This window comes from Citrobacter sp. UYEF32, assembly GCF_040546205.1.
Taxonomy (GTDB): Bacteria; Pseudomonadota; Gammaproteobacteria; order Enterobacterales; family Enterobacteriaceae; genus Phytobacter; species Phytobacter diazotrophicus.
In genome coordinates this window covers 230,685-288,090 of the sequence record NZ_JBEPNI010000003.1, presented here as the reverse complement: position 1 = coordinate 288,090, position 57,406 = coordinate 230,685, and the positions used below count along the sequence as shown (strand labels likewise).

The window sequence follows — 57,406 nt, the reverse complement described above, 5'->3', positions numbered from 1 at the left end:
CCTGCTCAGCGGCGCTATCTGGTATCTCTTCGGCCCGGCGCCGCAAATCGTCTATACGCTGGTCATTACCACCACGGTTCTGATTATTGCCTGCCCTTGTGCATTAGGGCTGGCAACGCCGATGTCGATCATTTCGGGCGTGGGTCGCGCGGCGGAGTTTGGCGTGCTGGTGCGCGATGCCGATGCGCTGCAAAGAGCGAGCACTCTCGACACGCTGGTGTTTGATAAAACCGGCACCCTGACCCGCGGCAAACCGCAAGTTGTGGCCATCAAAACAGCGAATGGCTTTACCGAACACCAGGCGCTGCGCTTTGCCGCCGCGCTGGAACAAGGCTCAAGCCACCCGCTGGCGCACGCCATCCTCGAAAAAGCGGGCGCTGAGGCATTGCCGACGGTGCAGAGCTTCCGCACGTTGCGCGGCCTTGGCGTAAGCGGCGAAGCAGAAGGCAGCCGCTTACTGCTCGGCAACCAGGCGCTGCTGTCGCAACAGCAGATTACCGTACGCGAACTGGAAGATGAGATGGCCTCCCAGGCCGCGCAAGGGGCCACCCCGGTACTGCTGGCAGTTGATGGCAAAATTGCCGCCCTGCTCGCCATTCGCGATCCGCTGCGCGAAGACAGCGTCAATGCCCTGCAACGCCTGCATCTCGCTGGCTATCGCCTGGTGATGCTGACCGGAGATAACCCCACTACGGCTAAAGCCATTGCGAAAGAAGCCGGGATCGATGAAGTGATTGCCGGGGTTTTACCGGATGGTAAAGCCGAGGCCATTGCTAAATTACAGCGCGAAGGTCGCCGTGTGGCGATGGTCGGTGACGGCATCAACGATGCCCCGGCGCTGGCTCAGGCCGATGTTGGTATCGCCATGGGCGGCGGGAGTGATGTCGCGATTGAAACTGCCGCCATCACCCTGATGCGCCATAGCCTGACGGGCGTTGCGGACGCGCTGGCTATTTCGAAGGCAACGCTGCGCAACATGAAACAGAACCTGCTTGGCGCGTTTGTCTATAACTCGCTTGGTATTCCCATTGCCGCCGGGATCTTATGGCCGCTGACGGGAACCCTGCTTAACCCGGTGGTGGCGGGGGCCGCGATGGCGCTCTCCTCTATTACCGTGGTCAGCAATGCTAACCGCCTGCTACGCTTTACGCCGAAAGACTGACCGCGGCCGCCCCGCCATCCGGCGGGGCAATTGCACCTTTCTCCCCTACGCGCTAGCATGGCCTTTTCATTTCAGGAAGCGCGTATGGGCCTGTTTGACTGGTTAAAAAGCTTTTTTCGCACGCGCCGTTACCCATGGCCCGCGGTGGATATTACGCTGTCGGGCAATCGCCATCTGCATCTGATTGGCAGCATCCATATGGGTACTCAGGGGATGTCCCCCCTGCCCGCCCAACTGCTGCAAAAACTGCGCAAAGCCGATGCGCTGATTGTCGAAGCCGATGTCGCCAGCAGCGGTTCACCCTTTGCCGATATCCCCGATAGCCCACCCCTGGCCGAACGCCTGAGCCCTGCGCTTCTCACCCAGTTGAGAGAGACCATCGAAGGTCTTGATCTGTCGCAGAGTGAGTTTGAAACACGTCCCGCCTGGCATATTGCACTGGTGTTACAAGCCATGCAGGCACAGCGGCTGGGCCTTCGCCCCGACTACGGCATCGATTATCAGTTGCTACAGGCGGCGCGTCAGTTCTCAACGCCGGTGATTGAACTGGAAGGGACGGAGAACCAGGTCGCAATTTTGCGTCAACTGGCGGATGGCGGTCTTGAACTGTTACAGGATACGCTGACCCACTGGCGTGAAAATGCGCGGCTGCTGCAGGTGATGATGAGCTGGTGGCTGGACTCGCCCCCCACCAGTGAGCCGCTGTCGCTACCGTCGACGTTCAGTCAGTCGCTGCATGACGTGCTGATGCATCAGCGTAACCGCGCCTGGTGTGAACGGCTGCTGGCGTTACCGCCGGGGCGTTATGTGGTCGCCGCAGGTGCGCTGCATCTGTATGGTGAAGGGAATTTGCCGTCGCTGTTAGCGCAAAAAAATGGCCAATAAGATTATTGGCCCGTCAAAGAGGAATTTCAGTTTTTATAGTTATACCGAAGCTCGTGCTTCGGACTAGCGGATTGTCGCTCAAACTTTTCGTCACTGCCAATACTATTGCGCAAGATAGTACTATTTTTGCGTGATAAATCGGGCGTAAGCTGGCTGCGTGAAATTACTGTGGTTTGAAGGATTGCTATGACTCCCGCCGTTAAGTTATTAGAAAAAAACAAGGTTCCTTTCCAGATACACACCTATGACCACGATCCGAACGAGACAAACTTTGGAGACGAGGTGGTCCGCAAGCTCGGTCTGAATGCCGATCAGGTGTACAAAACGCTGCTGGTTGCGGTCAATGGCGATATGAAACAGTTGGCCGTTGCGGTGACGCCGGTTGCCGGGCAACTGGATCTGAAAAAGGTCGCGAAAGCATTGGGCGCGAAGAAAGTGGATATGGCCGACCCGATGGTGGCACAGCGCACAACCGGTTATCTGGTGGGTGGTATCAGCCCACTGGGGCAAAAGAAACGTTTGCCCACGCTGATTGACGCCCCTTCACAGACATTCGCCACTATTTTTGTCTCCGGCGGCAAACGCGGGCTGGATATTGAACTGGCGGCGAGCGATCTGGCAAAAATGCTGGACGCGAAGTTTGCCGATATCGCCCGCCGGGATTAACGACTTTTGCGAAGACAGGGCGCTATTGGTGAAGGCAGTTTTTTCCCCTCACCCTAACCCTCTCCCCAAAGAGGAGAGGGGACCGTTCGTGCTCGCATTTTTGTGGGGATTCCTCAGCCCCAAAGGGGAGAGGGAACAGGACAAGAGGATCTACTTGAGTGTTACTGCCAGCTCACCTCACCCTTCGGCTCGTAAGCATTCGCATCCAGCGGCGAGTTCTGCTCAATAAATTGCTTAAGCACCTCGGCATCAATAAAGCCGGTATTGACATAACCCGGTTTATTATCAATGCGCGGATAGCCGTCACCACCGGTGGCGTTAAAGCTTAACGTTGCCAGACGGTAGGTTTTCGCCGGGTCGATAGCCTCACCTTTAATTTTCAGGTCGCTCAGTACGCCGTTCTTCGCCACGAACCCGACATTGGCAAACTGCGGATAAGCACCGGAATCCGGCTTCATTTTCGCCACCGCAGTGAGATAATCCGTCAGCTCTTTACCGCTCATGTCCGCATAGACCAGGGTGTTGCCAAAAGGCTGTACTTTCAGCACATCTTTATAGGTGATAGCACCCTCTTCAATGGAATCACGCACACCGCCGCCGCTCATTACTGCCAGGTCGGCATTGGTACGCGCCATCTGCCCGGCCAGAATCAGACGCGCCAGATTGGTCTGTACAAAGCGGACTTTACTGCGGTCGCCTTCGAGGTGACCGTTGGTATTGCCGATTTTAACCTCGAGCTGCGCTTTACCTTTATTCTGGAACGGCGTCAGCAGAGAGAGCATTTGCTGGTTTTCCTGAATTTCCGGGGTAAAGAGTACGCGCTCACTCTTGCCGTTATCGTAGGTGACTTTCTTCTTGAGGTTCACCGGAATCAGTTGATAATTCACCAACTTCATTTCGCCATTACGAAACTCAAAGTCTGCACGTCCTACGTACTTGCCCCATTCGTGGGCCTGAACAATCCAGATACCATTCTGCTTATCCGGCGCACAGGGCGTACCCGGTACGTAATTCACCTGCTTTTTGTTTTCCGATGCCATGCACACCGGGTCTTGTGAGTGACCACCCACAATCATCGCCAGCGACCCGGCAGGCAGACTGCGCGCCATTTCCACATCGCCCGGCGCATTGGAACCGTGCTCACCATTGTCATAGTGCCCCATGTGGGTGGTGGCAAGGATCACATCCGGCTTCTGGGTTTGTTGCAGCTCTTCAATCACCAGCTTTGCTTCGTCCGCCGGTTTGCGGAACTCGATATCGGTAAAATACTCGGGATTACCGATTTTTGCCGTGTCATCGGTGGTTAAACCGATCACGGCGATTTTCAGCCCTTGCCTGTCAAAAATCATCCACGGTTTAAAAAGACGCTCACCGGTGCTTTTCTGATAGATATTGGCGGAAAGGAACGGGAATTTGGCCCACTTTTCCTGCTGGCGCAGCACGCTCATCGGGTTATCAAACTCGTGATTGCCCACCGCCATTGCGTCGTAGCCAATCAGATTCATGCCGCGAAAGTCAGGTTCTGCGTCCTGCAGATCGGATTCCGGCACGCCGGTATTGATGTCGCCGCCAGAGAGCAACAGGACGCTGCCACCTTCAGCCGCCACCTCTTTGCGGATCCCGTCCACCAGCGTTTTTTGTGCTGAGAGGCCGTACTCGCCATAATCGTTGCGCCAGAAGTGACCGTGATGATCGTTGGTATGGAGGATGGTTATCTTATAGGTTTTGTCCTGCTCATAAGCCTGAGCCGAACCACTTGCCAGAGTAAAGGCGGCCAGCAGCGCCAGCACCATGCTCTTTTTTAACAATTTCATGCTTCTCTCCCTGATTCATTAACAACCGCAAAAGTACTGTGCTCTGAAAGAATAGACAAATAAGTTTTCAGAATTGCGACTTCCTTCAAACCTTATCCGCAGGTATGTTAGCCAGATAACTATTTCAGTTCTGACAATTCTTACATCGCTCAACCTGACAGAGTATTTATGGCAATCAGTGAAACTCCTCAGCCACTGACCCCGTCTTCCGGGGCAGTCCCTAAGGCGCGCACCGCCTTTGGCATCCTTGGTGCGATTAGCGTTTCCCATCTGCTTAACGACATGATCCAGTCGCTGATTCTGGCGATTTACCCGCTGCTACAAAATGAGTTTTCTCTCTCATTTTTACAGATTGGGATGATAACCCTGACTTTTCAGCTTTCGTCATCATTGCTACAGCCGGTTGTCGGTTACTGGACGGATAAGCATCCGATGCCCTGGTCGCTTCCTGTCGGCATGTGCTTTACCCTCAGCGGCCTGGTTCTGCTGGCGCTGTCGGGCAGTTTTGAAACGGTGCTGATTGCCGCCGCACTTGTGGGCACGGGATCGTCGGTGTTCCATCCGGAATCCTCTCGCGTGGCGCGTATGGCCTCTGGCGGACGTCACGGGCTGGCACAATCTATCTTTCAGGTAGGCGGGAATTTCGGTAGCTCGCTTGGCCCTCTGCTGGCGGCCATTATCATTGCCCCTTACGGCAAAGGTAACGTCGCCTGGTTCGTGCTCGCGGCGCTGCTGGCTATCGTGGTACTGGCGCAGGTGAGCCGCTGGTATGCCGCACAGCACCGGGTCAACAAAGGGAAAAAAGCGGCGACGGTAATCAATCCACTGCCGCGCAATAAAGTGGTTCTGGCAGTGTGCATCCTCTTAGTGCTGATTTTCTCGAAATATTTCTATATGGCGAGCATCAGCAGCTATTTCACCTTTTATCTGATGCATAAGTTCGATTTATCCGTCCAGAATGCGCAGATTCACCTGTTTATCTTCTTGTTCGCCGTTGCGGCGGGCACGGTGATTGGCGGGCCTGTCGGCGATAAGATCGGGCGAAAATATGTGATTTGGGGCTCTATCCTTGGTGTTGCGCCTTTTACCCTGCTTTTACCCTACGCAACCTTGTTCTGGACGGGTGTATTGACGGTGATCATTGGTTTTGTGCTGGCATCCGCGTTTTCCGCCATCCTGGTGTACGCTCAGGAGCTGCTTCCAGGGCGTATCGGTATGGTTTCCGGGCTGTTTTTTGGTTTTGCCTTCGGTATGGGTGGGCTTGGAGCGGCAGTACTTGGGGTCGTTGCCGACCATACCAGTATCGATCTGGTCTATAAAATCTGTGCTTATCTTCCCTTATTGGGGATATTGACCATATTCCTACCCGATAATCGCCATAAAGCGTGATTTCCCTCCGGCCAAAGCCTGGCTTTGGCCTCATACTTCTCAGGCAAAGATGCACTTACAACGGGATCTCTGCTCTCTATGGCCGGGTTGCCGTTTAATTTCGCCCAACGTGCCATTTTCTTCAGAATTCAATGATTATTCATGAACACGATGCTTAAAATTGTCATAAACTGTAACCTGGGTTTTGGTTAATAAACCAAAATGGATCCACGCATCAACGAAAGGAGACGGAATGCATCACGCCACACCGCTTATCACCACCATTGTCGGCGGGCTTGTTCTCGCTTTTATCCTCGGCATGCTTGCCAATAAACTTCGAATTTCTCCTCTGGTGGGTTATCTGTTAGCGGGTGTGCTGGCCGGACCTTTTACGCCAGGTTTTGTCGCCGATACCAAGCTGGCGCCGGAACTGGCGGAGCTGGGCGTGATCCTGCTGATGTTTGGCGTGGGCCTGCATTTCTCTTTAAAGGATCTGATGGCGGTAAAGTCCATCGCCATTCCCGGAGCGATAGCGCAAATTGCCGTCGCCACGCTCCTGGGTATGGCGCTCTCCGCAACATTAGGCTGGTCGCTGATGACCGGCATAGTGTTTGGGCTGTGTCTTTCCACCGCCAGTACCGTGGTGCTGCTACGTGCGCTTGAAGAACGACAGTTAATTGATAGCCAGCGCGGGCAAATCGCCATCGGCTGGCTGATTGTCGAAGACCTGGTGATGGTCCTGACGCTGGTTCTGTTACCCGCCGTTGCCGGAATGGTGGAAAAAGGCAATGTGGGGCTGGCGACGCTCGCCGTCGATATGGGAATAACCATCGGTAAAGTGGTCGCCTTTATCGCCATTATGATGCTGGTGGGCCGCCGCCTGGTGCCGTGGATTATGGCGCGCAGCGCGGCAACAGGTTCTCGCGAGCTTTTTACCCTTTCGGTACTGGCACTGGCGCTCGGTATCGCTTTCGGGGCTGTCGAGCTTTTTGATGTCTCCTTCGCACTGGGTGCATTTTTCGCCGGGATGGTATTGAATGAATCCGAACTGAGCCACCGCGCCGCACACGATACCCTGCCGCTGCGTGATGCCTTCGCAGTGCTCTTCTTTGTTTCCGTGGGCATGCTGTTTGACCCCATGGTACTGATTAATCAACCACTGGCGGTGCTGGCCACGCTGGCAATTATCATTTTCGGTAAATCGGTTGCCGCTTTTTTCCTTGTTCGCCTGTTCGGTCACTCGCCGCGTACGGCCCTGACTATCGCCGCCAGTCTGGCGCAAATTGGTGAATTTGCTTTTATCCTCGCCGGGCTGGGTATGGCGCTGGATTTACTGCCGCAGGCAGGGCAAAACCTGGTGCTGGCAGGGGCAATTCTCTCCATTATGCTGAACCCGGTGCTGTTCACGCTGCTGGAAAAATACCTCGATAAAACCGAAACGCTGGAAGAGCAGACCCTCGAAGAAGCCATTGAGGACGAGAAACAGATCCCGGTGGATATTTGCAATCACGCGCTGCTGGTGGGTTTTGGTCGTGTCGGCAGCCTGTTAGGTGAGAAGCTGATGGCCCAGGGGATCCCGCTGGTGGTCATTGAGACATCGCGCACCCGCGTGGATGAACTGCGCGAGCGTGGCATTCGTGCCGTGCTGGGGAATGCGGCCAACGAGGAGATCATGAATCTCGCGCATCTGGATTGCGCCCGCTGGTTGCTGCTGACGATTCCGAACGGCTATGAAGCGGGCGAGATTGTCGCAACGGCGCGCGAGAAGTGTCCGAATATTGAGATTATCGCCCGCGCCCATTATGACGACGAGGTGGAATACATTGTCGAACGTGGCGCAAACCAGGTGGTGATGGGCGAGCGAGAGATTGCGAACACCATGCTGACGTTGATTGAGAAGCCCCCCGTTGTTGAAGCGATGACCGGGTAAAGGCCTGGCCGCCTGATGCCCTCACCCCGCCCTCTCCCCCAGGGAAAGGGCGAAAACCGTAGCCCGCACGCACCTCCGAATGGTAACCCGGATAAGCGCCAGCGCCATCCGGGAAGCCATTAAAAGGCTTCGCACAGAACTACCGTGACCAGTACGACTCTTCCAGGCTGTCTTCACGCTCCGGCAGCCCGCGGGACAAACGCGGCGCATGCTGGTTCAATACCTGATAGCTCACACGGTTGGCATATTTACAGACCTGCGCCAGCGACGAGTAAGTCAGCCAGGTAAACTGGTGCTTACTGGAATTTGGCACATTGATACGGTGGTAATTGTTGGCGGTGATATCATGCAACAATGCCGCCAGCGCGCCATCTCCCGCCCCGTTGGTATTCATAATTTTTTCCGGGCCGCCCATGTACGGGGCAATATGCGAATAAATGCGCAGCGGCTGCTGGCAATCTTTATGGCGCATCGCGCGGCTAAATTCATACTGATTAAACTCAGCAATCGCCCCTGGCAATAAAGGATGCTGCGTCTTGCGTTTCGCTTCATCTTCGGTAAAGCCGGCCATATACAGCCCCACCGGACCTGCGGTGCAAAGCACCAGATCGACCCAATCCAGCGCCTTATCCGAGGCCAGCAGCGGATCGCTTTCTCCGGTCAACGCCTGCGCCTCTTCTTCATTCATCGCCAGAATGGAGACATGTTCTTTCAGGAAGTTCTGCCACCATTGCGGGTTATCAGCAATCACATATTTCGTACCGAGCGTCAGCACCACCGGCACGTTATGCTTTTTGGCGTAAGCCACGGCCTGCATGGTAGCTTCCGGCATCGGTTCACCCGGATTACACCGCACCAGGTAAGAGGTCAGTACCAGGGCGGAGGCACCGGCGATGACCGATTCAGGAATACTTTGCGGACGCAATTGATTCATATGACCGGGGCTAATAGCGAACGTACGCTCTCCCGACTCGCTGATCAGGGTAAAACAGCGGCCTATTGCACCGTCTACGCCTTGCAGATAGTTCAGGTCGGTACGGCTTGAGGTATTGCACAGGTAACGATAGGCGTAGCTGCCAATCTCAATATTGCTGCACATCACACCCAGTAAGACCGAGCGGTCATCCGCCAGTACCGAGTAGTTGTGCATGGTATTGCCAATGGTGCCGCCCGCAAACTGATGGGTAATCAGGTTTTCGCGCACCAGTTCCTGATATAGCGCCTCGGCCACATCGTCTGCAATGACCAGAGAGTGACCCGCACTCAGACCGTAACGGGCGATAAACGCATCATCCACTTTCGCTTCGATATCCACCAGCGTCTGGTCAATACCCACCACCCAAGAGGCGCTGACTTCATTCTCTGGCTGAATTTGCTGCAATAACGGATCGCGGGCGTTAACGGGAAAATAGTGTTTGGATTTACGTTTACCGGGAAATTTCATGGTCATCGTTACGGGTGAGGATTGGGCGAAGAATGGTAGCACATTCCCCGCGTCTGGCGATCGGCATTACACCGTATACATGTTCAATATCGGCTACGCAGATCCCGGTTCAGGTCACCTTGCCCCTTACAATGAAGGATTATTTACCGGAGGACACCATGGATAAAGGGAATAAAATACGCGTCCTTGAGCGTATCTCTGCTGAAATGCAGCAAGTATTACACTTTCAACAGGAAAACCCACAGCCCGAACCAGACGGCAATGATTATCCCACCCAGCGCCGGGCCTATAACGAAGAACGGCGCTACTGGAACGCCGGAGGGCCAGACATACCGACTAAAGACGTTGACGTACCCACGCGCTATGGCACCGTTCGTACGCGCATTTACGCTTCGCCAAAACCAGAGTGTCAGGCGACGCTCTTTTATCTTCACGGTGGGGGTTTTGTGCTGGGAAACCTCGACACGCACGATCGTATCATGCGACTGCTGGCGCACTATACACAGTGTACGGTGGTCGGGATCGATTACACGCTTTCGCCTGAGGCGCGATTTCCACAAGCCATAGAGGAAGCCGTAGCGGTATGCCAGTTTTATGCGCAACACGCTCACACCTTTAACCTGAATATGCAGCGTTTCGGTCTCGCAGGAGACTCTGCTGGCGCCATGCTGGCGATGGCAACCGGATTATGGATACGTGATCACAACATTGACTGCGGGCAAATGACAGCGCTGCTGCTCTATTACGGCCTCTATGGTTTACAAGATTCACGTAGCCGCCGGCTCTATGGCGGCACCTGGGATGGTTTAACCCGGAAAGATTTGCAAAGTTACGATCAGGCTTATCTGCGCGATGAACAGGATCGCGAATCACCTTACTACTGCATCTTTAACAACGACCTGACGCAGGCAGTCCCTCCCTGTTTTATCGCCAGTGCCGAATATGATCCCTTAATAGATGACAGCAAAACCCTCTACGCGATCATTCGGGAACATAACGCGCATTGTCGGTATCAAATGTATCCGGGAACGCTGCACGCGTTTCTGCATTACTCACGAATGATGGAGACCGCAGATCGTGCGCTACGCGATGGCGCACGATTTTTCTGCGAAAACAACCGTTAGCGATATTTCTCTGTGAGACTGACCATCATCTCGATATGATCCGGGGAATCATTAAGTGCAGGAATATATTCATATTTCTCGCCGCCCGCTTCGAGGAAAAACTCACGGTTCTGCACGGCGATCTCTTCGAGAGTCTCAAGGCAATCGGCGGCAAAACCCGGGCTCATAACCTGAATATGTTTTACGCCCTTCTCACCGAGCATTTTCATGGTCTCATCGGTGTAGGGCGTTAGCCAGGGCTCGCGACCAAAGCGCGACTGGAAGGTCATCATCACTTTTTCTGGCGGCAGTTCAAGGGCTGAAACCAGCTCACGTGTGGTATCCCGGCAGCGCTGCGGGTAATCATCACCTTGATCCGCATAGCGTTGCGGAATGCCGTGATAAGAGAGCAGCAGCAAGTCGGGTTCGCCATGGCGGGCAAATGAGGCACGCACGCTATTCGCCAGCGCGTTGATATAAGCGGGATCATCCGCATAGTCGCGAATAAACGAGATACCGGGAATATGGCGTTTTGGGGCAAGGATACGCGCGAGTTCGTCCCATACCGCCGCCACCGTTGAACAGGAGTATTGCGGATAGAGTGGCAGCACGACGATATGTTCAACGCCTTGTGACTGGAGTTCCTCCACCGCGCTCGCCAGCGACGGCGAACCGTAACTCATTCCCAGCGCAACGGGGACATCAGGAAGACGTGCGGCCAGCGCGGCTTGCTGTCTGCGGCTGTAGACCATCAGCGGCGAGCCCTCTTCCATCCACACGGATTGATAGAGCTTTGCGACGCGCGGAGAGCGAATAGGCAGAATGACGCCACGCAGCAAAGGCCACCACAATAAACGGGACGTATCGACGACGCGCTGGTCGCTTAAGAATTGCCGCAGATAGCGCTTAACGGCATCGGGAGTGGGTGCTTCGGGGGTACCAAGATTGGCCAGCAGAATACCTGCTTTCGTCTGACTCATTCGCGCCTCTTAACCATTGAACTGGCTAATGATTGTAACTGAAAAGCGCGTAAACGAAACCAATCACAGCGATTGGAAGATTATCCCCGGCGAACACCGGGGATAGAGGCGATTAGCCGAGGATTTTTTCCAGCTCTGCGCGCACGTCAGCCACGGCTTTGGTGCCGTCAACTTTCGCGTATTTGGTGTTACCCGCCTGCGCTTCTTTGGAGTAGTAACCGATCAACGGCGCAGTCATCTGATGGTATTCCACCAGACGCTTACGGACGGTTTCTTCCTGGTCATCTTTACGGGTGGTCAGCTCTTCGCCGGTCACGTCGTCTTTACCTTCCACTTTCGGCGGATTGAATTTAACGTGGTAAACACGGCCAGAAGCGGCGTGTACGCGACGACCTACGATACGGTCAACGATCAGCTCGTCCGGTACGTCAAATTCCAGGACGTAATCGACTTTGATACCGGCTTCTTTCATTGCATCAGCCTGCGGGATGGTGCGTGGGAAGCCATCGAGCAGGAAACCATTGCGGCAGTCTTCCTGTGCAATACGCTCTTTCACCAGGGCGATAACCAGTTCGTCAGTCACCAGTTTACCGGCATCCATGATGTCTTTTGCTTGCTTGCCCAGTTCGCTGCCAGATTTCACAGCGGCGCGGAGCATATCGCCCGTGGAGATTTGCGGAATACCGTATTTCTCCATAATGAACTGTGCCTGAGTTCCTTTACCCGCGCCTGGAGCGCCAAGCAGAATAATACGCATTGCGGAAATCCCCTCAAATGTCGATTCAATTTTTCAAAAAAGCGCTAAACGATACCACCAGAATGAGTATGGCTCAAGGAAGGCTACGGGGCTGAAACGGTTAGTGGGAAAGAATGTTTAAAAAATGCGGCAATCCTCCCCACAACAGTCCTCTTCCGGGGGAACGAAGGAGAAAAAAGTGCGCTGTGCCATATCCTCTCCCCTGCGGGGAGAGGATAACGGTGAATTTACGACATTAACAAGGTATTCAAACGCTTAATAAAGAGGTTGGGATCTTCCAGCGTGCCGCGTTCCGCGAACAGCGCCTGATCCAACAGCAGTTCGACCCATTCGCCAAACTTCGTCTCGTCCTGAGTATCGGCGGTGCGTTTCACCAGCGGATGATCCGGGTTCAGTTCAAAGATGTACTTCACTTCCGGCACGCTCTGGCCCGCAGCGGCAAACAATTTCGCCATCTGCGTGCTCATTTCGTCGTTATCGGTGGTGACTATCGCCGGGGTATCGGTCAGACGATGCGTCAGTCGTACCTCTTTCACGCGGTCGCCCAGCAGGGTTTTAACGCGCTCAACAAACGGTTCCAGCGCTTTTTCTGCTTCTTTGGTGGTTTCGTCCACTTCATCAGCCAGTTTATCCAGCGACTCGTCAGCTTTAGAGACCGACTGGAACGGCTTACCGCTGAACTCGGTCAGATAGCTCATCATCCACTCGTCGATACGATCGGAGAGCAGCAGAACTTCGATACCTTTCTTACGCAGCAGTTCCAGATGCGGGCTGCTCTTCGCCGCCGCGTAGCTGTCGGCAGTGATGAAGTAGATTTTCTCCTGCCCTTCTTTCATGCGCGAGAGGTAATCCTCCAGCGATACGGTCTGTTCGGAAGAGTCCGTGTGGGTAGAAGCAAAACGCAGCAGTTTGGCGATCGCTTCCTGGTTGGCATTGTCTTCTGCCGGGCCTTCTTTTAGCGCCAGGCCGAACTGTTTCCAGAAGCTCTGGTATTTTTCCGCGTCATCTTTGGCCAGCTTATCGAGCATCTGCAGGGCGCGTTTGGTCAGCGCATTACGCAGATTACGGGTAACGGTGCTGTCCTGCAGAATTTCGCGGGAAACGTTCAGCGGCAGATCGTTGGAATCTATCAGACCGCGCACGAAGCGCAGGTAGTTCGGCATAAACTGTTCGGCGTCGTCCATGATAAAGACGCGCTGTACGTACAGTTTCAGGCCATGCTTATGGTCGCGGTTCCACATATCCCACGGCGCCTGCGAAGGGATAAACAGCAGGCTGGTATACTCTTGCTTGCCTTCCACGCGGTTATGGCTCCAGGCCAGCGGGTCGGTAAAGTCATGAGCGATATGTTTGTAGAACTCTTTATATTCGTCGTCGCTGATTTCCGACTTGCTGCGGGTCCACAGCGCCTGTGCTTTGTTGATTTTTTCCCAGGAGACCACGGTTTCGCCGTCAACCTCTTCCTGCTTCTCAATTTCCACCGGCAGCGCAATATGATCGGAATATTTGCTGATGATTGAGCGCACACGCCAGTCGTTCAGGAAGTCATCTTCGCCTTCGCGCAGATGCAGCGTGATTTCAGTACCACGCTCCGGTTTGTTGATGTCGGCAACGGTATATTCACCTTCGCCAGCAGATTCCCAGAACACGCCATTATCAGCACTTTCGCCCGCAGCACGGGTGCGCACGGTGACTTTATCGGCAACGATGAACGCAGAGTAGAAGCCCACCCCGAACTGACCAATTAACTGGCTGTCTTTCGCCTGATCGGAGCCCATCGATTCCAGAAATGCTTTGGTGCCGGACTTGGCAATCGTACCGAGGTTCTCAATGACCTCGTCGCGGCTCATCCCGATACCGTTATCGGCAATGGTCAGTGTGCGATTGTCTTTATTAAACGAGACGCGCACACGCAGTTCGCCATCGCCTTCGTACAGATCCGGTTTGGACAACGCGCGAAAACGCAGTTTGTCCGCCGCATCTGAGGCGTTGGAGATAAGCTCACGCAGGAAGATTTCTTTATTGGAATACAGGGAATGGATCATCAGGTGCAGAAGCTGTTTTACTTCTGACTGGAAACCGCGGGTTTCTTGTCCTTTCATGTAAGTCGACCTCAACAATGCCATTAAAAAGTAATAGCCGTCATTCTTCGCGCCGCGAATGTACAGGCTATTGAAATGATGAGGGTGAGATGGGGATTGAGAAGGATTTTTTCAAGCGGAGGCCACGTGTCGCAGCCTCCGTTTGGTCAGAATTTAATCTTGTGGCGACCCGCAAGCGAATGGGACAGCGTGGTGCCGTCAACCATTTCCAGCTCACCGCCAACGGGAACGCCGTGAGCAATACGACTGGCTTCCACTCCATATTGCGCGCAAAGCTCGGCAATATAGTTGGCGGTTGCCTCACCTTCTACCGTCGGGTTGGTGGCGAGAATCACCTCTCGCATCGATTCCGCCTGCAGACGCTGCTCCAGTCGATCGAGGCCAATATCGTCCGGCCCGATACCATCGAGCGGCGACAGGTGGCCCATCAACACGAAATAGCGTCCGGAAAACTGGCCGGTCTGCTCAATGGCGTAGATATCCGCAGGACTCTCCACCACACAGATTTGACCATTTTCCTGACGGCGCGGATTGCTGCAAATATTGCAGATCTCCTGCTCGGTAAAGGTGCGGCAATCGGCGCAATGGCCGATTTCCGACATGGCGCGGGTCAATGCCTGCGCCAGGCGCATTCCACCGCTGCGGTCACGTTGCAATAGCGTAAACGCCATGCGCTGCGCCGATTTCGGGCCAACGCCCGGCAGGCAGCGCAACGCTTCCATAAGCTGCGTTAACAGCGGACTGGTCTGCATCAGAACGGCATCTTGAAGCCCGGCGGCAGTTGCATACCGGAGGAAACAGAAGCCATTTTCTCTTTCTGGGTTTCTTCAATGCGGCGCGCAGCGTCGTTGAACGCCGCAGCCACCAGATCTTCCAGCATGTCTTTATCGTCTTCCAGCAGGCTCGGATCGATCTCTACGCGGCGGCAGTTATGCGCACCGTTAATAGTCACTTTCACCAGGCCAGCACCAGACTCACCGGTCACTTCCAGCTTTGCGATTTCTTCCTGCATCTGCTGCATTTTTTCTTGCATCTGCTGGGCCTGTTTCATCAGGTTACCCAGACCGCCTTTTCCACCAAACATAGGCTCTTCTCTCAGTAAGTCATAGTTAAGGTTGACAGCAAGCCAGCTTACCATCAAATGGGACGAATACTCTCTTCATCCAGATCCGCATCGAAGAAGCGTTGCAGTGTCTGAATGTTGTTATCCGTAATAATCGCCTCGCGCGCCTGCGCAAGTTTCTCTTCATATATGGCCTGACGCCATTCCAGTGGCGTGCGCACCGCCGGATTATCATCTTCAATGATAGTCAATTCAACCGTGTTGCCATGTAATGCCGAAAGCGCGTCCGCCAGCGTTTTTTGCGCAGACGGCGAATTCAGGTGCCGCTGAGCAGAACGTAAATGCAGGCAAATTCGGCTCTCATCCTGCTCTTTCCAGGCGTTGAGCGCCACCTGTTCAACCAGTTTTGGCAGGGTGAGTCGGCTGATTTCCGCCGCCCAGGCATCACGCTCAAGCGACTCTTCGGCCAGTTTCTTCGACAACTCCGGCGTTTTTTCGTGCTCAAGCGCTTTTTTTAGCGCCTTCGGCGTGGCTACCGTCTCTTTCACCTCTTCGGTGACGGTTGTCGCTTTCCAGCGGTAGGCCTCTTTTTTTACCGCAGCCTCTTCATGTGAAGAAGATGCCGGGCGCGACTGCACGCGCTCGGTGACTGACGCCAGTCTCTCCAGCGCGCTATTGTTCACCGGCCGCGCGCGGGCTGCGGCTGCCGGTTCACTCTTTTTTGTTTTGTCCGCTCCCTGAGTGCGCTGCAATTGGCGACGGGCCGCCAGCACCTGGCTGGTGGCATCGGGCAGAGCGACATCATGTTGCGGCTGCTGTTGCGGCTGCGATGGCGCCGCCTGCACCGGAACCTGCGCCGAATTCAACACCGCAGCAGGCGCGGCTGGCGCGAAAGAAGCCTGGGGCGCATCCGGCACCGTTAATGGCTCACGCGGATGAAACGCCAGCGCACGCAGTAGGGTCATCTCCATACCCATACGTCTGTCCGGCGCATACGGCAACTCTTTGCGGCCAATGAGCAGCGTCTGGTAGTAGAGCTGCACATCGCCCGGCGGCACTATGCGCGCCAGCTCCCGCATGCGTTGTTCAATGGGTGCCATATCGCTGCCGAGCGCCGCAGGGCTGAGCTGAACCATGGCGATGCGGTGCATCAGCGTTTGCATCTCCACCAGCAGGGCTTCCCATTCGACGCCACGGGAGGCAGCCTCATTTACCAGCGCCATCGTCCGTTCGCCGTCGGCAGCCACAAGCGCTTCAATCAGCGCCAGTGCCTGGTCGTCATTGAGCGTCCCGAGCATCATGCTGACAACTTGCGCAGTCAGTTGCCCATCACCGCTGGCAATTGCCTGATCGGTAAGGCTCAGCGCATCGCGCAGGCTGCCGTCTGCGGCGCGGGCCAGCAACTGGAGCGCACGCAGTTCGTGGGGAATACTTTCGGCATCAAGAATGTGTTCAAGCTGCGGACGGATTTGATCAACGTCCAGCGCTTTAAGATGAAACTGCAGACAACGCGACAGAATCGTCACCGGCAATTTTTGCGGATCGGTCGTCGCCAGCAAGAATTTGACGTGCTCAGGCGGCTCTTCAAGCGTCTTCAACAGCGCGTTAAAGCTGTGGCGCGAGAGCATGTGCACTTCGTCAATAAGGTAGACCTTGAAACGGCCGCGCGCGGGGGCGTACTGCACGTTATCCAGCAGGTCACGGGTATCTTCGACCTTGGTGCGGGATGCCGCATCAATTTCGATTAAGTCAACAAAGCGCCCCTGTTCGATTTCCCGACAGCTATCGCACACGCCGCAAGGCGTCGCCGTGACACCTGTTTCGCAATTCAGCCCTTTTGCCAGCAGTCGGGCAATAGAGGTTTTACCGACGCCACGCGTACCGGAAAACAGGTAGGCATGATGGATGCGTCCTGAGGATAAGCCGTTCGCCAGTGCGGTCAGCACATGCTCCTGGCCGACGACGTCAGCAAAAGTTTGGGGTCGCCATTTACGGGCTAAGACCTGATAACTCATTGGCAGGCTCTGAAACGCTGGAGGTGGATTAATAGGGGGGAATGCTATCACAACCTCACTTAATCAGCGAGGTTGTCTCTTAGTGACGGACAGCGCACTGTAACCGGAACGTACACGGAGTACGTGAGGATTACGAGCACTGCCCGGCGCTAAAATGACAAATAAAGCAGTCTGATAATTAATGCCCCGGGAATGGCACCAGACTAAAGCAGGTCAGCCCCTGTTTTTCCAGACGTTGTTCACCGCCCAGATCGAACAGGTTAATGATGAATGCTGCATCGGTCACTTCGCCACCCAAACGGCGGATCAGTTTTACGGTTGCTTCGATGGTGCCGCCGGTCGCCAGCAGATCGTCAACCACAAGGACTTTATCGCCAGCCTGGATCGCATCGATGTGGATCTCCAGCTGATCGGTACCGTATTCCAGTTCGTAGCTTTCCGCGATGGTTTCACGCGGCAGTTTACGCGGTTTACGTACCGGTACAAAGCCAACACCCAGGCCTAACGCAACCGGTGCGCCGAACAGGAAGCCACGCGCTTCTGTACCTACTACTTTCGTGATCCCGGCGTCTTTGTAGCGTTCAACCAGCAGTTCAATGCTGAGAGCGTACGCTTTCGGGTCTTCCAGCAAACTGGTGACATCACGGAACAGGATGCCCGGCTTCGGATAATCCTGAATGCTTTTGATGCTGTTTTTGAGAAATTCAAGCTGCTGCGCAGTCGCTGTCATGGATTTTTGCCTGATAGAAACGGTGTTACTCACGGCGCACACTGAGGTTTCGCATGTAACCTGCGGTTAACATTTAACCAGTCGCGCCTGTGCTCGAAAACGCTCGAATTTACTGGCAGAACGCGACAATTGCAACTTCCATCGGTGAGCTTTATGGTTTTTGTTGCTTTGCGTCAATCACGGGCAGTCGCCACATAAAAATCAGCAGGCAAGACAAAATAACCAGCAGCAGCAATCGCACCCATATAATCTTCACCATCCACAGCGAAATGGCGAAAGTGACCAGTATCACGGCGATGGCCCGGGGTTTGGCGCCAGGCGGCATCGCTTTATAGGTTTGCCAGTGACGCAAATAGCCACCAAACCAGGAACGGTACAATAACCACTGATGAAAACGGGGCGAAGAGCGCGCAAAGCACCAGGCGGCCAGCAGAATAAACGGCGTGGTCGGCAGCAATGGCAAAACGACGCCGAGAGTACCCAGCACTACCGCCAGCCAGCCAATGATGATTAAAATAGTCCGTTGCATAGTGCGAATCATTATCATTGATGAGCGGCTAATGTAGCATAGTCGGCGTCATTTACAGGGGAGATAATCGTGAGAAGCGCGTTGCTTTTACAGGCTCTGGAACAAAAGCTGGACGAGCTGGCGCGGCAAATCGCTACTCAGGCAAAGCACGCCACGGTGAGCCCACGTTTTGATCGTCATCTGTTCCGCACACGTAGCACCACAATGGATGCCTGCCTGCAAGAAGCCCGGCACAGTCTGAGCGCGCTTCGCCATGCCGTCGACGCACAGCAAATCGAGCAGGTGGCATGGCTTGCAGAGCACCTTGGGGCACAGATTGCCGCCCTGAGTCGCGAATCGGCCTCCTGGTCGCTGCGTGAGTGGGATAATTCCGCGCCCGGCATTCAAAAATGGCAGCGTAAGCGACTGCAACATCAGGAATTCGAACAACGTCTGATGGCGATGAAACGTGAGCGGGAAACGCGTCTGGCAAAGGTCGAAACTTTCGCCGAACAGCAGCAATTACATAAAGAAATCACCGCATTTGAAGGCAGGCTGCGCCGCTGTCGCGAGGCGCTGGATAATATTGAGCGGGTGCTGGCGCGCCTGACACGTTAACCCGAGGAGAGAGTATGTCGCTGGAAGATGCACCGGATGAGGTCAAGCTGGCGGTCGATCTGATTATGCTGCTGGAAGAGCATGCTATTGCGCCGGAAACCGTGCTCAAAGCGCTGGAAATTGTGCAGCGGGATTTTGAACGCAAAGTGAGGGAGCGTGAGGGTTAAGCCTGGTGCGGCCTGATGCCCTCACCCCGGCTATCACGAGGAGAGGGAGAAAACCGTAGCCCGGAACAGGCGGTCACGCCGCCATCCGGGAATAATCCCCGGTGGCGCCAGCGCTTACCGGGGCTACGACAAGAGAGATATCTGAATCAACTCTGCGCAGGCGTCGGATCGTCGCCTTTCAGCTCGCGCTTCACTTCCGTATGCTCGTCACCGCTCGCATTGCGTAAATGCACTTCCAACTGGTTAAAGGCGATATTGATGTTATTTTCACGACACAGTCTGTCGATCGTGCGGTTTAGCTCATCCACCGTATAGCTACGATCGCGCAGTTCACGTACATACAGACGCAGTTCATGATCCAGCGTACTCGCGCCAAAGGTGGTAAAGAACACCGACGGCTCCGGATCGTGCATCACCTTCGGATGCTCCATCGCCGCTTTTAACAATACCTCTTTCACCTTATCCAGATCGGAGCCGTACGCCACGCCCAGACGGATGACCACGCGGGTAATGGTGTCTGACAGCGACCAGTTGATCAGACGTTCGGTCACAAACGCCTTGTTGGGAATAATGACCTCTTTGCGGTCAAAATCGGTGATCGTGGTGGCACGAATACGGATCTTACTTACCGACCCGGAGAAAGTGCCGATGGTGACGGTATCGCCAATACGCACCGGACGTTCGAACAGGATAATCAGGCCGGAGACAAAGTTACCGAAAATCTCTTGTAAACCAAAACCCAGACCAACCGAGAGAGCTGCCGCCAGCCATTGTAGTTTGTCCCATGAGACACCCAACGACCCGAACACCGTCATCGCACCAACGGCAATGATGACATAGTTCAGAATGGTGGTAATGGCGTAGGACGCCCCCTGGCGCATGTTCAACCGCGAAAGAACGATAACTTCCAGCAAACCCGGTAAGTTACGAATTAGCGCCCAGGCCACCACCGTGGCAATCAAGGCAAACAGCATGCTCCCCATAGTCACGCTTTTTACGGCGGCGACGCCTGCTTCCGTGCCGTTGTAGTGCCACAGGACAACGCTGTCCAGGTAAGCGAAAACGGTGATCAAATCCGACCAAATCGCCCAGAACACGACGCCAAAGAGGGCGATCATCAGCAACATGGTAATACGTAATGTCTGCTGGTTGACCTGCTCCAGGGCTATACCCGGCTCTTCCTGCGGCTCAGCGCCTTCGGCCCCTTCTTTTATCAGGTTCTGGCGGCGGGCCAGCGCACGACGGTAAGCAATACGACGCGCAGCAACGCTCAGGCCACGCAACACAGTCTGGTAAAGCAGGTTCCAGAGGATGACCAGATAGACAGTTTCAATCCAGCGTCCGGACAGGCGCAGCGTTGTATAGAAATAGCCAGTTGCCGTCAGCACCATCAATGCTATCGGAACAATCGCCAGAACGGTGATGGTGATAAGACGAATGCTATGAGACTCTTTATCCCGCCAGCTTTCCCGGAACATCGGCCATACCAGCCCGGTGATGACCAGCAAGTTAAGCAGGATCACTGTTTGTCCAAGCACATCATCCATCAAGTGCAGCGGCGAAAGCTCAGAGACCACGGACCAAAAATGGAGTGGCAGCAGCGCAAGGCTGATGCGCACAATCTGCCGACGCCAGTGGCTGGTCAGTTGTTCCGGCATGTTGAAGTGGTTGACTGCCACGCCGTCTTTTTCCAGCACCTTCCAGCACAGGCCAAATACCAGCCAGAATACGGTCAGTTTTTTACTGAACGCCCACAGCAATTCACTGATATTAAGCTGCATCGTCAGTAAAATGAGGCCGATAGCCAGAATGATCAGGCAGACTGGCAGCGCGCGAATGAGATCGATAAGAATCGCTTTCGGCGTATGTAACTGACTGTCATTGCGTAACTGGCCTACCTGGGTCGCAAGACGCGCCTGATAGCTGCGCAACCAGCCAAGACGCCAGCGAATTAAGCCAGCGATCAGTAACAGGGGTAGGCCTGTGAGGAAAGCAATGGCCACCGCCGGCCAGGCTTTTTCCCAGTTACCGGTGATTTTCATTTTGCTTATCTGGTCTTTCAGCGCCTGTGGGAAAGATTTAACCCAGTCCCCGTCCATTGGCTTGTTGCTGTTTACCCAGAAAATTTGCTGCGTCAGGATCTCCTGAAGGCTTTTCGACACGCTCATCAGTTGCTGCTGATTAACCTGCAGGTTAATCGCCATCATCAGCTGATTACCAAGCTGCTTATTCAGTTGATCGAGCAGTTCACGACGCATATCCACGACTTGTAACAGCGCGTCATGCACTTCGTCGTTGACCTCACTCGAATGCCCCTCTTCCAGTTTTGCCACGAATGCATCGCTCTGGAAAAGGGCATCGCGCTGTTGGTTGACTTCAAACTGCTCCAGACGCAGGTCCGCAATGCGGTTGGTCATATCTTCAAGCTCATCAGCGGAAGGGAGCGTTTGTTGTTGCTGATAAAGGATACGCGACAGCAGCAAGCTGCCTTTAAGTACTGAAATCTGCTCTTTCACGTTGCGCTCAGATTGCAGCGCGCGGTCAAGCCAGTTTTTTACTTTGATGTTTTGCTGCACCAGCGAGTTACCGTTTTCTGTCGCGGTAATAAGCTTCTGGCTAAGCTGGTGGTTAACGTCCAGTTCCTGCTTCACTAACGGCATCGCCTGGATACGCGCGGTTTCATCCGGCGTTACGGCTTCCTGAGCGGTTTTTTCTGTCAGCGTCAGCCGCTTGTTATTGACGGCTTCCTGCAACAGTTGCAGTTGATGTTCAAGGCGATTGCTGTTCGCAGTAGTGTAATCACGCTGTTTCTGCAGCGTGTCCTGCAAGGTAGTATTACCTTCGAGACTCTTACGCAACTGTTCGATTTGCGCATTCAGCAATGCCTGTTGAGCAAGTAAAAGTGTCTGCTGCGTCGGACGCAGAGCCCCCTCACCTGCCGCCGTGCCATTAAGACGATTGCGGATTTGCTGTAACTGTTGCGAAGCGGTGTACATGGAACTTTGCACACGCTCCGGCTGCGTCTGTAACGAGACTAACTGGCTGTTATAATTCGATAAATCGTTCTGAGCCGTTTGTAAGTCATCCAGTAACTGTGCCACGCGCGACTCAAGCTGGCGCAGAGAAAGCGTTGCCAGCGTTTTGCGTGTTTCATCGTCGTTATCTTTATCACTGAGCGCATTGAGGGCATCAGTCGCCTGACGCAGTTTGTCCGGCGCCTGGGTGATTTTCTGTTTTAAGAGAACAGTTTCCTGCTTAACCCGTTCTATTTTGTCCAGAACATCCAGGGTTTCCGTTAAATCCTGAATAACCAGTTTATCCGTAGCGGTGGGATCTTTTTGCTTATTCAGAGCGTCGAGCTGACTCTGGACATCGGAGCGAGCGGGTAAGTCGTTGTTTGTCGGGGCCGCGAAGGCACTGCCTGTAATAAAGGCAAGGACAAAAAACAGCGCGGCAGCCAAAACCGGGAGCGCACTTTTTGAGCGTGTGGATTGCAGCATCATTTGCGTGATTAATCTGTGAACAGGAAAGATGGCCGAAGCTAGCCACGCGCGAAGAATATCACGCCGTGAAGTTACAACCTAGTAACGTAATGTTAGCAGTCGCTTTTTCCGCTCATTCTGACTCAGGCTGAAAGGCCTGACGCTTTATTATGCAGCGTTGGACAAAACTGGCACATCTCCAGTAATATCGCGACATAGTCTCGGGCTTCTTTCTTTAAATCAAAAGATTGGGGCGAGAAAAGCCAATTCTCCATCACACCGGAAATATAGGCACGCATCAGTACTGCCGTCCGGCGGGTGAGTAAGCTCTCAGGAAGCAATTTGGCTTTAATGCACTCATTAAGTGTATGCTCGATGCGGTCGTAACTCTCCAGGCACAAATTACGCTGCGCCTCTTGCAAGACCGTCATTTCGCCAACAAACTCACACTTGTGAAAAATGATTTCCATCATGAGTCGGCGACGCTCTTCGACTACGGTTGCTTCAAGGATATAGACCAAAATTTCCCTTAAAACTGACAGTGGATCGTCAGGGAATTTTGCCCGATACTCAGTTTCGATATCGCTGATGCTGGATTCTGACAGCGCCCAGATTTCACTGAATAAATCCGACTTATTTTTGAAGTGCCAGTAAATCGCACCACGGGTTACCCCCGCTGCCTGTGCAATATCTGCCAGTGAGGTCGCTGATACGCCCTGCCGGGAGAACAAACGCAAGGCCACATCAAGGATGTGCTGGCGTGTCTCTTGTGCCTGCTGTTTGGTTTTTCGTGCCATATGTTGGTGAATTGACAGGAGTCAGATTTACATACATTTATGAATGTTTGTACCATAGCATGACGATAATATAAACGCAGCAATGGGTTTGGGACATTTGATCCATTGATCAATTTGAAATCGGACACTCGAGGTTTACATATGAACAAAAACAGAGGGTTAACGCCTCTGGCGGTCGTTCTGATGCTTTCAGGCAGCTTAGCGCTTACAGGATGTGATGAAAAACCCGCTCAGCAGGGTGCTGCGGGTCAGGCGCCAGAAGTCGGCGTCGTCACGCTAAAAACAGAACCTCTGCAGATCACAACCGAACTTCCAGGTAGAACCAGCGCGTTTCGCGTTGCGGAAGTCCGTCCTCAGGTCAGTGGCATTATTTTAAAACGCAACTTCACAGAAGGTAGTGATGTAGAAGCGGGTGTCTCGCTTTATCAGATTGATCCGGCCACTTATCAGGCTTCTTATGAAAGCGCGAAAGGCGATCTGGCAAAAGCGCAGGCTGCGGCAAATATCGCACGCATGACCGCTGCCCGTTATCAGAAATTGTTGGGTACCAAGTACATAAGCCAACAAGATTATGATACCGCTCAGGCTGACGCACAGCAGGCCGATGCGGCTGTCGTTGCGGCAAAAGCCGCGGTTGAAACCGCGCGTATCAACCTTGCTTACACCAAAGTCACCTCTCCTATCAGCGGCCGTATTGGTAAATCGTCCGTGACCGAAGGTGCGCTGGTGCAGACCGGGCAGACAACCGCGCTGGCAACCGTTCAGCAACTCGACCCGATCTACGTTGATGTTACACAGTCGAGCAATGACTACCTGCGGCTGAAACAGGAACTGGCGAACGGCACGCTGAAACAGGAAAACGGTAAAGCGAAAGTCGAGCTGGTGACCAACGACGGCACGAAATACCCGCAGAGCGGTACACTGGAGTTTTCTGACGTCACTGTTGATCAAACCACCGGTTCTATTACCCTGCGCGCCATTTTCCCGAACCCGGATATGACGCTGCTGCCAGGTCTGTTCGTACGCGCGAAACTCGAAGAAGGCACTAATCCTAATGCACTGCTGGTTCCACAGCAGGGTGTGACCCGTACTCCGCGTGGTGATGCTACCGCGATGGTCGTAGGTGAAGGCGATAAAGTCGAAATCCGTAAACTCACCGCGACTCAGGCCATTGGCGATAAATGGCTGGTGACAGATGGCCTGAAAGCAGGCGATCGCGTGATTGTGACAGGCCTTCAAAAAGTAAGACCCGGTGCGCAGGTAAAAGCACAGGAAGTGACCGCTGAGAATAAAGAGCAAGCCCAGGCCGGCGCGCAGTCACAGCCGTCTAAGTCTTAACTTAAACAGGAGCCGTTAAGACATGCCAAATTTCTTTATTGATCGCCCCATATTTGCCTGGGTGATCGCCATAATCATCATGCTTGCGGGGGGACTGGCGATCCTGAAGCTGCCTGTCGCGCAATATCCAACGATTGCGCCACCGGCAATTCAGATCAGTGCGTCCTACCCAGGTGCTGATGCAAAAACGGTGCAGGATACCGTTACGCAGGTTATCGAACAGAACATGAACGGTATCGATGGCCTGCTGTATATGTCCTCCACCAGTGACTCCTCTGGTACGGTACAGATCACCATCACCTTTGACTCTGGTACCGACGCGGATATCGCCCAGGTACAGGTGCAGAACAAACTGCAACTGGCAATGCCATTACTGCCGCAGGAAGTTCAGCAGCAGGGTGTGAGCGTTGAGAAGTCGTCCAGTAGCTTCCTGATGGTTCTCGGTATGATCAGTACCGATGGTTCCATGACGCAGGAAGATATTGCCGACTACGTGGGCGCCACCGTGAAAGACCCGGTCAGCCGTACCAAAGGTGTGGGTGACGTACAACTGTTCGGTGCGCAATATGCAATGCGTATCTGGATGGACCCGAACAAACTGAATAACTTCCAGTTGACTCCTGTTGATGTCATTACGGCTATTAAAGCGCAGAACGCCCAGGTCGCAGCAGGTCAGTTAGGTGGGACGCCGCCTGTGAAAGGCCAGCAGTTGAACGCCTCTATCATCGCGCAAACACGTCTGACCTCCACGGAAGAGTTCGGTAAGATCCTGCTGAAAGTTAACCAGGATGGTTCGCAGGTTCGTCTGCGTGACGTGGCAAGAATTGAGCTGGGCGGCGAAAACTACGACGTTATCGCCCGCTATAACGGTCAACCCGCATCCGGTCTTGGTATTAAGCTGGCAACCGGCGCGAACGCGCTGGATACCGCAAACGCGGTGCGCGCCACTATCGCCAAACTGGAGCCGTTCTTCCCGCACGGGCTGAAAGTGGTTTATCCGTACGATACCACCCCATTCGTTAAGATCTCGATTAACGAAGTGGTGAAAACGCTGGTTGAAGCGATCGTACTGGTATTCCTGGTTATGTACCTGTTCCTGCAGAACTTCCGCGCAACGCTGATTCCAACTATCGCGGTGCCAGTCGTCCTCTTGGGTACCTTCGCCATACTGTCAGCATTTGGTTACTCGATAAACACCCTCACCATGTTTGGTATGGTGCTGGCGATAGGCTTGCTGGTGGATGACGCCATCGTCGTCGTAGAGAACGTTGAGCGTGTCATGTCCGAAGAGGGCTTGCCGCCAAAAGAAGCCACGCGTAAGTCCATGGGCCAGATTCAGGGCGCGCTGGTCGGTATCGCGATGGTTCTGTCGGCGGTATTTATCCCGATGGCCTTCTTCGGTGGTTCTACCGGTGCGATTTACCGTCAGTTCTCTATCACCATTGTTTCAGCAATGGCGCTCTCTGTGCTGGTAGCGTTAATCCTGACGCCAGCGCTCTGTGCGACCATGCTAAAACCGATTGCCAAAGGCGATCACGGTGAAGGCAAGAAAGGTTTCTTTGGCTGGTTTAACCGCGTATTTGATAAGAGCACGCACCACTATACCGACAGCGTAGGTAACATTCTGCGCAGTACGGGGCGTTACCTGCTGCTCTATGTTCTTATCGTGGTTGGCATGGCCATCCTGTTCGTTCGTCTGCCAAGTTCGTTCCTGCCAGATGAAGACCAGGGTGTGTTCCTGACTATGGCGCAGCTTCCGGCGGGCGCGACGCAAGAGCGTACGCAGAAAGTGCTGGATGAAGTGTCGAAATACTACCTGGAAAACGAAAAAGATAACGTGAACTCTGTGTTTACCGTTAACGGCTTCGGCTTCTCCGGGCGTGGTCAGAACACCGGTCTGGCGTTCGTGTCGCTGAAAAACTGGGATGAACGTCCGGGTGAGAAGAACAAAGTACCGGCGATTGCAGGTCGTGCAAGTGCGCACTTCTCGCAAATTAAAGATGCGATGGTCTTCGCCTTTAACCTGCCAGCGATCGTTGAACTGGGTACGGCGACCGGCTTTGACTTCCAGCTGATTGACCAGGCGAACCTGGGGCATGACAAGCTGATGCAGGCGCGTAACCAGTTGTTCGGCGAGATTGCACAGCATCCGGATCTGCTGGTGGGTGTGCGTCCGAACGGCCTGGAAGATACGCCGCAGTTCAAAATCAATATCGACCAGGAAAAAGCACAGGCGTTGGGTGTCTCCTTAAGTGACATCAATACCACGCTTGGCGCGGCATGGGGCGGCAGCTACGTCAACGACTTCATCGACCGTGGTCGCGTGAAGAAAGTGTACGTTATGTCTGACGCGAAATACCGTATGCTGCCGAGCGATATCGGTAACTGGTATGTCCGTGGGACAAGCGGCTCGATGGTGCCTTTCTCTGCCTTTGCGACGTCGCACTGGGAGTACGGCTCTCCGCGTCTGGAACGCTATAACGGTTTGCCATCCATGGAAATCCTCGGCCAGGCTGCTCCGGGTAAAAGTACCGGTGAAGCAATGGCGATGATGGAACAACTGGCCGGTAAACTGCCGACGGGTATTGGCTATGACTGGACAGGTATGTCTTATCAGGAACGCTTGTCAGGTAACCAGGCGCCTGCGCTGTACGCCATTTCCTTGATCGTGGTGTTCCTGTGTCTGGCGGCCCTGTACGAGAGCTGGTCAATTCCGTTCTCCGTTATGCTGGTAGTTCCGCTCGGGGTTGTTGGTGCGCTGCTGGCCGCGACCTTACGCGGTCTGACTAACGACGTTTACTTCCAGGTGGGCCTGCTGACAACCATTGGCTTGTCGGCGAAGAACGCGATACTTATCGTCGAATTCGCCAAAGATCTGATGGATAAAGAGGGCAAAGGGCTTATTGAAGCAACCCTGGAAGCGGTACGTATGCGTCTGCGTCCAATCCTGATGACCTCGCTGGCGTTTATCCTTGGGGTTCTACCGCTGGTTATCAGTACGGGTGCAGGCTCCGGTGCGCAGAACGCCGTAGGTACCGGTGTAATGGGCGGTATGATTACCGCGACGGTACTGGCAATATTCTTCGTTCCTGTGTTCTTTGTGGTGGTGCGCCGCCGCTTTAGCCGCAGAAGTGACGATGTTGAGCACAGCCATAAGGTTGAGCAACACTGATAGTCATGAATGAAAAAGGCCGCGAAAGCGGCCTTTTTCTTATTCGCTGTTCTGATCATTAAAAGTACGTATTGTCTCTTCGTTTATTTTGTGCAGTCGTAATAGCGTACAGAATTAATACTCCATTAGGAGAACACCTTATATCCTTAGGTAAAATTCTTAATTATCTGGTACAATCAGTTTAAGTAAGAATATTCCTGGTAATTAGTGATTCTGGAATATTTAAATAACCTTAAATATCCAGCACCATTGACTAACCTAATGAAGAGTAAGGAAAGTTTTGATTTCGATGTCGGAAATTCTCACATAAAACATGATAATAAACTGCGCGATCCCTCCATTTTCGGAGAGCAAAACGCGATAATTGTAATTTTTCGTAATAGCGCAATGAAATCTTTTTAAGACTGGCTTATAGTTAAATCAATGAGGAAAAGCAGCATATGCTGCTGGTCAGAACAGACGTTTCCACCCCGGAGCAGTGTTCAGTGAGTAAAAAAAGCGACTCAGAAGGGGATGTGTTATGGACGAATACTCGCCAAAAAGGCATGATATCGCGCAGCTTAAATTTCTCTGCGAAACGTTGTACCATGATTGTCTCCTGAATCTTGAAGAAAGCCATCATGGATGGGTTAACGATCCTACTTCGGCAATCAATTTGCAGTTAAATGAGTTGATTGAACATATAGCAACCTTCGCACTTAATTATAAAATTAAGTATAATGAAGATAATAAACTGATTGAGCAGATAGACGAATACCTTGATGATACGTTTATGCTGTTCAGTAGCTACGGTATCAACACACAAGACTTGCAGAAATGGCGTAAATCGGGAAACCGATTGTTCCGCTGTTTCGTCAATGTGAGCAAGGCTAACCCTGTTAGTCACTCCTGTTAAATATTTCAACCAGTAAAGGTAAAATCATGTCTGATAAGCCATTAACCAAAATTGATTATTTGATGCGATTACGACGTTGTCAGACAATTGACACGCTCGAACGCGTTATTGAAAAAAATAAATACGAACTGCCTGACCATGAACTGACGGTGTTTTATTCAGCAGCCGATCATCGTCTGGCTGAGCTAACCATGAATAAACTGTATGACAAAATTCCTCCTTCTGTGTGGAAATTCGTACGCTAAGTCTTCCCGACGTTTATTTACGGTTTTAATTTTTTATCCAGCGGCATTAGCAGGCGCACGTTATCTTCATGAGCGAAGAAAAAGTTAAAATGATTTCCGGCTTACCGTATCGACCTGCGGACGATACGCTGCGAGCTGACCGCATGCATGCCAGAGCGCTGCTTCATCGTTATAACCATTCGGCCCCTGACGAAAAAGCGGAACGCAGTGCGATTCTTGCTGCATTACTCGGCCAAAGTTCAGGTGTTTATATCGAACCAAACTTTCGCTGTGATTATGGCTACAATATTTTCCTGGGTAAGGATTTTTACGCCAATTTTGATTGTGTCATGTTGGATGTCTGCCCCATCCATATTGGCGACAATTGTATGTTAGCGCCAGGTGTACATATCTATACGGCAACACATCCGCTGGAGGCCAATGCGCGCAACAGCGGTCTCGAATACGGCAAACCGGTTCGCATTGGCAATAACGTCTGGATTGGTGGACGTGCGGTAATCAATCCAGGCGTGACCATTGGCGATAATGCGGTTATCGCCTCCGGTGCGGTGGTGGTAAAAGACGTTCCGCCGAATGTGGTGGTCGGTGGCAACCCCGCCCGAGTTATTAAAGCCATTCCGGGTGAAGCAATTTAACTGTTATCTTTTTTTGTCGATAAACTGTTACTTTTTTCACACAAAATGGCAACCTAAAATACGCTCTAATCGGTATATCCCCAAAGACGAAGGCGTGAGATGACAGAGATCCAGCGGCTGCTCAGCGAAACAATCGACGACATTAACCAGCGCGAAAAGCGAGACAACCGTCCGCGCTTTAGCATCAGCTTTATTCGCAAACATCCGGGCCTGTTTGTCGGCATGTATATAGCCTGGCTGGCCACGCTTGCCGTTATGTTGCAATCAGAAACACTGGTGGACTCCGTGTGGCTGCTGGTGGTGCTATTCGTCTTATTGAATGGCTTCTTTTTCTTTGATGTCTATCCGCGCTATCGCTACGAAGATATCGATGTGCTCGATTTTCGCGTCTGTTATAACGGCGAATGGTACAACACGCGTTATGTGCCGCAAGAGCTTATCAGCGCCATCCTTACTTCGCCTGCGGTCGATACTACGCGTAAAACACAGCTCCAGCAGATGTTATCCCGCAAGGGGGAACTCTCTTTCTACGACGTATTTACCCTTACCCGCCCCGAGACTGCGTAATCAGCCGCGCCAGCGTACGAACACCGCCGGGAAACAGGCTGGCAGAGGTATTACCGTAGCCGAGAACCAGCCCATTTGATGCTGGTGATGGCTGTAAATAAAAACGGCTTAATGCATGAGGCGCAAGACCAAACCCGCGCGCCTCACGCACAACATTCAGGTCATTCATTCCCGGTACTGAAAGCGTCAAATGGAGCCCGCCCTCGCCTCCCAACACCCGATGTTCCAGATCAAGACCGTTCTGTAATGCCTCACGCAGTTGTGCCTGTCGTTTACGGTACAATCGGCGCATCGCCGCCAGATGGCGCGCGTAGTGACCATCCTCAATAAAATGCGCCAGAGCCAGTTGCTCGCTACGATGCCCACCGCGCAACAGACTATTGATAACCGGTGCCGCCGCGTTCGCCAACGCAGGCGGCATCACCATAAAACCAATACGTAACGATGGAAACAGCGTCTTGCTGAATGTTCCCAGATAGACCACCGGTGGATTGGGGATCATTCCCAGCATGGCAGGTACCGGATCGCCGTGATAGCGAAACTCACTGTCATAATCATCTTCGATGATCCAACTTCCGGTCCGCGCGGCCGCCTCCAGCAACTGCAAACGACGGGCAGCACTCATCACATAGCCCAGCGGATATTGATGTGACGGCGAAGTATAGATAATGCGCGGCGGCGTTATCGTCTCCACCAGCGTCATTCCTTCTTCATCCACCGGGATCCCTTTCACTTGCAACCCGGCTGCCAGAAAAGCGCTTTTTGCACCGTTATAGCCCGGCTCTTCTACCCAGGCACTGTTTCCCGGATCGCAGAGAAGATGAACACATAACATCAGCGCATCCTGGGCGCCTTCGGTAATTACAATCTGCTCGACGTCACAATGAATGCCTCTGGCCAGCGCGAGATGTCGGGCGATAGCCGCGCGCAGTCGCCGCTCTCCGCCAGACTCGCCATAACCCAGCAGCGCACTGCCCTCGTCACGCCAGACGCGCTCACTCAGCCTTCGCCAGATTGCCGTGGGGAAATAGTTCACCGCCGGTAGACCGGGGGAGAAAGCAAGTGCGGGGGAATTTCGCCTCACCCCTTGCGGCAGGGTCCGGACCCGTTGTGCGAGGGATATCACAGGCGTGTTACGTACAACAGGCGCACTGGCCAACATCAATACCCGTGTTCCCTGCCGTTCACGCTGAACGAAGCCCTCGATAGCGAGTTGTTCGAGCGCGGCGTTTACCGTATTTCGGGAAACGGCGAGTGTTTTTGCCAGCACGCGTGAGCCCGGTAGCAGCGAATGCGCTTTTAACGTTCCACCACGGATAGCATCCCGCAGTGCCATATATAGCGCCCGCTGCCGCGTTAATCCGGCACGTTCAGCCAGCGCCGGGCGCAGCAGTGCCTGTAAAGCGTCATCGGGAATATTCATCGCGCCGCTCCTTAGTGGACCCATGAAAATATAGTTTGATGGCACTTCTTATGGAACCAGTGAAATTCTACGCTAGGTGAATCGCAAAGAGGAGCCACTATGAGCCAACTGAATCAATACGGACAACCCGTGGGCGATGCCCTTCCCGACTGGCAGCCCCGCCCTTTTCCTGAACGCGTGACGCTTGAAGGCCAGTACTGCCGCCTGGAGCCGCTGAGAGTCGAACACGCGCCGGCACTGTTTGCCGCCCATCGTCTGGCCGGAGATGACCGAAGCTGGACCTGGCTGCTGCGTGAACCGGAAACCGATCCCGACGCCTTCACCGCATGGGTAACAAGCGTCTGTGAATTAAAGGACCCTATTCATTTCACGGTTATCGATAACCGCACGCAGTCGCCTGTCGGTACACTTTCGCTCATGCGTATTGACGCCGCCAATGGCGTTATTGAGGTGGGCAGTGTGCATTTCTCTCCTCTGCTTATGCGCACCCGCGCCTCTACGGAAGCGCAGTGGCTACTGATGCGATATGCCCTGGAGACGCTGGGGTATCGCCGCTACGAATGGAAATGTAATAGCCTGAACGAACCGTCCCGTCGTGCCGCACTTCGGTTGGGCTTTCAGTATGAAGGGCGATTTCGCCAGGCGCTGGTTCAGAAAGGACACAATCGGGATACCGACTGGTTTTCTGTTATTGATAGCGAATGGCCACGCCTGGATAAGGCGTTTCGACAGTGGCTTGCCGCCGGAAATTTCACTGCCGACGGCAAACAGTTGCAATCCCTTGAGAGCCTGCGCGATTAACGCTTTTTCTTTCTTCCCTGCACAGCTTTAAAACGCGGATTGGATTTGCAAATCACATACAAACGCCCCTTGCGCTTGACTATCTGGCAGTCAGGGTGGCGTTGTTTCGCACTGCGTAACGAGTTCAGTACCTGCATGCGTTAGCCTCTTTTTGTGCCAATAAAACGCCCATAGCGCTGCTGGAAACGCGCCGCGCTTCCCTCATTACCCACCACTTTCTGTTTACCGGTGTAATACGGATGGGAAACAGAAGAGACGTCAATAGTCACGTAAGGGTATGTCACCCCTTCCAGTTCAATCTCGCGATCGGTTTTGATCGTTGAACCGACTTTAAAATATTCGTTCGCGCTGGTGTCATGAAACACCACCGTGCGGTAGTGCGGATGGATATCAGGTTTCATTTTGCTCTCACATGTATTGTTATAACATAACAAAAGTCTAGCGAAATTCTTTTCCCTAAGCAACTCCTGCGCTAAATGCATTTTTCGCAAAAGCAACGAACCCTGCACGGTCATAAATTAGAAAAGAATGTTATTGGTTGATTTTTTTGCCTTAAGGCAAGCTGAATCTAAATCACTTGTGAGGAAAGCATCATGATGCGCTGCTGTTGTGCCCAACCCCGGACTCTAAAAATGATCACCTGCGAACGACTATTCGGAGAACACAATGAACGCGACAACATTACCCATCCTCGATCTGGCCCGTTACTTCAACCCCGCTGAACGTGATGCCTTTCTCGATCAGCTGCGCACCAGCGCACGCGACATCGGCTTTTTTTATCTTATTAATCACGGTGTGAATGACGAGCTGCAGCGCGCCGTTCAACACGAAGCCCGCCGCTTTTTTGCCCTCAGCGATGAGCAAAAACAGCAGGTGGCGATGATTCACTCCCCCCATTTTCGCGGCTACAACCGCGCGGCATCGGAAATCACCCGTGGTAAACCAGACTGGCGAGAACAGTTCGATATCGGCGCGGAACGCCCGGAACTGCTGTTGAGCGACAGCGACCCGCGCTGGCGGCGCTTGCAGGGGCCGAACCTGTGGCCAGCGGAGCAACCAGAGCTGAAAACCACGCTGCTCGACTGGCAAAAGTCGATGACCGAGATGGCCATTGTGCTGCTGCGTGCCTTTGCCGAAGCGCTACGCCTGCCTGCTAATGCCTTCGACGCACTGTATGGCGACAAACCCAATGAACATATCAAGCTGATTCGCTATCCCGGTCAGGATAACACCCAGAGTAATCAGGGTGTCGGCGCACACAAAGATTCCGGGTTTCTGAGTTTCCTGCTCCAGGACGAGCAAAAAGGATTGCAGGTCGAAGTCTCCCCCGATCACTGGATCGATGCCGTACCGCTGCCGGGTAGTTTTGTGGTCAATATCGGTGAGCTGCTGGAGCTGGCGACCAATGGCTATTTACGCGCCACGGTCCACCGTGTGGTATCGCCGCCCGCCGGACAAGATCGCCTGTCGATTGCCTTTTTCCTTGGCGCACAACTGGACGCCGTGGTTCCCGTTTACGCCCTGCCGGAAGCGCTGGCGCGTGAGGCGCAAGGGCCGGAAAGCGATCCACAAAACCCACTTTTACGCGATGTCGGCTGGAACTACCTGAAAGGGCGTTTACGTTCGCACCCGGATGTCGCCGAACGTTATTACCGCGATGTACTGCGTGAGCGCAGTGAACAATTGATCGTATAAACCATAACAACACAGGAAAAACACCATGAAATATGCCGCTTTTAAACTGGCAGGGGTAGCGTTGTCTCTTTCTCTGGCATGGGGTACTGCACAGGCAGAAGCACTGCGTATCGCAGCGGACCCGGTTCCACACGCGGAGATCCTGAACTATGTCAAAAAACTGGATCCGAAACTGGATATCAAAATCGTTGAACTGACCAGTGGCGCAAATGCCAATGAATTGCTGGCGAGTGGTGATGTGGATGCCAACTATTTCCAGCATGTGCCTTACCTGAAAAGCCAGGAAAAAGCGCTGGGTAAAACCTTTGCCGTCGCCGCCACGGTACATATCGAACCACTGGGCATCTATTCGCACAAATACAAAGATTTTAAATCGGTACCGGATGGCGCCACCGTCGCGGTCCCGAACAATGTCACTAACCTGAGCCGTGCACTGTTCCTGCTGCAAAGCCAGGGGTTAATCAAACTGGATGCGAAATTTACCGATCCGGCAAGCACGCTGGCCACACCAAAAGATATCGTTGAGAACCCGAAACACTTAAAGATCCTCGAAGTGGAATCCCCACAGATCCCGCGCTCGCTGGATGATGTCGCCCTGGCGGTGATCAACGGCAACTACGCGCTGGAAGCAGGTTTATCGCCCGCCAAAGATGCGCTGGGACTGGAGAGTGCGGAGCATAACCCGTATGCCAATATTCTGGTAACCAACCCGTCGCTGGCAAACGACCCACGCATCAAAGAACTGGCCAAAGATCTCACCTCTCCTCAAGTGGCAGAGTTCATTCGTAAAACCTACAACGGCTCGGTGATCCCGGTTGCCCCGCAGTCATGATTGATATTGAAGGGCTGAGTAAAACCTATGCCGGAACAGGCCGACCGGCGCTGAACAACGTGTCGCTGCATGTCCCCAGAGGGGCGATTTACGGCATCCTGGGCCGCAGCGGCGCGGGGAAAAGCACCTTAATCCGTTGCCTGAATCTGCTGGAGCGGCCCACTTCGGGCCGCATCATCATCAACGGCAGCGACATTACGCAGTTGGATAAAGCCGGTTTGCGCGAGCATCGGCTGCGCACCGGGATGATTTTCCAGCATTTCAATTTGCTACACGCGCGTACGGTGGCGGATAACGTCGCCGTTCCGCTGGAAATCGCTGGCGTGCCGAAACCGCTGCGCCATGCACGTGTGGAAGAGCTACTGCATCTGGTGGGCCTGAGCGATAAAGCCGATGCTTTTCCTTCGCAACTTTCCGGTGGGCAAAAGCAGCGTGTCGGTATCGCCCGGGCGCTGGCGGCAAGGCCGGATGTGCTGTTGTGCGATGAAGCCACCAGCGCGCTGGATCCGGAAACCACCGCGTCTGTCCTGGCGCTGCTGGCAGACATCAACCAGAAGCTGAATTTGACCATCGTGCTGATCACCCATGAACTGGATGTCGTAAAAACTCTGTGCGATCACGCGGCATTGCTGGAAAACGGCGAAGTACGGGAGAGCGGCAAAATCGCCGATCTGCTGGTTGCGCCCTGGTCCAAACTGCGCCATGCGCTATTGCACGATCCACAGGCTGAGCAGGATTTCCTTGCCCGCCACGGTTTTAACGGGAGGCCTTTATGCGGGGTAGCATGAGTTGGGAAGACCTCTGGCCGCTGCTGCTCAACGGCACGCTGGAGACGTTATACATGGTTGCTTTGGCGTCGCTGTTTACCGTGCTGATCGGCCTGCCGCTGGGCGTTATTCTGTTTCTTTCGCGCCGTGATGGCCTGTTCCCCTTACCACGTGTCAATGCGCTGCTGGGGGCCGTCGTCAATTTCGGGCGTTCGCTGCCATTTATCGTGTTGTTGATAGCGCTTATCCCCTTCACGCGCCTGCTGATCGGTACCACTCTTGGCAGCACCGCCGCGATAGTGCCTATCACCATTGGCGCGTTTCCCTTCTTTGCACGGCTGACGGAAAGCGCGCTGGATGAGGTGGATTACGGACGCATCGAAGCCATTTTGTCGATGGGGGGTAACGTCTGGCATGTGATTGCGAAAGCCCTGTTGCCTGAAGCGCTGCCAACGCTGCTCGCGGGCATTACGCTCACCGTTGTGATGCTGATTGGCTTCTCATCTATGGCGGGCGTTATTGGCGGCGGTGGACTGGGCGATCTCGCTATTCGTTATGGCTATCAGCGCTTTAACGATCAGGTGATGGTGGGTACCGTGGTGATTTTACTGGCAATGGTACAGGGGGTGCAGATGGCAGGCGATCGCCTGGTGCGCCGTCTGGCGCACCGACGGTAAGTTATTCCACCGCGTCGTTGCCGACCAGTACAGTGGTCAGCAGGAAGGAGAGCACCAGCGCCATCGCCACCCCGGAGAGCGCAAAGACGAAGTACGGGCCGATATACGCCGGCAGGCTAAAAATGCTCGATAAAATATAGCCATACAACCGCACGCCAAAGAAGGCGATAAACGCAGAGGCCAGGGAACTGGCCACCGTGGCGGCAATAAACGCCTTTTTGTAACGCGTCAGGACACCAAAGAGTGCGGGTTCCGTAATCCCCAACAGCGCGGAGATCGCCGCCGACAGGGTCACCGTTCTCTCCTGACGGTTTTTACTTATTCGCCAGATGGCGAACGTCGAACCGGCAATCGCCATATTCGCCATAAACATCATCGGCATCAGCATGTCATAGCCATGCTCACTAAAATTTTGCAAGGCGATGGGCGTCATGGCGTGATGCATGCCGGTGAGAATGGCTACCGGGCGAATGGCCCCCACGACCAGCCCGGCAAAACTGGCTGAAATACCGAAAAGTCCCTGAATAAAGAAAGCCAGCGCTTTCCCCAACCAGATCCCAATCGGCCCGATAATCACCAGCGCCGCCAGCGCCCCCAGGAACAAAGTCAGCGTAGGCGTGAAGACCGTTTTTAATACGTCCGGCATTATCCTGTCCACCCAGCGGTGGATATAGCTCAGTGCCAGAATAGAGAAAATGACCGGAATTACGCTTGAGGCGTAGTTAAACACTGAAACCGGTAGCGCGTTGAGTAGCCAGAAGGCACTCACCGCCCCTTCCTGATGCGCCGCCAGGGCTTTTGCGGCATCGATCAGCGACGGATACATTAGACAGGCTGCGACTGCCGCTGCCAGGTACTCATTGGTCTTGAAAATTTTTGCCGCCGAGACCGCCAGGAAAAACGGCAGGAAATAAAAGACACCGCTGGCGATCAAATCAATCACCACCACGGTGTCGCTTTTCGCCGACACCACTTTCAGGGCTATCAGCCCGGCCAGCAGGCCTTTAATCATCCCCGCACCGGCAATCGCAGGCACGATAGGGCCAAAAACGCCGGATACCGTATCCATAAACATCGAGACCAAGCTTTTACGCCCTTTGATATGCGTCTCGCCTTGCGGGGCTTTTCCCAGCACCGTCAGCATTTGCTCATACCAGCTATTGACCTTCGGCCCGATAACAATCTGGAACTGGTCGCTTTGCAGTTGTGCACCCAGAACCCCCGGCAATGCCTTGATGGCGCCTTGATCAACTTTATTATCATCAACCAGATCAAAGCGTAAGCGTGTCATGCAGTGCCATACATTGTTGATATTATCCTGCCCACCGACCAGACGGATAATATTGTTGATGGCTTCTTGCGTCCCCATAAATGCTCCTGCAGGAATATTGTCGTTTTAATATCTGTATCCAAGGGTAGAGAAAGAGAGAAAACTAAACAAACCAATAAAACATGATGAGCATCACAAATTGCCACCACATAACACTTAAAAAGACATAAAAATCAAAATTGGTACGGTTTTCAATTAAATTTAAAAGGAATAACTGACCAAAAAATTTATCAAAAAAACGGTTTACCTCAGCGCAAAATTAAGGAGATGATAATACCCATTCCGGCATATCACGTCGTTGTAAAGGAGTTTCCCAGTGACGCCAACCGTAATTAACAATATCGAATGTTTTATCACTCGCCCCGACAGACATAATCTGATTACCGTGCGGGTAATGACCGATAAAGGCATCACAGGCCACGGCTGCGCCACCTTTCAGCAACGTCCGCTGGCGGTCAAAACCATGGTCGATGAGTATCTAAAGCCTCTTCTGATCGGCCGTGACGCCAACCACATTGAAGACCTCTGGCAAATGATGAACGTCAATGCCTACTGGCGAAACGGTCCGGTGATGAATAACGCGATTTCTGGCGTCGATATGGCGCTATGGGATATCAAAGGCCAGCTAGCCGGTATGCCGCTTTATCAACTGCTTGGCGGGCAATCCCGGGATGCCATCGCCGCTTACAGCCATGCCAGCGGTGAAACACTGGAGGAACTCTTTGCCAGCGTAGACCGCCTGCGCGAACAGGGTTATCGCCATATTCGCTGCCAGTTGGGTTTCTACGGCGGCACGCCAGCGCAGTTACATACGCCGGAAAACCCAACGCCCGGCGCCTGGTTCGATCAGCAAGAATATATGGACAACACCGTCGCCATGTTCAAGGCGCTGCGGGAAAAATACGGTTTTAGCCTGCACATTCTGCATGATGTGCACGAACGTCTTTTCCCCCAGCAGGCGATACAACTGGCAAAGCAGCTTGAGCCGTATCAGCCCTATTTCATTGAAGATATTTTACCGCCGCAGCAGAGCGCCTGGCTTGAACAGGTACGCCAGCATAGCTGTGTGCCGCTGGCGATGGGGGAGCTCTTTAATAATCCGGCCGAGTGGCACGATGTGATAGTGAACCGGCGTATAGATTTTATTCGCTGCCATATTTCGCAAATCGGCGGCATCACCCCGGCGTTAAAACTGGCCATACTGTGTCAGGCCTTTGGCGTACGCCTCGCCTGGCATGGTCCGGGCGATATGTCACCCATTGGCGTCGCGGTGAATACGCACCTCAATATTCATCTGCATAACGCGGCCATACAGGAGTACATTCCACGCTCCGTACAAACCGACAACGTCTTCCCCGGCGCTCCGGTGGTGAAAGACGGTTTTGTCTATGCGCCGCAAACGCCGGGTATTGGCGTGACCTTTAATGAAGAGGAAGGTCTGCGTTACCCGGTGGTGTACCGCCCGCATGAATGGACGCAAAGTCGCCTGCCGGATGGCGCAATCCACACGCCCTAAATCAGGTGTCGCCTTTACGGAAGGCAAGGTTCGCCCGGTTATGCGGGATCACATAGGTGCAGGTGTAGTTGATGTCGATAATATCGCTAATTTCATACACCCTGCCGCCGTCCAGAATCCCGCGATTACTGATGTGCATCGCCGGGCTGCCTTTCTTGCAACCCAGCAGCGCCGCCTGTTCACGACTCACATTAACCGCCCGGTAGGTCGTCAGCATATGTGAGATTTGATACCCCTTGCCTAAGACATACTGTTGCAGTGAACTCTCAATGATCTGTTGATTCAGATCGGCAAAATCAGCAGCAGGCATACGGGAGATTTCAATTTGTACGGCCTCTTCATCCACAAAGCGCAGCCGACAAAATTGCCAGATAAAGCTGTCATCCGTCAGCCCAAAGATCTGCTGTTCATCGCGATCGGGACGTTTCTTGTGCAGGCTAATCAGCCGAAAACGGATCTGATCGAAACGCTTTTCAGTGATGGAGTTATAGACCAGCGGGTTGTTGCGCGCCTGCTCGTTAATCCAGATCCCGGAACCTTGTACGATCCGCACGACGCCAATACTTGCCAGCTTTTCGACCGCCTGGCGGATGGTAAAACGGGAGACGCCATACTCTTCGGCTAGCTGCCTTTCAGGGGGGAGTTTGCGTGGGCCGGCGTCGTTATTTTGATAAATTTTACTTAAGAGATCCTGCGTCACAAATTCTTTTTTCTTCATCCCTGCAATTCCTGAAAGAAATCACTCATTGACGCGTGTTATAACACTTGCTGGTCTCAAATACGCTTGTTTCTCAGTATCAAACAGGGATTTTTGGTCATGACAAACCGACGATTAGTTAGCCTTATTACAGGCGTACTGCTGTTCGCCGTTCTCTTGCCGGTGGCTTTAAGCGTCTGGCTGGCGCATCGCCAGGCTGAAGAGTCGTTTATGAACGAACTCAATACTTTCTCCGCATTAGTAAAAATGCGTGCTGACCGCGTGGTGAGCCAGGGGAAAACGGCCTTGCGTCAACTGGAAACTTACGATGGTATTTCGTGTAGTCAGGATCACCTGCTGGCCATGCGACGTATCTCTTATACATTCCGTTATGTCCAGGAGGTCATTTACCTCGAAGGAACGATCCCGCTTTGTTCTTCACTGGAGAGAAACAGCAGCAGCGCTCCCTTTCCTGCGCCGCAAAGGGTAACTAAAGATGGTTTTCGCGCCTGGCTGACCAGCCATAACGATTTGGGCCTGACACGTGCAATGGTCGGCCTTGGCACTCGTCGCTATATTGTTATTACCGATCCACTCTCTTTTATTGATGTGCTCTCGTATGGCCCGTGGCCTATCAATATTGCGCTGGTCGGGACGAACAGCGGACGGGTGATTGCCAGCAACCGTACGCTGGATCCGGAGATGCTAAAGCAGATTGACCTCACTACCCCTACTCAAAGGCTTATCGGCGGCGAAGCGTGGAATACGTTACAGGTGCCCGAACTGGGGGTGACCATCATCACCTGGGCATCGCTGACGCCGCTTAAGGAGAGCTGGCATCGGTTATTGGTAATTTGGGTGCCTGTTGGCCTGCTGCTGAGCCTGGTGCTGGCCTTCTTTTTATTGCGCATGCTGCGTCGCCTGCAATCACCGCAACACCGTATGCAGGATGCCATTCGCGCACGGGAAATTGAGATGTTCTACCAGCCAATTGTGACGCTGGCAGACGGGAAGATTGTCGGTGCGGAAGCGCTGGCCCGCTGGCGACAGTCGGATGGCAGTTACCTCGCGCCGGACACCTTTATTCCGCTGGCTGAGCAAACGGGGCTGATGCCGCAACTGACAAAAGTGATTATCGAAAAAGTGTTTGAGGACATGGGACCCTGGCTACAGAAGAACCCGGATCTGCATGTCTCCATTAACCTTGAGCCCTCCGATCTCTTAACCCTGACGCTTCCGGCACAGTTACAGCAACGGGTTAATGACTGGCAAATTTCGCCGTCACAAATCGCGCTGGAAGTGACCGAACATGGTTTTGCCGATCCCACAACCTGCATGCCCACCATCACAGCATTACGTGCGGCCGGACATGCCATCTATATTGACGATTTTGGTACGGGTTACTCCAGCCTCAGTTATCTGCAAAATCTGGATGTCGACATTATCAAAATCGACAAATCCTTTGTGGATGCGCTGGAATACAAAAACATGACCACCCATATCATCGAAATGGCCAAAGCGCTAAAGCTGGCGATGGTGGCCGAAGGTATCGAGACCGAAGGCCAGCTCAAATGGCTTAGCGAACATGGCGTGCAGTACGGCCAGGGCTGGCTATACAGCAAAGCGCTGCCGAAAGACGCGTTTCTGTGCTGGGCAGAAAGCAACCGGAATATCTCCTGAGTTTGTGACCTGTGAAACGGGTTTACTCGTGGAGATCGCGCAATGAAAAAGCCATTCTCACCGCTGCATGATGTGCGCCACTGGCTGAAATACAGTCCGGTGGTGCGCATCCGCAGCGTGAAAAGAGCATCATGACACTGGGCTGGCAAAGTACAGGGTCTCAGACGGCTCTCAGCCGACATACCGCAAGCCCTGCATTACGCCAGAGGGGATGGTTAGAGAAGTGTCCTGAGGCTCATTCGTCCAGCAATGGGACAAAGCCGCCATAAATCATACGCTTGCTATCGAAAGGCATTTGGTCTCCCAGCTCACGCATGCGGGGATCGGCCATCATTTTTTGATTGGCGGCATCGCGCACCTCTTTAGAGGGATATTCAATCCAGCTAAAAACCACCTCTTCATGATCTTCTGCTTTTACCGCCCGACGAAAGTCGGTGAAATTTCCAGCCGGAACGTCGTCGGCCCAACACTCCACAATCCGCGTTGCGCCAAACGCTTTAAACAGCGGGGCGGCCCTGGCCGCGAGTTGCAAATAAGCGTCTTTCTTATCTGCCGGAACCGCCACCACGAACCCATCGACATACTTCATGAGTGAGCCTCCGAAGTGAACCGCGCAGCGGGACGATTCCCGCTGCGTCTGGCTGACTAAGTTTAGCCCTGAGACCAGCAGAAGGTGTAGCGCACGACATCGTCGCTGAGGATAAATTCCGGGGACACACTCGGACTCCAGGAGTCGTCGCCACCGAGCCCCATGTGAAAGGCATCCAGTTGCAGCCAGCATCCGGCCTCTTCGCGCAGCAAATGGCGGTGAGAGGTTTCCCTTAATTGCTGCTGGCTGTAGCGACTCATGGAAAAGTGGAACTGCCCGTTCAGACGATGCGCACCATAATTCACCTCGCGCGTGTCGCAACGCAGGCCATTTTCGGTCGGGAAAATATAGTCCGTATGCAGTTGCGCGAGCGGTAATGTCCAACGACCCTGCCGCGCGGCCAGTTTGCGATCCGGGTAGTTTTCATGCGGCCCAAGTCCCCGCCAACTGACCTGCTCTGCAACCTCAGCAAGCTGACACTGCAAGCCGATACGCGCAGGCGGCGGCACATCCAGATTGCGTTGCACCTGAACATCGCCATGCAGAACGCCATCGCCAGCCACTCGCCAGGTTTTTTTACTGATAAACAGCGTCTGCCCGTTGTACTGCCAGGCATGGCGCGTAGCGATGACCACATCGGTGGCGTTTTCCAGCGCCTCGCACTGCAACAACACTGGCGTCAGGTCATACATTCCCGCCGCTTTCCAGCGCTCCACCCACGCATTGGGATCGATGCGCGTGGCCTCGCTGACGCCGATATCATTGTCCAGCGGAGCGCGGGTAAAGTTATCAAGTACCGGCGCAAGGAGCGTCGGTTGACCATCACGCCACCACTGCGTCAGATGGCCGTTCGTCCGGCTGAACTGCCAGCGATGCACGCCCTGCTCAATCACGAAATGTGCAGTGTCAGTCTGTAACGCGGGCCGCGGTTGTGCGGCTTTTTCTCCTGGTAATGCGAGCGCTGTCGGCAGTTGCCACTGATCCCAGGCGCAGCGGTGCTGGGCGGGTGACCAGCTTGTCGCATCACGCTGATAGATATCCACATTTAGCCAGACGTCCCCCGATTGCGCGGCCAAAGGCGGGCAGTTAAGTTCAATACGCTGGGTTCCCCGCGGGGTAATCGCCAGCACCACCTCCCCTTGCGTCAGCACCTCGCCATCACGGGTAACAGACCATCGCAGAACTTCGTTATCCGTCGAACGGAATAAATACTCGCTCGTTACCTCGATTGCCAGCGGTGAGGTACTGACCCGTTGGAACTGGAAAAACTGCTGGGCGCGTTGCGCTTCATAGAGCGCCGGGTGCGGGGTTCTGTCCGGGAAGACCAGCCCGTTCATGCAGAACTGTCGGTCATTTGGCGTATCGCCGAAATCACCGCCATAGGCCCAGAATGGCTCACCGTTTTCATCGAGTTTGGTCAGCGCCTGGTCAACCCAGTCCCAGACAAACCCGCCCTGCAGACGGGGGTAAGCGCGGAAAGCCTGCCAGTATTTGGCAAACCCGCCGAAGCTGTTGCCCATGGCATGCGCATATTCACAAAGGATCAGCGGACGGGTTTCATCCGGCATTCCGACCCATTTTTTTATCGACCATTTCGGCACCGCCGGGAACGGTTGATCCTGATCGACGCGGGCATACATCGGGCAGACGATATCTGTTGCCGCAGTATTGGCGCCACCGCCTTCGTACTGTACCGGACGTGTTGGATCGGTGGTTTTCACCCAACGATAGAGCGCGTCATGCGACGCGCCATGACCAGATTCATTTCCCAGCGACCAGATAATGATCGACGGATGGTTACGATCGCGCTGCACCATGCGGGTAACACGCTCGCTCATCGCCGGTAGCCATTGCGGATCATCCGCCAGACGGCTCATCGGTACCATGCCGTGCGTTTCAATGTTTGCTTCATCCACCACATAGAGCCCGTACTGATCGCACAGGCGATACCACAGCGGGTGGTTGGGGTAATGTGAACAGCGTACGGCATTGAAATTGTGCTGCTTCATCAGTTCGATATCGCGGCGCATCGTGGCTTCATCGATCGCCTGACCGTTTTCCGGATGGTGTTCATGGCGGTTGACGCCACGGATCAGCAGCGGCTGACCGTTCAGTTTCAGCAACCCTTCGCTGATCTCAACATGGCGGAAGCCCACATCGCACGCTTCCACTTCCAGCAGATGGTTTTCACCGTCATACAGCGCCATCGTCAAACGATACAACTCAGGCGTTTCCGCGCTCCACAGTAGCGGTCGCTCAACGGGCATCGTCACGCTTACGCGTTCGGCCCAGGCTCCGCGCTCATCCACCACTGCGCTACCCGGTCTCTGGCTGGCCTCAGCGATTTTCTCATCCCCTCGCCACAAGGCGACGACCACCTGGCAGCCAGCAAATTCCCCGGCGAGCGTTATCTCCGTTTGCAATTGCGCGTGGGTAAATTCCGCATTCAGTTGGGTGGTGTAGTGATAATTGGCAATGCGGGTATGGGGTTTATGTTGCAGGGAGACATCACGGAAAATGCCGCTCATGCGCCACATATCCTGGTCTTCAAGGTAACTACCATCGCACCAGCGCAGCACCATAACCGCCAGACGATTTTCCCCGGCCACCAGCACGTTGCTCAGATCAAATTCCGCAGGCAGGCGGCTATCCTGGGAATAGCCGACCCACTGGCCATTACACCAGAGATAAAACGCGGAGTTGACCCCATCAAAAACAACATGCGTTTGCCCGTTCGTCAGCCACTGTTCTTCGACATCAAATGTGAGCGAGTAACAACCGGTCGGATTGTCCTGCGGTACAAACGGTGGATTCACCGCGATGGGATAGGTCACGTTGGTGTAAATGGGGGTATCAAAGCCCTGCATCTGCCAGTTCGACGGCACCGGCATTCGCACCGCATCGGTGAGATCGGCCGTAATCCAGCTTTCCGGTACAGATTCGGGTGATGAAAAGAAGTTAAACTGCCAGTCGCCGTTAAGTAAACGACGGGTTGATGGCACCTCATCACGAAGCGCTTCGCCCACATCCCGCCAGCTTGACATTGGCGCGTGCGCCGGTAAACGGTGCCAGTGCGTGATGACCGGGTTTTCCCAGTCCCGACGAGCGAATAACGAACTTAACGCGGAAACAGACATATTGACCTCATTTTGCGAAGCGCTCACAATTTTATGCACAATGCACCGAATCGGCGCTAACGTAAAGGTTTTACGAGCAGCAAAGCGAAAAGGATCACAAAAGCGTTAACGCCGATCGAGCTGCGCGGCGAGTTGTGCCAGCTCATTCAGTCGTCTGGCCAGCGTTTCGCCACTGACGTTAATCGATGTTACCGGTGAGGTCGAGGCGCGCTCCACCAGCGTTACCGGCAGCCGCGTCTGGCCAATCCCGATATCGTCACCGGCGAGGCGTGCAAGGAGCCATTCTACGCTACGCTCGCCCGCGATTTTGAACGCCTGGCGGATGGTCGTGAGCGGCGGTGAGTACCAGGCGCTGTCGGCGGTATCATCATAACCGACCACTGAAATCTGGCCCGGTACTGTTAAGCCCCGCTCCGCGCAGACACGTATCACGCCAAGGGCCATCTGATCGTTGGCGACCAGGATAGCCTGCGGCGGCGTATCTGCCGCCAGAAGCAGATGCCCTTTTTCATAGCCGGATGCCGCGCTCCAGTCGCCGTATTCACAGCCACAGGGCGATAGCCCCGACTCCGCCAGTGCCGCCAGCCATCCTGACATTCTTGCCCTTGCAGAGACCGATGACTGCGGCCCCCCCAGCAACGCAATACGCTGATGCCCCTGCTCCAGCAAGTGCGCAGCGCCAAGCCGTGCCCCCTGGTCTGCATCAAAAATCAGACTGTTGACGGCCGCCGTTTCACTGACATCAAGGAAGAGGACCGGCACCGGGCCTGCCAGTGCCGATAAGGCCTCTGCCTGTTCATCATCCAGCGGAACGTTAACCAGCAGCCCATCGACCCGTTGGGCCAGTAGATCCTGCAACGCAGCAGTACATCCCCGGGTGTCCTGCACTTCCGGCATGGAAATGATCACATTCACGCCGGATTGTGTGGCGCGGGATTTTACCGCCGAGGCAATTTGAGAGGGAGCATGCAGGGCCAGGTCGGAAGTCAGTAGACCCAGCGTTTTGGTCCGTTTCCCCGCCAGTTGCTGCGCCCCGCGATTGGGGATGTAGTGCAGTTCCGCCATCGCCGCCAGCACTTTCTCCCGCGTCCGGGCAGACACATGTTCGCCCTGATTGATAACGCGCGAAACGGTTTGGTAAGAGACCCCGGCAAGGCGGGCGACATCATAGAGCGTAATGGTTTTCATGGCACTCATCTGGCGACGGATTTCGCGTCAGTGTACCCGATTACGCCAGCAACTGTTATGCAGGTGTAAGAAATGCCAGCAAAGCTATACGCGTCAGGCAAACAAAGCGGGGATAAGAAATGTCGACGAGCCAGACTGGCCCGTCGTAAACATCGTCCGTGATGATGAGATGGTTACAACTGAATTATATTTTGTATCATCATCACAAAACTGAGTGCAATTTAAATGACAGTTTCATGACAATACAATTACTGCTGACGCGGAATAGGAAACCCTTTAATAGAAATAACGAAACTATCGCCTTCTTTTTTTATTTTTGCGCCAGCATCACACCAGTCGGTAGCGATGCGAAAGAACTCATCGCTACCAATATTCCAGTTCAGACGAACATGTTTAACAAAACCTGATCGTAACAGGTCACAGGCCTCGCAATAATTGCTGGCCGTTGAGAGCAGTTGTTGGTTCATTTTTTCTTCTTCAGAAGTTTACGTAATGCCTTGATCTCTTTTGGATTTAATGGAGCAGTACTTTCTTCTTCAAGGTGTTGGTTATCGATATCCTCTTCCGATACTCCGCCCTGTTCAACTGACTGAAACGCCAACAGCAGCAGTTTTTCAGTCGCCGTACTGAGGTTCTCATTATTTTCTTCTGCGTAATGACGGAGCTTTTCTTTTAACGTCTGATCAATTTTGACGTTCAATACCGCACTGGTCATGATTATCCCTTCCCGTGTGAAGTTAGCAAAGTATTAATACACGAAGTTAACATACTGATCCAGAGTTATATTAAAAGCTTATGACAAATTAAAAATATCCACAAATATTTTAACCTTGTTTTATGACATTTAAGTGAAAGTAATATTTCAAATATATGACAATGCATTATTAATGTTGGCAATGGATAACGGCAGCCACGGAAAGGGGTGACGGTGGCGTGTTTTTTCGAGGTAGCGTTGGTGTAACGAGTCAGCAAATTGCTTTACTTGCCCTTCGCCAGCACTAGCATAATGCGAATAAGAAGAACCTTAACCGCTAATTATCACTTAGCAAAAAGAGATGCAGGATATGGATCTCTACCCTACTAAAACGGCGTTGGTTTCCTCCGCAGGCAACACCATGGAAATTCAAAAATCGCGCAGCACCGTTACCGGAGGCAACCGCTGAGTTAGCGTTGTAAATCCCGCCACGCCTCGCGGGTGATTTCCCAAAGTTCGGAATCCATTTCACCCGCCACATAGTGTGCTTTTTCGCGACGGACCAGACGCATACCGCTACGCTGCGAAAAATTAACTGACCGTGTGTTCACCGCCGCCTTTGGCGCACGTAGCACCTCTTTATCTAATTCCTCAAACCAGTAGCGGGTCACCGCATCGCTGGCTTCTGACATCAGGCCCTGCCCCTGCCACTCAGGCACCAGCCAGAATCCGCGATTATTATCGGGCAGGTCCATCAGACATATAACGCCAATCAGTTGCATTGGCTCGGCTTTACGCCGAATCGTCCAGTACCAGCCCTTTCCCGCTTCTGCCGCTGGCAAAGCGACATGATTAACATACTGGGCAGCGCCATCGTCCGGATAAGGCCAGGGGATCGTGCCAATCAGGTAACGCACAATCTCCCAACGAGGGAAGACACGTTGAATTTGTTTCGCATCGGCGGAAACCAGCGGCTGAAGGAGTAATCGTTCGGTGGTGAGTTGCGGTGTGGTCACAGGCATCCTTTCTGCATAAGCGGCGGTAAATTGACCATAAAACAGAAAGCGCACAGAGGGCAAGATAAAAGAAGGTACCAGAAATGGGTGGGGGCCCTGCCAGCTACATCCCGGCACACACGTCCTTTGCCTTGGCTGCTTCCTTCCGGACCTGACCTGGTAAACAAAGTAGCGTTGCGGGAGAACCAACAGAGCCCCCATTGAGAGCGTTGTTAACCAACGCGCTGGCGCATTATCCATGTCCCATGCCGCAATTGCAAGCCGCACCCTGACGGATGCCGATTTCTTGCGCAATCTCCCCTTCACAGTCACGACCAGGCTGTTTATGCTGACCTTTCGTCAGTCAGGAAGGCAGTATGGATAATCACGATTCTTTTCCACAGCGGGTATGGCAAATCGTCGCCTCGATTCCAGAGGGCTATGTCACAACCTATGGTGATGTCGCCAGGCTGGCGGGGTCGCCACGTGCAGCCAGACAGGTCGGTGGCGTGCTAAAGCGTTTACCGGAGGGCAGTACTTTACCCTGGCATCGGGTGGTTAATCGCCACGGCTCAATTTCATTAAGCGGACCGGATTTACAACGTCAGCGCCAGGCATTAATGGAAGAAGGTGTAGCGGTATCCGGCAATGGACAAATTGATATGCAGCGCTATCGCTGGATTTACTGAAACCTCCTCTCCCGCAGGAGAGGAGGCACGCACATTACATCTGCGTTGGTGCAGGCGTTGCCGTAGAAGGGCTTACCTGGGTTGGGGATGTTGAAGGCACGGTAGTTGTCGCGCCACCGCCTGACTGCAATGGAATAGCGGTCTGCTGGACCGGAACCAGTGTCAGGTCAGCTTTCGTACCGCCCTGGTTAATGATCGGTTTAACCGTATCGGTTACAAAGACCATTTTGTCATCAATGGTAATAGCCGCACTCAGCAGCAGACGCGCGTTAGGCTGGATGTCTGCCGGGTTAAACGGCAAGACAAAGCTAAACGGCGCCTGTTTACCTTCGGTGCGAACCGCTTTTTGGGCAATCACTTTAGACGGCGCATCGGCCATGGAGGCGTCAGAGACAGTGACGGTCAGGACCGCATTCGGCGGTAACGCCACTTTCTGGCGGATCCATACCGTACCAGAGACGTTAGGTTGGGTTATCGCCGCCGTACTCGCCGCAGGTGCCTGCGGGTTTGGTGCAGGCGTTGGAATGTCTGCGGCTTTTTTTGCGCAGGCAGTCAGCGCTACAGCGACTGCTAAACCACTTAACATGTGCACGAGTTTCATGAGTTCTCCTTATCTTCTATGCACCAGCAAGAATGATTTCTGCCAGAATGTGTGGTTGGACCATCGTAACGTGTTCAAGTGTGGCACATGTCACTGATTTTTGCCTGCAAACCCCCATCTATTCAGATTATTGCACCCATCGGACCACTTTTATTTCCAGGTTATACTGATCAAGGAATCCGCTGCGTCGGTTTTATTTTTATTGAGGACACCTATGAGTCAGGCGCTTACAAATCTGCTGTCATTGTTGAATCTGGAAAAAATAGAGGAAGGTCTGTTTCGAGGGCAGAGCGAAGACTTAGGTCTGCGCCAGGTGTTCGGTGGTCAGGTGGTTGGGCAAGCGTTATACGCGGCGAAAGAAACCGTACCGGCAGACAGACTGGTGCACTCGTTTCACAGCTATTTTCTGCGTCCGGGCGATAGCCAGAAACCCATTATTTATGACGTCGAAGTGTTACGTGACGGTAATAGTTTTAGCGCTCGTCGCGTGGCGGCCATTCAAAACGGGAAACCGATTTTTTATATGACGGCGTCATTCCAGGCACCAGAACCGGGCTATGAGCATCAAAAGGCGATGCCTTATGCACCAGCACCGGAGTCGTTGAAATCCGAAACGGAAATTGCCCGCGAGCTGTCTGCGTTTTTACCGCCGCTGGTAAAAGAGAAATTTCTCGGCGACAAACCGATTGAAATCCGCCCCGTGGAATTTCACAACCCGCTAAAAGGACACGTCGCCGAGCCAACCCGCCAGGTCTGGATGCGCGCCAATGGCACGTTGCCGCAGGATTTACGCGTCCAGCAATATCTGCTCGGCTACGCGTCTGACTTTCACTTCCTGCTGGTTGCGCTCCAGCCCCATGGCGTAGGTTTTCTCGAAAAAGGCATGCAGGTGGCAACCATCGACCACTCCATGTGGTTCCATCGCCCTTTCGATTTAAACGACTGGCTGCTTTACAGCGTGGAAAGTACCTCGGCATCGAGCGCACGCGGTTTTGTCCGCGGAGAGTTTTACAACCGGGATGGTGTCCTAGTCGCCTCTACCGTCCAGGAAGGGGTGATGCGTAACCGCGATGCGGCGGTCTGACCGCAGTACAATAACAAAAGCCTCCCAATGGGGAGGCTTATGTTGCTCAGGAGATAACTCAGTTCGATCAGGCGTTGTAGGCGTTCTCGCCGTGGCTGTTGACGTCCAGCCCTTCGCGTTCCTGATCTTCCGGAACACGCAGACCCACTGTCATATCAGCCAGTTTGTAACCGATAAAGGCGACAATACCAGACCATACGATAGTAATGGCGATACTTTCCAGTTGTACCAGAACCTGATGGCCCATGGTCACGCCTTCGGCATAACCCACGCCGCCCAGTGAAGTGGCTGCGAAGATACCTGTCATGATACAACCTACGATACCGCACACGCCGTGAACACCGAAGACATCACACGGGTCGTCAACACGCAGCCAGCGTTTCAGCGCGGTAACGCCCCACAGACCCGCCAGGCCTGCAACGATGCCCACGATCAGCGCGCCACCCACACCAACGTAACCACACGCCGGGGTGATACCCACGAGGCCAGCAATCGCACCAGAACAGGCACCCAACAGAGACGGTTTGCCGCGCAGCGCCCACTCACCGAAGACCCAGGAGAGGATTGCACCCGCTGTTGCCACGACGGTGTTAACAAAAGCCAGACCCGCAATTTCGTTCGCCGCGCTTGCAGAACCCGCGTTGAATCCGAACCAGCCAAAGTAGAGGATTGCCGTACCGGTAAACACCATCGGCAGGTTGTGCGGTTTAAACGCTTCTTTACCGAAACCGACGCGTTTGCCAATCAGGTAAGCACCCACCAGGCCTGCAACGGCTGCGTTGATGTGAACGACTGTACCGCCCGCAAAATCCATGGCGCCATGGGTTGCCAGCAGACCGCCACCCCAGACCATGTGTGCGATCGGCACGTAGGACAGCGTCAGCCATACCACGACGAAAATCAGTACTGCGGAGAAACGGATACGTTCTGCCAGCGCACCGACAATCAGGCCGACGGTAATACAGGCAAACGAGCCCTGGAACGCAACGTGAATGTACTGATAGATGGTGCCCATCAGCGCTTTCAGCTCAATATTTTTCAGCATCACCCAGTCGAAGCTACCGAAGAAGCTGCCGCCAGTGCCAAAGGCCAGAGAGTAGCCGTAAACCACCCACAGCACGCACACCAGTGCAAACGTAACCGCAACCTGTGTCAGCATAGAAAGGACGTTTTTACCGCGGATTAAACCACCATAGAACAGGGCGATGCCCGGAATTGACATAAACAGCACCAGCGCGGTGCAAATCATCATAAAGGCATTGTCGGCTTTATCGACGACAACCGGATCGGCTGCCATAGCCAGACACGGCAGTAATGCCAGCGAGGCCAGACCCGCTTTTAATAGTGCTTTCTTCATTTTACCCATCCCCTCACTGTGTGCCAGGTATTACAGTGCCGCTTCGTCGGCTTCGCCGGTACGAATACGAATGACGCGTTGCAGCTCGGCAACGAAAATTTTGCCGTCGCCAATTTTTCCGGTGTAGGCCGCTTTGCTAATGACATCAATGACTTCATCGAGCTGATCGTCAGCAATTGCCACATCAATCTTCACTTTTGGCAGGAAGTTAACGCTGTACTCCGCACCACGGTACAACTCAGCGTGTCCTTTCTGACGTCCGAAACCTTTCACTTCGGTCACGGTTAACCCTTGAATACCAATTGAAGACAGCGCTTCACGAACGTCTTCCAGTTTGAATGGCTTAATTACCACGGTAACCAGCTTCATAGATCCCCCTCCAGTCGAAAATCGATAATGGCCGCAGCTAATACGCATGAGATATTGCAAGCGGTGTGCCAAAAATGAAAAACGGGAAAATTTCAGGCTGTTAAGCCGTCTAAGAAGGATGTCATAGCGCAGCGATGAAAATGGGAATGGTTCAGATTGTTCCTGGAAAAGAAAAACGCACCACGACAGTGCGTGGTGCGTTACTTTTTTGCACCAACAGCGGATCCTGTTAGTAGCATGCTTAATTTTGGTGCATCAGGCGATTAGCGATTCTTCTCGAACACTGGCGGCAAGCTCCTCCCCTGCCAGTTGCAGTTGATACATCTGCCAGTAGCGCCCTTTTGCCTCAAGCAGTTGCTGATGCGTACCACGTTCAACGGCCTGACCGCGATTGAGGACAAGAATGGTTTCCGCCTCGACAATCGTCGACAGCCGGTGTGCAATCACGACCAGTGTCGTGTGCTGCCGGACCGCCACCAGCGCCTGCTGAATGGCCTTTTCGGTGCCTGAATCGATATTCGCCGTTGCTTCGTCCAGAATCAGAATTTGCGGCGTATCAACCAGTACACGCGCCAGCGCCAGCAGTTGCTTCTGCCCGACGGAGAGATTATTCCCCTGCTCGCCAAGGCGGGTATAAATCCCCTCCGGCATTTCGCGCGCCAGCCCGGCCAATTGCACCACCTCCAGCGCATGCCAGACCTGCTCCTCGGAAATATCACGCCCCAGCGTGACGTTGGCAAAGAAGGTATCCGCCATCACCACCGGGTCTTGTTGCACCATCGCTACTCCTTTACGCAATGTGCTGTGGCTCAGCGCGGAGAGTGGCCGGCCATCCAGGCGGATTTCTCCTTTGGTCAGCGGGTAGTAGCCCATGAGCAGGCTTGCCAGCGTACTTTTACCGCTACCGGTATGCCCCACCAGGGCCACAAAACTGCGGGCAGGTACATTCAGGCTAATGTCCTGCAGCACCAGACGGTCATCACGATAGGCAAACGAGACATCGTTGATATCAATAGATCCGCTTTTTAGCGGCTCATCGTCGTAGCCATAGGTCTGGCGTGGACAGTCCATCAGCTCAAAGACACGCTCCCCGGCCACTACCGCCTGCTGGAGCATCGACTGCTGGGTCGTCAGCTCAATCAACGGTTCATTCAGGCGACCAAGATAACTGATAAAGGCATACAGCACCCCAACCTCCATGGTGCCGGCCGAGCTAAAGCCAAACAGCATTAACAGGCCGCACAGCACCAGCGCGGAAAAAAGGCTCAGTAAAGGACGCAGCAGGAAGCCATCGAGACGTAACGTCTGCATTCGCGCCAGGTAATGGGAGCGGCTTGCCGATCCCATGCGCTCACCAAAACGCGCCTGCTGGCGAAACTGCTGGATCACGCTCATCCCATTGATGACTTCGTTGAAGCCATCGTTGATATCCGCCAGGTAGGCCCGCATACGGCGCACAATTGGCGTACTGTAACGCTGATATATCAACATCACGATGATAACCGCCGGGAAGATACAGATAGCGACAAGCGCCATACGCCAGTCGAGGCTGAACATCGCCACCAGCATCGCGCCAATCAGCGCCGCACTGCGCAATACTGTCGCCACCACCGTCACATAGAGATCGCGGATCACTTCGGTATCGTTGGTCACACGCGAAATGATCTGCCCGACCGGCTGGGTATCGAAGGCGCTCAGCGGCTGTCGCAGAGCAGCATCCATCACATCGGTACGCAACCGCTGTACTACGCCGACGGCGGCCTGGTTAAACAGTAGCGCCTGGGCATAATGCAGCCCGGCCGCCAGCACCTGCAGGCCGACATAGACAACGACCATCCCCGCCACCAGCCCAACGGGCAGGTAACTTTTCGCCACCATATTGTCGATAAAATAGCTGATCAGCGCCGGTCCGGACACTTCCGCCGCCGCCGCGACCCACAGCATCACGACGGCTTTGGTCAGCGGTTTACGCCAGGGAGAACCGTAGACCAGCAACCGTTTCAGAGTAGGCCACTGTTGCACTAACTTACGCATCAACCGCCTCCTCTGGCGTGTCATCCAGCGCCGCTTCCAGTTGTTGATAGCGATACATATCGCGGTACCAGCCGGGCTGGCGCGCAAGCTGTTCATGTTGCCCGCGTTGCCCGATATGTCCATGCTGCATCACTAAAATCTCACTGGCTTCCGTCAGCGCCGACAGGCGATGGGCGCTGATAATTACTGTACGCCCTTCTCCCCACTGACGCAGGTTATGCAGAATCTGGTGCTCGGTGCGGCCATCTACGGCAGAGAGCGCGTCGTCCAACAGCAGAATCTCTGCGTTCAGCAGCAGCGCACGGGCAATTGAGATACGCTGCTTTTGCCCGCCGGAGAGCATTACGCCGCGCTCGCCGACTTCGGTATCGTAGCCCTGCGGCAGGCGCAGGATATCCTCATGCACGCTGGCAAGCCGCGCCACATGTTCAATCTCGTCCTGCGTCGCCCCCGGTTTACCCAGCGCGATATTATTGGCGACAGTGTCGGAGAACAGGAACGGTGTCTGATTCACCACCGCCAGGCGGCTGCGCCAGTCATCCAGTTTTAGTTGCGTCAGCGGCACCCCATGAAAACGAATGTCCCCCTGCTCAACATCGAAATGGCGCTGAATCAGAGAGAGCAAGGTGGATTTACCCGCCCCCGTTGGCCCGCAAATCCCTAACATCTGGCCAGGTAGCAGGGAGACATTCACATTATTCAAAATCGGCTGTGCCGTTTGCGGATACGTAAATTCGCGAATCGTAATCTGCAGGCTACCGCGCCCTTCCGGAACCGGTTCTGTACCGTCGGTCACCACCGGCGCTTCCGCCAGCATGTCGCGAATACGGCTATAGGCGGCGCTGCCTCGCTCAACGATGTTAAACATCCAGGCCAGCGCCAGCATCGGCCAAATCATTAAGCCAAGATACATGGTGAAGCTGGTAAGCTGCCCCAGCGTGAGCGAGCCCTGAATCACCATCCAGCTCCCGCCGCCAATCGCCAGCAGGTTTGCCATGCCGATAGCAATATAAATGGTCGGATCAAAACGGGCATCGACGCGGGCGACACGCATGTTTTTCGCCCCGGTATCGGCGGCCTCCGCGGCAAACAGCGCCGACTGCCTGTCTTCCAGACCAAACGCCTTGATCATGCGAATGCTGGTCATGCTCTCCTGAGTACGATCGTTAAGCGAGGAGAACGCCGCCTGCGCCAGCTTGAAGCGCTGGTGCAACTGGTCGCCGTAACGTTTAATAAAAATGGCCATAATCGGCATTGGCAACAGCGACAACAGCGTCAGTTGCCAGCTAATTTGCGTGGACATCACCACCAGCACCACGCAGCCCATCACCAGTGAATCCACCAGCGTGAGCACGCCTTCCCCGGCGGCGAACACTACCCGGTCAACGTCATTCGTAGCGCGCGCCATCAAGTCGCCGGTACGGTGGCGCAGATAAAATTCCGGATGCTGGCGGCTGAGCTGGCGGTAAAAATCTTCGCGTAGCTCGACGGCGAGCTGATAGGACGCGCCAAACAGCCAGACGCGCCAGACATAGCGCAGCAGGTAGATGACGATAGCAATCAGCACCAGTGTGCCGACCCACATCATGATCTGCGATGCGGTAAAGTGCTGGCGGGTAACGCCATCGACAATGATCCCCACCACCTTAGGCGGGACGAGTTGTAGAATCGCAATAATGATAAGCAGGCCTACAGCACCGAGATAGCGTCGCCACTCCCGGCGAAAGTACCAGCTTAACTGAGCAAATAATCGCACGCGGTTACATCCTGAACGTGAGTTTTCCGGCTACCGCCGGGAGGGTTATTCAATGGGCAAAGCCGTGGTGTATTTTATCTGTTCCATCGCAAAACTGGATGTCACATCGGACAAGCCAGGTACACTATTGACCAGTTTTTTGTAGAAGTCGTCATAACGTTTCATGTCCGCAACCTGAACGCGTAACAGGTAATCATACTCCCCCGCCATACGCCAGAATCCAAGCACTTCCGGCATTTCCGAGACCACGGCGGTGAAGCGACAGTACCAGTCGCTGCTGTGATGCTGGGTTTTGATCAGCACAAATGCGGTCAGGCTCAGGCCAAGTTTCTCCGCATCCAGCACGGCTACCCGTCCGAGCAGGATACCCTCCTCCTCAAGCCGCTTTAGTCGTTTCCAGCATGGCGTGCTGGTCAGATTAACGGCATCCGCCAGCGCCTGCAAAGAGAGTGTGCAGTCCTGCTGGAGCAAAGAAAGCAACTTACGATCTATTTTATCTAGCATTACGCCTTCCCGGAGAAAGTTTTTCTCTTAACAGTCTATTTCAAAGTTTAAATGGCAACAATTTTTCCTGCGTTTTCCGCTAATCTGGGCACAAAATGATAAATGGAAACGATGTATGAACAGTGACTGGGTTAAGCACGCCATTAACGAAATCAATGCCGATTATCAGCGATCTGCGGACACGCACCTGATCCGTCTCGCGCTGCCTGCTTTCCCCGGCATCAGACTCTATCTGAAAGATGAAAGTACGCATCCAACCGGAAGCCTCAAACATCGTCTGGCGCGTTCACTCTTTCTCTATGGCCTGTGTAATGGCTGGATTAAAGAAGGCACCACCATCATTGAAGCGTCATCCGGTTCAACGGCGGTATCAGAAGCATATTTTGCCCGTCTGCTGGGATTACCGTTTATTGCCGTTATGCCTTATTGCACGGCAAAACGAAAAGTCGAGCAGATTGAATTTTACGGTGGTCGCTGTCACTTCGTGGAGAGCGCCTGCGAGATTTACGCGGCCTCAGAAACCCTGGCGCGTGAACTGAACGGCCATT

At 53.8% G+C, this 57,406-nt stretch carries 53 protein-coding genes, 1 other RNA gene and 1 other annotated feature (2 of these 55 only partly in view); of the genes, 24 read left to right on the top strand and 30 right to left on the bottom strand.

The genetic code is table 11. From position 1 onward, the window contains the following. From copA to ybaK, 3 genes are all read left to right on the top strand, one after another. Nucleotides 1–1,162, top strand: partial view of a copper-exporting P-type ATPase CopA gene (gene copA, locus ABIB59_RS09625; RefSeq protein WP_335256739.1) — the 3' end only. Its footprint begins 1,340 nt before the window's first position; 1,162 of the gene's 2,502 nt are visible here — the last part of the coding sequence; its start codon lies beyond the left edge, outside the window; the stop codon is at nt 1,160–1,162. An 84-nt stretch (nt 1,163–1,246) separates the two neighbouring features. After that, complete coding sequence (locus ABIB59_RS09620; protein ID WP_071195809.1) at nt 1,247–2,047, top strand: TraB/GumN family protein; 801 nt, start codon at nt 1,247–1,249, stop codon at nt 2,045–2,047. A gap of 186 nt (nt 2,048–2,233) precedes the next feature. Continuing rightward, complete coding sequence (gene ybaK, locus ABIB59_RS09615) at nt 2,234–2,713, top strand: Cys-tRNA(Pro)/Cys-tRNA(Cys) deacylase YbaK (RefSeq protein WP_041852448.1); 480 nt, start codon at nt 2,234–2,236, stop codon at nt 2,711–2,713. 161 nt (nt 2,714–2,874) lie between these two features. Here the strand turns inward: ybaK and ushA are convergent, their stop codons facing one another. After that, the gene (gene ushA / locus ABIB59_RS09610; RefSeq protein ID WP_041852449.1) at nt 2,875–4,527 is read right to left on the bottom strand and encodes a bifunctional UDP-sugar hydrolase/5'-nucleotidase UshA; all 1,653 of its coding nucleotides are present in this window, start codon (nt 4,525–4,527) and stop codon (nt 2,875–2,877) included. Between the two features lie 168 nt (nt 4,528–4,695). Between ushA and ABIB59_RS09605 the strand changes: the two genes are divergently transcribed. After that, nucleotides 4,696–5,916 carry an MFS transporter gene (locus ABIB59_RS09605; protein ID WP_041852450.1) on the top strand — a complete coding sequence of 407 codons (1,221 nt, stop codon included), beginning with the start codon at nt 4,696–4,698 and terminating at the stop codon, nt 5,914–5,916. 232 nt (nt 5,917–6,148) lie between these two features. Then, nucleotides 6,149–7,825 carry a YbaL family putative K(+) efflux transporter gene (ybaL, locus tag ABIB59_RS09600; RefSeq protein ID WP_041852451.1) on the top strand — a complete coding sequence of 559 codons (1,677 nt, stop codon included), beginning with the start codon at nt 6,149–6,151 and terminating at the stop codon, nt 7,823–7,825. A gap of 139 nt (nt 7,826–7,964) precedes the next feature. Here ybaL and ABIB59_RS09595 read toward each other — a convergent pair whose 3' ends face one another. Beyond that, nucleotides 7,965–9,269, bottom strand: a complete 1,305-nt coding sequence (locus ABIB59_RS09595) for an inosine/guanosine kinase (RefSeq protein ID WP_110296098.1) — start codon at nt 9,267–9,269, stop codon at nt 7,965–7,967. Nucleotides 9,270–9,427: 158 nt separating this feature from the next. Here ABIB59_RS09595 and aes point away from each other — a divergent pair, with 158 nt between their 5' ends. After that, complete coding sequence (gene aes, locus ABIB59_RS09590; RefSeq protein ID WP_354035159.1) at nt 9,428–10,393, top strand: acetyl esterase; 966 nt, start codon at nt 9,428–9,430, stop codon at nt 10,391–10,393. Here aes and hemH read toward each other — a convergent pair. The 8 genes from hemH to ABIB59_RS09550 form a co-directional block, all read right to left on the bottom strand. Further along, nucleotides 10,390–11,352 (bottom strand): ferrochelatase, encoded by a 963-nt coding sequence (gene hemH, locus ABIB59_RS09585; RefSeq protein ID WP_125125198.1) that lies wholly within the window; start codon nt 11,350–11,352, stop codon nt 10,390–10,392. The genes aes and hemH overlap by 4 nt on opposite strands. A 112-nt stretch (nt 11,353–11,464) precedes the next feature. After that, on the bottom strand, nt 11,465–12,109 hold the full coding sequence (gene adk, locus ABIB59_RS09580; protein ID WP_041852454.1) for an adenylate kinase: 645 nt from the start codon (nt 12,107–12,109) through the stop codon (nt 11,465–11,467). Nucleotides 12,110–12,336: 227 nt separating this feature from the next. After that, nucleotides 12,337–14,211, bottom strand: a complete 1,875-nt coding sequence (gene htpG, locus ABIB59_RS09575) for a molecular chaperone HtpG (protein WP_041852455.1) — start codon at nt 14,209–14,211, stop codon at nt 12,337–12,339. Between the two features lie 146 nt (nt 14,212–14,357). Beyond that, entirely contained in the window at nt 14,358–14,963 is a 606-nt protein-coding gene (gene recR / locus ABIB59_RS09570; RefSeq protein ID WP_071195813.1) for a recombination mediator RecR, read from the bottom strand. Then, nucleotides 14,963–15,295 (bottom strand): YbaB/EbfC family nucleoid-associated protein, encoded by a 333-nt coding sequence (locus tag ABIB59_RS09565; protein ID WP_041852682.1) that lies wholly within the window; start codon nt 15,293–15,295, stop codon nt 14,963–14,965. Before ABIB59_RS09565 ends, recR begins: the two co-directional genes overlap by 1 nt. Nucleotides 15,296–15,348: 53 nt before the next feature. After that, a complete protein-coding gene (dnaX, locus tag ABIB59_RS09560; RefSeq protein WP_354035155.1) occupies nt 15,349–17,289 on the bottom strand; it encodes a DNA polymerase III subunit gamma/tau in 1,941 nt (646 codons plus the stop codon). Then, nucleotides 15,952–16,016: a sequence feature (DnaX frameshifting element), on the bottom strand. Its footprint overlaps the gene before it by 65 nt. Before the next feature lie 178 nt (nt 17,290–17,467). Then, the gene (gene apt, locus ABIB59_RS09555; protein WP_047371543.1) at nt 17,468–18,019 is read right to left on the bottom strand and encodes an adenine phosphoribosyltransferase; all 552 of its coding nucleotides are present in this window, start codon (nt 18,017–18,019) and stop codon (nt 17,468–17,470) included. Between the two features lie 151 nt (nt 18,020–18,170). After that, the gene (locus tag ABIB59_RS09550) at nt 18,171–18,548 is read right to left on the bottom strand and encodes a DUF454 family protein (protein WP_071195814.1); all 378 of its coding nucleotides are present in this window, start codon (nt 18,546–18,548) and stop codon (nt 18,171–18,173) included. Between the two features lie 69 nt (nt 18,549–18,617). Here ABIB59_RS09550 and priC point away from each other — a divergent pair, with 69 nt between their 5' ends. After that, nucleotides 18,618–19,145, top strand: coding sequence for a primosomal replication protein N'' (gene priC, locus ABIB59_RS09545; protein ID WP_354035153.1), 528 nt, complete (start codon nt 18,618–18,620; stop codon nt 19,143–19,145). A gap of 14 nt (nt 19,146–19,159) precedes the next feature. Continuing rightward, on the top strand, nt 19,160–19,312 hold the full coding sequence (gene rsmS / locus ABIB59_RS09540) for a pleiotropic regulatory protein RsmS (protein WP_064572426.1): 153 nt from the start codon (nt 19,160–19,162) through the stop codon (nt 19,310–19,312). Between the two features lie 146 nt (nt 19,313–19,458). Here rsmS and mscK read toward each other — a convergent pair whose 3' ends face one another. Both mscK and acrR read right to left on the bottom strand, forming a co-directional pair. After that, on the bottom strand, nt 19,459–22,812 hold the full coding sequence (gene mscK, locus ABIB59_RS09535) for a mechanosensitive channel MscK (RefSeq protein WP_079497642.1): 3,354 nt from the start codon (nt 22,810–22,812) through the stop codon (nt 19,459–19,461). Nucleotides 22,813–22,937: 125 nt separating this feature from the next. Further along, on the bottom strand, nt 22,938–23,591 hold the full coding sequence (acrR, locus tag ABIB59_RS09530) for a multidrug efflux transporter transcriptional repressor AcrR (protein ID WP_354035150.1): 654 nt from the start codon (nt 23,589–23,591) through the stop codon (nt 22,938–22,940). A 141-nt stretch (nt 23,592–23,732) separates the two neighbouring features. On the opposite strand from acrR, the gene acrA reads away from it, so the two are divergent. The 6 genes from acrA to ABIB59_RS09500 all read left to right on the top strand — a co-directional run bounded on the left by acrA (nt 23,733) and on the right by ABIB59_RS09500 (nt 30,443). Continuing rightward, nucleotides 23,733–24,929 (top strand): multidrug efflux RND transporter periplasmic adaptor subunit AcrA, encoded by a 1,197-nt coding sequence (gene acrA / locus ABIB59_RS09525; RefSeq protein WP_041852462.1) that lies wholly within the window; start codon nt 23,733–23,735, stop codon nt 24,927–24,929. A gap of 22 nt (nt 24,930–24,951) precedes the next feature. Beyond that, nucleotides 24,952–28,101, top strand: a complete 3,150-nt coding sequence (gene acrB, locus ABIB59_RS09520; RefSeq protein WP_354035148.1) for a multidrug efflux RND transporter permease subunit AcrB — start codon at nt 24,952–24,954, stop codon at nt 28,099–28,101. 520 nt (nt 28,102–28,621) lie between these two features. Further along, nucleotides 28,622–28,996: an Hha toxicity modulator TomB gene (tomB, locus tag ABIB59_RS09515; protein WP_041852464.1), complete on the top strand. Its 375-nt coding sequence runs from the start codon at nt 28,622–28,624 to the stop codon at nt 28,994–28,996. Nucleotides 28,997–29,022: 26 nt separating this feature from the next. Continuing rightward, nucleotides 29,023–29,241 carry a hemolysin expression-modulating protein Hha gene (gene hha / locus ABIB59_RS09510; RefSeq protein WP_041852465.1) on the top strand — a complete coding sequence of 73 codons (219 nt, stop codon included), beginning with the start codon at nt 29,023–29,025 and terminating at the stop codon, nt 29,239–29,241. A gap of 68 nt (nt 29,242–29,309) precedes the next feature. After that, a complete protein-coding gene (maa, locus tag ABIB59_RS09505) occupies nt 29,310–29,876 on the top strand; it encodes a maltose O-acetyltransferase (protein WP_041852466.1) in 567 nt (188 codons plus the stop codon). Between the two features lie 99 nt (nt 29,877–29,975). Next, nucleotides 29,976–30,443, top strand: coding sequence for a YlaC family protein (locus ABIB59_RS09500; RefSeq protein WP_041852467.1), 468 nt, complete (start codon nt 29,976–29,978; stop codon nt 30,441–30,443). Here ABIB59_RS09500 and pdxR read toward each other — a convergent pair. Then, entirely contained in the window at nt 30,421–31,866 is a 1,446-nt protein-coding gene (gene pdxR / locus ABIB59_RS09495; protein ID WP_354035145.1) for a MocR-like pyridoxine biosynthesis transcription factor PdxR, read from the bottom strand. The two genes, ABIB59_RS09500 and pdxR, sit on opposite strands and share 23 nt — an antisense overlap. Nucleotides 31,867–31,965: 99 nt before the next feature. On the opposite strand from pdxR, the gene ABIB59_RS09490 reads away from it, so the two are divergent. Continuing rightward, nucleotides 31,966–32,667: a GNAT family N-acetyltransferase gene (locus tag ABIB59_RS09490; protein ID WP_041852469.1), complete on the top strand. Its 702-nt coding sequence runs from the start codon at nt 31,966–31,968 to the stop codon at nt 32,665–32,667. Here the strand turns inward: ABIB59_RS09490 and ykgO are convergent. Both ykgO and ABIB59_RS09480 read right to left on the bottom strand, forming a co-directional pair. Continuing rightward, nucleotides 32,664–32,804: a type B 50S ribosomal protein L36 gene (gene ykgO, locus ABIB59_RS09485; protein ID WP_006818844.1), complete on the bottom strand. Its 141-nt coding sequence runs from the start codon at nt 32,802–32,804 to the stop codon at nt 32,664–32,666. The two genes, ABIB59_RS09490 and ykgO, sit on opposite strands and share 4 nt — an antisense overlap. 3 nt (nt 32,805–32,807) lie before the next feature. Beyond that, nucleotides 32,808–33,068, bottom strand: coding sequence for a type B 50S ribosomal protein L31 (locus ABIB59_RS09480; protein ID WP_041852470.1), 261 nt, complete (start codon nt 33,066–33,068; stop codon nt 32,808–32,810). 265 nt (nt 33,069–33,333) lie between these two features. Here ABIB59_RS09480 and ABIB59_RS09475 point away from each other — a divergent pair, with 265 nt between their 5' ends. The 4 genes from ABIB59_RS09475 to ABIB59_RS09460 are packed head-to-tail and all read left to right on the top strand — an operon-like array spanning nt 33,334 to nt 36,638. Continuing rightward, the gene (locus ABIB59_RS09475; protein ID WP_071195819.1) at nt 33,334–34,362 is read left to right on the top strand and encodes an isopenicillin N synthase family dioxygenase; all 1,029 of its coding nucleotides are present in this window, start codon (nt 33,334–33,336) and stop codon (nt 34,360–34,362) included. A 25-nt stretch (nt 34,363–34,387) separates the two neighbouring features. After that, nucleotides 34,388–35,194, top strand: a complete 807-nt coding sequence (locus tag ABIB59_RS09470) for a MetQ/NlpA family ABC transporter substrate-binding protein (RefSeq protein WP_041852472.1) — start codon at nt 34,388–34,390, stop codon at nt 35,192–35,194. Then, nucleotides 35,191–35,982 (top strand): methionine ABC transporter ATP-binding protein, encoded by a 792-nt coding sequence (locus ABIB59_RS09465; RefSeq protein WP_169039822.1) that lies wholly within the window; start codon nt 35,191–35,193, stop codon nt 35,980–35,982. The genes ABIB59_RS09470 and ABIB59_RS09465 overlap by 4 nt, the downstream gene beginning before the upstream one ends. Beyond that, entirely contained in the window at nt 35,979–36,638 is a 660-nt protein-coding gene (locus tag ABIB59_RS09460) for a methionine ABC transporter permease (protein WP_162303311.1), read from the top strand. The genes ABIB59_RS09465 and ABIB59_RS09460 overlap by 4 nt, the downstream gene beginning before the upstream one ends. Nucleotide 36,639: 1 nt before the next feature. On the opposite strand, the gene ABIB59_RS09455 is transcribed toward ABIB59_RS09460, so the two are convergent. Next, complete coding sequence (locus ABIB59_RS09455; RefSeq protein WP_041852474.1) at nt 36,640–38,007, bottom strand: PTS transporter subunit EIIC; 1,368 nt, start codon at nt 38,005–38,007, stop codon at nt 36,640–36,642. A 277-nt stretch (nt 38,008–38,284) separates the two neighbouring features. On the opposite strand from ABIB59_RS09455, the gene ABIB59_RS09450 reads away from it, so the two are divergent. Next, nucleotides 38,285–39,484 (top strand): enolase C-terminal domain-like protein, encoded by a 1,200-nt coding sequence (locus ABIB59_RS09450; protein WP_354035141.1) that lies wholly within the window; start codon nt 38,285–38,287, stop codon nt 39,482–39,484. Between the two features lies 1 nt (nt 39,485). Here ABIB59_RS09450 and ABIB59_RS09445 read toward each other — a convergent pair whose 3' ends face one another. Further along, entirely contained in the window at nt 39,486–40,202 is a 717-nt protein-coding gene (locus tag ABIB59_RS09445; protein WP_041852476.1) for a GntR family transcriptional regulator, read from the bottom strand. Between the two features lie 99 nt (nt 40,203–40,301). On the opposite strand from ABIB59_RS09445, the gene pdeB reads away from it, so the two are divergent. Further along, nucleotides 40,302–41,861, top strand: a complete 1,560-nt coding sequence (gene pdeB, locus ABIB59_RS09440) for a cyclic di-3',5'-guanosine monophosphate phosphodiesterase PdeB (protein WP_071195823.1) — start codon at nt 40,302–40,304, stop codon at nt 41,859–41,861. 235 nt (nt 41,862–42,096) lie between these two features. On the opposite strand, the gene ABIB59_RS09435 is transcribed toward pdeB, so the two are convergent. From ABIB59_RS09435 to ffs, 7 genes are all read right to left on the bottom strand, one after another. Then, on the bottom strand, nt 42,097–42,450 hold the full coding sequence (locus ABIB59_RS09435; RefSeq protein WP_041852478.1) for a DUF1428 domain-containing protein: 354 nt from the start codon (nt 42,448–42,450) through the stop codon (nt 42,097–42,099). A gap of 62 nt (nt 42,451–42,512) precedes the next feature. Next, nucleotides 42,513–45,587, bottom strand: coding sequence for a beta-galactosidase (locus ABIB59_RS09430; RefSeq protein WP_354035138.1), 3,075 nt, complete (start codon nt 45,585–45,587; stop codon nt 42,513–42,515). Nucleotides 45,588–45,692: 105 nt separating this feature from the next. After that, entirely contained in the window at nt 45,693–46,775 is a 1,083-nt protein-coding gene (locus ABIB59_RS09425) for a LacI family DNA-binding transcriptional regulator (protein ID WP_125125209.1), read from the bottom strand. 248 nt (nt 46,776–47,023) lie between these two features. Continuing rightward, entirely contained in the window at nt 47,024–47,242 is a 219-nt protein-coding gene (locus ABIB59_RS09420; protein ID WP_041852481.1) for a hypothetical protein, read from the bottom strand. Next, entirely contained in the window at nt 47,239–47,490 is a 252-nt protein-coding gene (locus ABIB59_RS09415) for a hypothetical protein (protein WP_041852482.1), read from the bottom strand. The genes ABIB59_RS09420 and ABIB59_RS09415 overlap by 4 nt, the downstream gene beginning before the upstream one ends. 449 nt (nt 47,491–47,939) lie before the next feature. Next, nucleotides 47,940–48,491 carry a GNAT family N-acetyltransferase gene (locus tag ABIB59_RS09410; protein WP_354035136.1) on the bottom strand — a complete coding sequence of 184 codons (552 nt, stop codon included), beginning with the start codon at nt 48,489–48,491 and terminating at the stop codon, nt 47,940–47,942. An 88-nt stretch (nt 48,492–48,579) separates the two neighbouring features. Next, an RNA gene (gene ffs / locus ABIB59_RS09405) (signal recognition particle sRNA small type) lies at nt 48,580–48,676 on the bottom strand. 165 nt (nt 48,677–48,841) lie between these two features. Here ffs and ABIB59_RS09400 point away from each other — a divergent pair. Beyond that, nucleotides 48,842–49,153, top strand: coding sequence for an MGMT family protein (locus ABIB59_RS09400; RefSeq protein ID WP_041852484.1), 312 nt, complete (start codon nt 48,842–48,844; stop codon nt 49,151–49,153). A gap of 34 nt (nt 49,154–49,187) precedes the next feature. Here the strand turns inward: ABIB59_RS09400 and ABIB59_RS09395 are convergent, their stop codons facing one another. After that, nucleotides 49,188–49,754, bottom strand: a complete 567-nt coding sequence (locus tag ABIB59_RS09395; RefSeq protein WP_071195825.1) for a YbaY family lipoprotein — start codon at nt 49,752–49,754, stop codon at nt 49,188–49,190. Nucleotides 49,755–49,968: 214 nt separating this feature from the next. Here ABIB59_RS09395 and tesB point away from each other — a divergent pair, with 214 nt between their 5' ends. Continuing rightward, complete coding sequence (gene tesB, locus ABIB59_RS09390) at nt 49,969–50,838, top strand: acyl-CoA thioesterase II (protein ID WP_041852486.1); 870 nt, start codon at nt 49,969–49,971, stop codon at nt 50,836–50,838. A 67-nt stretch (nt 50,839–50,905) separates the two neighbouring features. Here tesB and amtB read toward each other — a convergent pair whose 3' ends face one another. The 5 genes from amtB to ABIB59_RS09365 form a co-directional block, all read right to left on the bottom strand. Further along, a complete protein-coding gene (gene amtB, locus ABIB59_RS09385) occupies nt 50,906–52,195 on the bottom strand; it encodes an ammonium transporter AmtB (RefSeq protein WP_041852487.1) in 1,290 nt (429 codons plus the stop codon). A 30-nt stretch (nt 52,196–52,225) separates the two neighbouring features. Then, on the bottom strand, nt 52,226–52,564 hold the full coding sequence (glnK, locus tag ABIB59_RS09380) for a P-II family nitrogen regulator (RefSeq protein ID WP_002891893.1): 339 nt from the start codon (nt 52,562–52,564) through the stop codon (nt 52,226–52,228). A gap of 255 nt (nt 52,565–52,819) precedes the next feature. After that, nucleotides 52,820–54,598, bottom strand: a complete 1,779-nt coding sequence (locus tag ABIB59_RS09375) for a SmdB family multidrug efflux ABC transporter permease/ATP-binding protein (RefSeq protein ID WP_222555607.1) — start codon at nt 54,596–54,598, stop codon at nt 52,820–52,822. Then, nucleotides 54,591–56,354, bottom strand: a complete 1,764-nt coding sequence (locus tag ABIB59_RS09370) for a SmdA family multidrug ABC transporter permease/ATP-binding protein (protein ID WP_041852489.1) — start codon at nt 56,352–56,354, stop codon at nt 54,591–54,593. Before ABIB59_RS09370 ends, ABIB59_RS09375 begins: the two co-directional genes overlap by 8 nt. A gap of 45 nt (nt 56,355–56,399) precedes the next feature. Continuing rightward, nucleotides 56,400–56,858, bottom strand: coding sequence for an Lrp/AsnC family transcriptional regulator (locus tag ABIB59_RS09365; RefSeq protein WP_041852490.1), 459 nt, complete (start codon nt 56,856–56,858; stop codon nt 56,400–56,402). Nucleotides 56,859–56,973: 115 nt separating this feature from the next. Here ABIB59_RS09365 and ABIB59_RS09360 point away from each other — a divergent pair, with 115 nt between their 5' ends. Then, nucleotides 56,974–57,406 carry the start of a PLP-dependent cysteine synthase family protein gene (locus ABIB59_RS09360; RefSeq protein ID WP_041852491.1) on the top strand. 614 nt of this gene lie beyond the right edge of the window, so only the first 433 of its 1,047 coding nucleotides appear in the window; it begins with the start codon at nt 56,974–56,976; the stop codon falls past the right edge of the window.

What these genes read in the sequence shown, in the direction of transcription:
- ABIB59_RS09620 (WP_071195809.1), top strand. Translation starts at nt 1,247, where the DNA reads ATGGGCCTGTTTGACTGGTTAAAAAGCTTTTTTCGCACGCGCCGTTAC.
- ybaK (WP_041852448.1), top strand. Translation starts at nt 2,234, where the DNA reads ATGACTCCCGCCGTTAAGTTATTAGAAAAAAACAAGGTTCCTTTCCAG.
- ushA (WP_041852449.1), bottom strand. Translation starts at nt 4,527, where the DNA reads ATGAAATTGTTAAAAAAGAGCATGGTGCTGGCGCTGCTGGCCGCCTTT.
- ABIB59_RS09605 (WP_041852450.1), top strand. Translation starts at nt 4,696, where the DNA reads ATGGCAATCAGTGAAACTCCTCAGCCACTGACCCCGTCTTCCGGGGCA.
- ybaL (WP_041852451.1), top strand. Translation starts at nt 6,149, where the DNA reads ATGCATCACGCCACACCGCTTATCACCACCATTGTCGGCGGGCTTGTT.
- ABIB59_RS09595 (WP_110296098.1), bottom strand. Translation starts at nt 9,269, where the DNA reads ATGAAATTTCCCGGTAAACGTAAATCCAAACACTATTTTCCCGTTAAC.
- aes (WP_354035159.1), top strand. Translation starts at nt 9,428, where the DNA reads ATGGATAAAGGGAATAAAATACGCGTCCTTGAGCGTATCTCTGCTGAA.
- hemH (WP_125125198.1), bottom strand. Translation starts at nt 11,352, where the DNA reads ATGAGTCAGACGAAAGCAGGTATTCTGCTGGCCAATCTTGGTACCCCC.
- adk (WP_041852454.1), bottom strand. Translation starts at nt 12,109, where the DNA reads ATGCGTATTATTCTGCTTGGCGCTCCAGGCGCGGGTAAAGGAACTCAG.
- htpG (WP_041852455.1), bottom strand. Translation starts at nt 14,211, where the DNA reads ATGAAAGGACAAGAAACCCGCGGTTTCCAGTCAGAAGTAAAACAGCTT.
- recR (WP_071195813.1), bottom strand. Translation starts at nt 14,963, where the DNA reads ATGCAGACCAGTCCGCTGTTAACGCAGCTTATGGAAGCGTTGCGCTGC.
- ABIB59_RS09565 (WP_041852682.1), bottom strand. Translation starts at nt 15,295, where the DNA reads ATGTTTGGTGGAAAAGGCGGTCTGGGTAACCTGATGAAACAGGCCCAG.
- dnaX (WP_354035155.1), bottom strand. Translation starts at nt 17,289, where the DNA reads ATGAGTTATCAGGTCTTAGCCCGTAAATGGCGACCCCAAACTTTTGCT.
- apt (WP_047371543.1), bottom strand. Translation starts at nt 18,019, where the DNA reads ATGACAGCGACTGCGCAGCAGCTTGAATTTCTCAAAAACAGCATCAAA.
- ABIB59_RS09550 (WP_071195814.1), bottom strand. Translation starts at nt 18,548, where the DNA reads ATGCAACGGACTATTTTAATCATCATTGGCTGGCTGGCGGTAGTGCTG.
- rsmS (WP_064572426.1), top strand. Translation starts at nt 19,160, where the DNA reads ATGTCGCTGGAAGATGCACCGGATGAGGTCAAGCTGGCGGTCGATCTG.
- mscK (WP_079497642.1), bottom strand. Translation starts at nt 22,812, where the DNA reads ATGCTGCAATCCACACGCTCAAAAAGTGCGCTCCCGGTTTTGGCTGCC.
- acrR (WP_354035150.1), bottom strand. Translation starts at nt 23,591, where the DNA reads ATGGCACGAAAAACCAAACAGCAGGCACAAGAGACACGCCAGCACATC.
- acrA (WP_041852462.1), top strand. Translation starts at nt 23,733, where the DNA reads ATGAACAAAAACAGAGGGTTAACGCCTCTGGCGGTCGTTCTGATGCTT.
- acrB (WP_354035148.1), top strand. Translation starts at nt 24,952, where the DNA reads ATGCCAAATTTCTTTATTGATCGCCCCATATTTGCCTGGGTGATCGCC.
- tomB (WP_041852464.1), top strand. Translation starts at nt 28,622, where the DNA reads ATGGACGAATACTCGCCAAAAAGGCATGATATCGCGCAGCTTAAATTT.
- hha (WP_041852465.1), top strand. Translation starts at nt 29,023, where the DNA reads ATGTCTGATAAGCCATTAACCAAAATTGATTATTTGATGCGATTACGA.
- maa (WP_041852466.1), top strand. Translation starts at nt 29,310, where the DNA reads ATGAGCGAAGAAAAAGTTAAAATGATTTCCGGCTTACCGTATCGACCT.
- ABIB59_RS09500 (WP_041852467.1), top strand. Translation starts at nt 29,976, where the DNA reads ATGACAGAGATCCAGCGGCTGCTCAGCGAAACAATCGACGACATTAAC.
- pdxR (WP_354035145.1), bottom strand. Translation starts at nt 31,866, where the DNA reads ATGAATATTCCCGATGACGCTTTACAGGCACTGCTGCGCCCGGCGCTG.
- ABIB59_RS09490 (WP_041852469.1), top strand. Translation starts at nt 31,966, where the DNA reads ATGAGCCAACTGAATCAATACGGACAACCCGTGGGCGATGCCCTTCCC.
- ykgO (WP_006818844.1), bottom strand. Translation starts at nt 32,804, where the DNA reads ATGCAGGTACTGAACTCGTTACGCAGTGCGAAACAACGCCACCCTGAC.
- ABIB59_RS09480 (WP_041852470.1), bottom strand. Translation starts at nt 33,068, where the DNA reads ATGAAACCTGATATCCATCCGCACTACCGCACGGTGGTGTTTCATGAC.
- ABIB59_RS09475 (WP_071195819.1), top strand. Translation starts at nt 33,334, where the DNA reads ATGAACGCGACAACATTACCCATCCTCGATCTGGCCCGTTACTTCAAC.
- ABIB59_RS09470 (WP_041852472.1), top strand. Translation starts at nt 34,388, where the DNA reads ATGAAATATGCCGCTTTTAAACTGGCAGGGGTAGCGTTGTCTCTTTCT.
- ABIB59_RS09465 (WP_169039822.1), top strand. Translation starts at nt 35,191, where the DNA reads ATGATTGATATTGAAGGGCTGAGTAAAACCTATGCCGGAACAGGCCGA.
- ABIB59_RS09460 (WP_162303311.1), top strand. Translation starts at nt 35,979, where the DNA reads ATGAGTTGGGAAGACCTCTGGCCGCTGCTGCTCAACGGCACGCTGGAG.
- ABIB59_RS09455 (WP_041852474.1), bottom strand. Translation starts at nt 38,007, where the DNA reads ATGGGGACGCAAGAAGCCATCAACAATATTATCCGTCTGGTCGGTGGG.
- ABIB59_RS09445 (WP_041852476.1), bottom strand. Translation starts at nt 40,202, where the DNA reads ATGAAGAAAAAAGAATTTGTGACGCAGGATCTCTTAAGTAAAATTTAT.
- pdeB (WP_071195823.1), top strand. Translation starts at nt 40,302, where the DNA reads ATGACAAACCGACGATTAGTTAGCCTTATTACAGGCGTACTGCTGTTC.
- ABIB59_RS09435 (WP_041852478.1), bottom strand. Translation starts at nt 42,450, where the DNA reads ATGAAGTATGTCGATGGGTTCGTGGTGGCGGTTCCGGCAGATAAGAAA.
- ABIB59_RS09430 (WP_354035138.1), bottom strand. Translation starts at nt 45,587, where the DNA reads ATGTCTGTTTCCGCGTTAAGTTCGTTATTCGCTCGTCGGGACTGGGAA.
- ABIB59_RS09425 (WP_125125209.1), bottom strand. Translation starts at nt 46,775, where the DNA reads ATGAAAACCATTACGCTCTATGATGTCGCCCGCCTTGCCGGGGTCTCT.
- ABIB59_RS09420 (WP_041852481.1), bottom strand. Translation starts at nt 47,242, where the DNA reads ATGAACCAACAACTGCTCTCAACGGCCAGCAATTATTGCGAGGCCTGT.
- ABIB59_RS09415 (WP_041852482.1), bottom strand. Translation starts at nt 47,490, where the DNA reads ATGACCAGTGCGGTATTGAACGTCAAAATTGATCAGACGTTAAAAGAA.
- ABIB59_RS09410 (WP_354035136.1), bottom strand. Translation starts at nt 48,491, where the DNA reads ATGCCTGTGACCACACCGCAACTCACCACCGAACGATTACTCCTTCAG.
- ABIB59_RS09400 (WP_041852484.1), top strand. Translation starts at nt 48,842, where the DNA reads ATGGATAATCACGATTCTTTTCCACAGCGGGTATGGCAAATCGTCGCC.
- ABIB59_RS09395 (WP_071195825.1), bottom strand. Translation starts at nt 49,754, where the DNA reads ATGAAACTCGTGCACATGTTAAGTGGTTTAGCAGTCGCTGTAGCGCTG.
- tesB (WP_041852486.1), top strand. Translation starts at nt 49,969, where the DNA reads ATGAGTCAGGCGCTTACAAATCTGCTGTCATTGTTGAATCTGGAAAAA.
- amtB (WP_041852487.1), bottom strand. Translation starts at nt 52,195, where the DNA reads ATGAAGAAAGCACTATTAAAAGCGGGTCTGGCCTCGCTGGCATTACTG.
- glnK (WP_002891893.1), bottom strand. Translation starts at nt 52,564, where the DNA reads ATGAAGCTGGTTACCGTGGTAATTAAGCCATTCAAACTGGAAGACGTT.
- ABIB59_RS09375 (WP_222555607.1), bottom strand. Translation starts at nt 54,598, where the DNA reads ATGCGTAAGTTAGTGCAACAGTGGCCTACTCTGAAACGGTTGCTGGTC.
- ABIB59_RS09365 (WP_041852490.1), bottom strand. Translation starts at nt 56,858, where the DNA reads ATGCTAGATAAAATAGATCGTAAGTTGCTTTCTTTGCTCCAGCAGGAC.